A 56430-nucleotide genomic window follows, 5' to 3' on the forward strand; every position below is an offset into this window, starting at 1 on the left:
CGCGCCGACCGGCGTCGTGGACCTGCTGACCTACGGCTCACCGGCACCGCTCGGGCTCGACGTGGGCCACCCCGACCGGAGGTTCACCTACAGCATCGGCCGGCGCCCGGGGTTCGTGAACGGCAAGCCAGGAGTGCACTGGACCGTCAACGGCAAGATGTTCCCGGGTGCGCCGATGTTCATGGTCGCCGAGGGTGACGTCGCGGTCATGCACATCGACAACCACTCGGGCGAGACCCACCCGATGCACCTGCACGGTCACCACGTCGTGGTGCTCGCCCGCGACGGGGTCAAGGCCACCGGCAGCCCGTGGTGGACGGACAGCCTCGAGGTGGGCAACAACCAGACCTTCGACGTGGCCTTCGTCGCCGACAACCCGGGCATCTGGCTCGACCACTGCCACAACCTGCCGCACGCCAGGGAAGGGCTGACGGCCCACCTGATGTACGAGGGTGTGACCACCCGCTTCCGGCTGGGGCGGGACACCCCCAACACCCCGGAGTAGCTGCAGCTGCGGCTGTCGCTGTCGGACCGTCAGACGCGGTCGTCGCGCAGGTCCTCCACGGCTTCGCCGGTCTCCTCGAGGATGGCCTCGGTGGCGGTGCGCCCACGACGCGCTCGGATGACCTCGACCGCCATCGGGATCACGGACACCGCCACGATCGCGAGGATGGCCACCTCGAGATGGTCCTTGAGGACCGGGAAGGCGTTGCCCAGGAAGTAGCCGAGCAGCGTGACGCCGGTCGCCCAGAGCGCCGCCCCCACACCGCTCCACACGAAGAAGTGGCGGCGGTCCATCCGACCCACCCCGGCGACGACGGTGATGAAGGTGCGCACGATCGGCACGAAACGGCCGAGCACGAGGGCCTTCGCGCCGTGCTTCTCGAAGAACGCGTGGGTCTCGTCGAAGTACTTCTTCTTGAGGAAACGGCCGTCACGCTCGTAGAGCGGAGCCCCCACGGCGCGGCCGATCTCGTAGCCGACGACATTGCCCGCGAAGGCCACCACCGTCAGGAGCAGGCAGGCCACCACGACGTTGATGTCGATCGACCCCTCCGCGATGAACAGCCCCACCGCGAACAGCAGCGAGTCGCCAGGGAGGATCGGGAAGAGCAGGCCGCACTCGATGAAGACGATGGCGGCGCTCACCCAGAAGAACTGGCTGCCGAAGCGTTCGAGCAGCCACTGGGGGTCCATCCAGTCAGGGCCGAGGGTGGGGGTCATCACGCGTCAAGGGTATGCCGTGGCGTCGGCACTGCCCGAATCCTCACCTGTGCGGACGCTGAGAGGCCCCGCCCCTCCCGGTCTTTGATGAGTCGACCACACCAGGGTGTGGTCAACCCATCAAGGACCGGGGCCTCAGCCGGCCGGCCAGCTGCGCTGGATCCGCGACCAGTCCACGATCTGGGCGAACGGGTCCGGCTGGGCGCGGCTGCGCTCGGCCGGGGCCCCGGTGGTCGGGGCGTAGTGGTCCAGCCCCGAGGTGAACACGCCCTCGCCACGGGTCAGGTGCGGGATGCGCTGCTGCACGCCGTGGACCGCGTCGGCCGGCACCTGGCCGAGGAGCACGGCCGAGCGACCGCGCAGGGTCGTCTCCAGCGGCACGGCCTGGTGCCGGTTCAGCTCGCCCAACACCGAGCTGAGCGTGTCCTCCGGCACCTCCAGCTCGAACCGGTGCACAGGCGCGCAGACCACGGTGCCGGCCCGCACCAGGGCCTCGGCCAGCACCAGCCGGCTCAGGCTGCGGAAGTCCTGGGCGGTGCTCGACATCGCCTTGTCGAACGTCGCGTGCGCGTGGCTCTGCCGCGGGTAGTACCCCGAGTGCGTCATCACGACCCGCGCGTCGGGGACGGCCCAGCCGTGCACGCCCTCCTCGAGCGTCGCCGCGATGCCCTCGCGCACGGCGGTGAAGAAGGCGGGCGGCATCGACCCGAGCTCGATCTCGAGGGCGAACTCGTGGCCCGCGCCCACCGGCAGCGGCTCGACGCGCAGCCCCACCTGCGCGAGGAACGGGTTGGGCGCCGTGCCGATGAGCTGGACGGCCGCACCGGGAGCGACGAGGCGCTCGACGCAGATGCTGGTCGTCGGCCGGAACGTCACCTCGATGCCGTACTCCTCGGCCAGCACCGCCGCGATGACCTCCTTCTGCACCTCGCCGTAGAGCGAGACGGCGATCTCCCGTCGGCCGTCGTCGCGACGCAGGTCGATGAGCGGGTCCTGGTCGGCGAGCTCGGTGAGCGCGGAGTACATCCCCACGACGTCGCTGAGCCGCACCGCGTCCACGACGGTCTCGAGGGTCGGCCGGGCGAACTGCGCCGTGCTGGTGAACTGGTCGGCCCGGCTGCACGGCCTTGGCGCTGGGCCGAACCGGTCACCGATGCGTGCCGACGACCATCCGGTCACCGCCGCGATCCGGCCGGCGGGCACCTCGTCGACACTCACCAGCCGGCCCCGGTCGAAGAGCCGCAGGCCGGTGACCTTCTCCGCCGGCCGCCCGTCGACCTCGACGCGGTCACGCAGCCGCAGCGATCCCGAGCGCACCCGGGCCAGGACGGTCCGCCGACCCTCGCCGCGGTCGACCTTGAAGACGGTGCCGCTCGGTGGGCTGGCGGTGCCGGACCCAGCCGACGGCACGGGTGCCGCCACGGGGAGCAGGGTCGTGAGCGCGTCGAGCAGCTCGGTCACGCCCGCGCCGGTGATCGCGGACCCGAACAGCACGGGGTGGGAGGTCGCGCCGCGCACCGCGCTGCGCAGCTCGCCGAGCTCGGTGGTCCCCACCTCGAACGGCAGGTATGCCGCGCCGCGGGTGCCCGCGCCGCTCACCTGCCCGAGGGCGAAGGCCTCCGGGCTGAGCCGGGTGGTCACCTCGCCGAGGACCCGGTCGGGGTCGGCTCCGGCGCGGTCGACCTTGTTGACGAAGAGGACGACGGGCAGGCCGAGACGCTGCAGGGCGCGCATCAGCACCAGGGTCTGCGCCTGCACCCCCTCGACCGCCGACACGACGAGCACCGCTGCATCGAGCACGGTCAGCGCCCGCTCCACCTCGGCGATGAAGTCGGAGTGGCCGGGGGTGTCGATCAGGTTGACGGTCGTCGCCCGCCAGTCGAAGGAGACGACGGCAGACCGGATCGTGATGCCGCGCTGACGCTCCAGCGCCATGCTGTCGGTCTGCGTGTCGCCGGCGTCGACGCTGCCGGGGTGGTCGAGCACCCCGGCCTCGAAGAGGACTCGTTCGGTCAGGCTGGTCTTGCCGGCGTCAACATGCGCGACGATCCCCAGGCAGAGGGTCTTCCTGCGTCCAGCTCGCACTGGCCTTCACATCCATTCGGTAGGTGGGTACCTGGCGGGACGTGAAAGCTGCTCGCATCGGTCGCATTCCTCTCGTGGGCACTGCTGGTGGTCGACGGTCGGACTCCTTCATGGCAACAGAGCCCGGTCTTGCGGGGCAACCGGTTTTCGCTGGGGCAGGGGCACGACGCCGAGTCCGATGACTGCCGCGACCGGCAGCAGGGGCCACACCCAGTGCACGCCGTCGCGCGAGACGATGCCCGACGCCGCCATCACGCCGAGGCCGCCGCAGACGGCCGCCGTGGCGAGGGCCGGACGCCACACGGCGGGCGCGGGGCGAAGGTCGCGGACCGGCCTCTCGAACCGGCCGAAGACCAGGACCAGCCCGGACGTCACCGTGGCGAGGACGGCGAACCACACCGGCCGCGTCGCCCACCACGACCCGCTGAGCGGGACGGCCCGGAGCCCGAAACCCCCGGCCAGCAAAGACATTCCGATGACCAGCACCATCGCCGTGAGGTGCCAGAGGTAGAGCGACATGATGCGCAGGTTCACGACGACGGCGACGGCCCACACCCGTGGTCGCTCCAGCAGGAGGGCCAGCCGTCGCTCGGCGAGCAGCACCACACCGGCCTGGACCATGCCGAGGAACGCCAGCGTGACCCGGGTCGGGTAGGAGTTGTTGAGGACCGCCCCGTCGACCCCGATCATCGAGACCGGGTAGGGGCCGGCCCAGACGAGGGTCACGAGACCGGCGAGGCCGACGCCGGCGAGCGCGACCCGCCGTCGGCGACCCGCCAACGAGCCGTCCAGCCAGGCGAACCCGAGCTGGTGCACCGTGGCCCAGACGACGAGGTAGTTGGCGAAGCCGATCCAGTGGTTGCCGCCGGCGATGCTCCACCAGTCGACCAGGCCGCCCAGGAGCAGCCCGGCACCGACGCTCCACCAGCCGAACCGCTCCCAGACAGCGAGCAGGAGCGGGGCCACCGCGACCACGACGATGTAGGCGGCGAGGAACCAGGTCGGCACCAGGGCCACCTGCGACGCGGTGCGCAGGGTCGCACCGGGCACGCCTGCGGCATACGCGATCGAGGCGATCGCCAGCCACACGAGGAGGAGCGGGAGCACGGGTGCGGCGAGGCGCTGGAGGCGGGCCCGGAGCCACGTGGCGTAGGTGTCGCGGCGCCGTCGGGCCGAGCGCCAGGACAGGCCGTTCGAGTAGCCGCCGACGATGAAGAACAGCGGCATCACCTGGAAGACCCAGGTGAGGGGGTGGCTCCACGGGGCGATGTTCAGCACGGCGTTCGGGACGAGCGTGCCGTCCTGCACCATCACCGCGGCCATCAGCCAGTGGCCGAGCACGACGGTCACGATGGCGAGCGCGCGCAGGAAGTCGACGACGCGGTTGCGGTCAGCAGGGGTGGCGGCAGCGAGGGCGCGGGGGTCCATGGGTCGAGCGTGACGGCCCGGGGCAGGTCGCCGCCTGAGTAGCAGCGCCCACCCGGCATGGTCACTCCGAGCCCTTCCCGAGGCCACGGGTGCCGTGGAGCGCTGGTGTGCCGCCGCCGGCTCGGCGCAGGAGCGGGCGGACCTCACGGCCGATCATCTCGACGAGGGCGACCAGCTCAGTCACGTCGGTCACGTCGCTGGTCGGTTGGAGGACCACGGTGGTCGCGCCGGCGTCGGCCGAGCGCCGGACCGCGGCGGCGATCTCCTCGGGGCCTCCCGCGGCGGTGCGCGTCGGGTCGGCGGCCACGCCCCACAGGGCCAGGTCGGCATCGGCGCGGGCCTGCGCGTCGGGCCCGGCGGCCGCGACGACCGAGTAGACCACCTCGACGTCAGGGTCGCCCGAGCCTGCCCGGACGCGGTCGGCCGCAGCAGCCAGCTCGGTCTCGCTGAGACCCGCGGCGAGCAGCACCCCGTCGCCGAGCCGGGCACCCAGGTCGAGGGTGCGTGGCCCGGAACCGCCGGCCATGAGCACCGCGCCCGGCTCTGGTGGCCAGTCGAGCTGCACCCGGTCGAGGTGCACGTAGCGACCGTCGACGGTCAGCTCCTCGCCGTCGAGGAGTCGTCGCAACGCGGTGAGGTACTCCTCCAGGAGGGTCATCGGCGAGGCCGCGCGGCCGCCGACCTGGCCCATCCAGTCCTGGACCCCGTGACCCACGCCCGGCACGAACCGGCCGGGGAAGAGCCGGTGCAGGGTGGCGACCTCCATCGCGGTCAGGGCGACGTTGCGCAGGGGCGCCGGCATCAGCCCGAGGCCGACCCGCACCCGCTGCGTCGAGGCGAGGGCGGCCGTCGCGCTCGCGATGCCGCTCTCCTTGAAGCAGTCCTCCCACACCCAGAGGTCGTCGAGGTGCTCGTCGGCGGCCCGCGCCAACGGGAGGAGCGCTTCGGGGGGCAGGCTGGGGACGAACGCGACGCCGAGTCGGGGTGCCATCACGTCATCGTGACACCGCCCGCTGACACCCCGGAGTCCGTGCGGGTCCGGACCCCTGGCCTCGTGGTTGGCTTGGTCCATGACTTCCCAGGAGGGCAGGGTCCGCCAGCTGCGGCTGGTGGTGCACGCGGAGGACTACGAGGAGGCGCTGCGGTTCTACCGCGACGTCATCGGTATGCCGGTCCAGGAGGCCTATGCGGGTGACGGTGGGGCCCAGGTGTCGATCCTGGACGCCGGACGCGCGACGCTGGAGCTCTCCAACACCGCCCAGGTCGAGATGATCGACGCGGTCGAGGTCGGTCGACGGGTCGCCCCCCACTTCCGGGTCGCCCTCGAGGTCGACGACGCCCAGGCCGCCACGACCACGGCCGTCGCAGCCGGAGCCGAGCTCATCGCGCCGCCCACGGAGACCCCGTGGCGCTCGCTCAACTCGCGGCTGGAGGGTCCGGCCGGGGTCCAGCTGACCCTCTTCCAGGAGCTCGATGGCTGACGCGACGAGCACCCCTGAGGAGGTCGGGGTGGGGCCGTGGCCGGGGGAGTGGCCGGACGGCGAGCAGTGGGACCCCGAGCTGCTCCGGGACGGCGACCGCCGCAACGTGGTCGACACCTACCGCTACTGGCGGCACGACGCGATCGTGGCCGACCTCGACACGCACCGTCACGACTTCCACGTCGCGGTCGAGAACTGGGGTCACGACTTCAACATCGGCTCGGTCATCAGGACAGCGAACGCCTTCAACGCCAAGGCTTTCCACATCGTCGGCAAGCGGCGCTGGAACCGTCGCGGGGCGATGGTCACCGACCGCTACCAGCACGAGCACCACCACCCGACCGTCGAGGACCTCGTGGTCTGGGCCGCTGGGGCGGGGACCGCGGAGGTGGGGACCGCTGGGGCGGGGGCCACGACGGACGCCCGGCCACGCGGCATACCCCTGATCGGGATCGACAACCTGCCCGGCTCCCTGCCGCTCGAGACCTACGACCTGCCCCGGGAGTGCGTCCTCGTCTTCGGGCAGGAGGGTCCCGGGCTCTCCGCGCCCATGCGCGAGGCCTGCGAGGTGGTGCTGCACATCGAGCAGTTCGGGTCGACCAGGTCGATCAACGCGGGCGCCGCTGCGGCAATTGCCATGCATGCCTGGGTGCGACGCAACATCTTCGGGCAGGCTGTCGAATAGCACCCCGCTCGCTCGTCATCAGGGTGGAAGCACCGGAACCACCGGACGAACCCATCGATGAGAGGAACAAGCCATGACCCAGTACCTCGTCCTCCTGCCCAGCTCGGAGTCCCGCTACGCGGCGGCCACCGAGGAGGAGCGGCAGGAGCTCAACCAGGCCCACGGCGACTTCGCCGGGCTGCTCGCCCAGCGCGGGCACAAGCTGCTCGGCGGGGCCCAGCTCACGCCGTCCACGCAGACCCGCGTCGCCCGCGGTGACGGGATCGACCAGGTCACCCTCACCGAGGGCCCCTATGCCGAGAGCGCCGAGCAGGTCGGCGGCTACTACCTCGTCGAGACCGACGACCTCGACGACCTCGGCCAGGTGTGCGGCCGGCTGATGTCCACGCCGTTCCACCCGGCCATCGAGATCCGCCCCACCATGGGGATGTGATCCACCATGACCGAGTACGTCGTGCTGATCGTCGCTGATGCCGACCGCTGGCTCGGTGACGGCGTCGAGGTGCCTCGCGTCGTGAAGCCCGAGGACCGCGAGACGTGAGGTACGTCGTCCTGATCGCCTACGAGCCGGGCCACTGGGACGGCGCCGACGAGGCGGTGCGCCAGGAGTACTTCGACGCGCACCACGCCTTCGAGGAGTACGTCCAGCAGCACGGCCGGCGGCTCTCCAGCGGGGCGCTGAGCGATGCCGACCTGGCGACGACGATCAGGCGCGACGGCTCGTCCGACGTCGTCACGGACGGCCCGTTCGTGGAGCTCACGGAGCAGATCGGCGGCTACTACGACGTCGAGCTGCCCGACCTCGATGCCGCGATCGCGGCGGCGAAGCTGCTCCCCCGGGCGTACACCCTCGAGATCCGTTCCGTGGTCGGCGTGGAGGGCTACGAGAGCCTGTGAGTCGGTGACCACCGGGCAGGGCGGGCCACCGTCGGCATCCTCGGAACCATCCGCCGAGGTGCTGGCCACGGTCGTGCGCGAGGAGTGGGGACGACTGACCTCGCTGCTCCTCGCGCGGTTCCGGCGGCTCGACCTCGTGGAGGACGCCCTCGGCGACGCCGTCGAGACGGCGGCCCGCCGGTGGGCCCGTGACGGCACCCCGGACAACCCCGTCGCCTGGCTGCACACGGCGGCCCGGCGGCGGGTCCTGGACCGCCTGAGGGCCGAGTCGATGGCCCAGCGCAAGGTGCCCCTGCTCGTCGTGGAGGCCGAACGGAAGGAGGGGTCGCCCGTGCTCGCCGACCCCGGGGACCTGGTGGAGGACGACCTCCTGCGCCTGGTGCTGATGTGCACCCACCCGGCCCTCGACCCTGCGGCCGCCAGCGCCCTGGCCCTGCGGCTCGTGCTCGGCGTCAGCACTGCCGACATCGCCCGGCTCTTCCTCGTGCCTGAGCCCACCATGGCCGCGCGCGTCACCCGGGCCAAGCGCAAGATCGTCACCGCCGGCATCCCCTTCGCGGTGCCGTCCTCCGACGTGCTGCCCGACCGTCTCGACGCGTTGGCCCAGACCGCCTACCTCGCCTTCACGGCCGGCTACGCCCCCGGATCGGGCCCCGACGCCCTGCGCACCGGCCTTGCGGGAGAGGCGATCCGGCTCGTCCGTGTCGTCCTCGGGCTGCGACCCGAGGAGCCGGTACTGGTCGCCCTGCTCGCCCTGATGCTCCTGCAGCACTCGCGCCGCGACGCCCGCGTCGACGGCGACGGCGCGATCGTCCTGCTCCCCGACCAGGACCGGTCCCGCTGGCACCGCGACGAGATCGCCGAAGGGGTGGCCCTCGCGTCCTCGCCTGCCCTCACCGGACCGCTTACCGTCCAGGCCGCCGGGTATGCCGTGCAGGCCAGGATCGCGGTGGAGCACGCGACCGCGCCGACCGCCGAGGCGACCCGGTGGGACCGCATCGTGGCGCGGTACGACGACCTCGTGGCGCTGTCGCCCACCCCGAGTGCCCGGCTGGCCCGGGCGGTGGCTGTCGCAGAGGCCCACGGCCCGCGCGAGGGCCTGGCCGCGCTGGCGGGTCTGGACGACGACCTCGCCCACAGCCACCGGCTGCCGTCCGTCCGGGCCGAGCTGCTCGCTCGTGCCGGCGACGTCGAAGCCGCCGACGCGGCATACGCCCTCGCCATCGACCGCTGTGGCAACGACGCCGAGCGCGCGCTGCTCCGGGCACGCAGGGCCGCCCTCCACTTCCCCCCGACTTGAGCACCCCTGGGGGCGCCCAGGTTGCGGGACGACCAGCCTGAGACACGGGTGTCCCGGTCCGCGCCGGTCGTGAAAGGATCGGCGGCGACGCCAGGCCCACGCTTCGAGCCCAGACGCACCAGTCGAAGGAGACTTTCCATGCCCATCGCCACCCCCGAGGTGTACGCCGACATGCTGGACCGCGCCAAGGCCGGTTCGTTCGCCTACCCGGCGATCAACATCTCGTCGTCGCAGACCCTCAACGCCGCGATCCGTGGCTTCGCCGAGGCGGGCAGCGACGGCATCGTGCAGGTCTCCACCGGCGGCGCTGAGTACCTCTCGGGCCCGACGGTCAAGGACATGGTCACCGGGTCGATCGCGCTGGCCGCCTACGCCCACGAGGTCGCCAAGAAGTACGACGTCAACATCGCCCTGCACACCGACCACTGCCCGAAGGACAAGCTCGACGGCTTCGTCCGCCCCCTGCTGGCCGCGAGCGCCGAGCGGGTCGCTGCCGGCGGCACGCCCTGGTTCCAGTCGCACATGTGGGACGGCTCCGCGGTGCCGCTCGACGAGAACCTCGAGATCGCCCGCGAGCTGCTGGACCTGGCCAAGGCCGCCCACGTCATCCTCGAGATCGAGGTCGGCGTCGTCGGTGGGGAGGAGGACGGCGTCGAGGGCAAGATCGACGACAAGCTCTACTCCACGCCCGAGGACGCGGTGGCCACGATCAAGGCGCTCGGCGCCGGCGAGAACGGCCGCTACCTGACTGCCCTCACCTTCGGCAACGTCCACGGGGTCTACAAGCCGGGCAACGTCAAGCTCCGCCCCGAGATCCTCAAGACCGCCCAGGAGGCGGCCGCCAACCAGTTGGGGCTCGGCGCCGACGCCCGTCCGTTCGACCTCGTCTTCCACGGCGGCTCCGGATCCACCGCCGAGGAGATCGCCGCCGCGGTCGACTTCGGCGTCGTGAAGATGAACGTCGACACCGACACCCAGTACGCCTTCACGCGTCCGGTCGCCGGCTACATGCTCGCCAACTACGACGGCGTCCTGAAGGTCGACGGTGAGGTCGGCAACAAGAAGCAGTACGACCCGCGTGCCTGGGGCAAGGAGGCCGAGGCCGGCATGGCGGCCCGCGTCGTCGAGGCCTGCCAGAACCTGCGCTCGGCCGGCACCCACGCATGACGGACAACCTCCTCGGCATCCCCGAGACCCGGCTCCCCGTCGACCCCGCTGCCGCGAAGCTCGAGGACGGTGTCGCCGCCGACCAGGTCGCCGCGGCCTACCCGACGTCGTCGCTGGCGTGGGCGACCCTGGCCGAGGACGCGCTCGCCGACGGACGCACCGTCGAGGGCTACGCCTACGCGCGCACCGGCTACCACCGCGCGCTCGACTCGCTCCGCAAGAACGGCTGGCGCGGCCAGGGCCCGGTGCCGTGGGAGCACGAGCCGAACCGCGGCTTCCTGCGCGCGCTCGCCGCGCTGTCCCGCGCCGCCGGCGCGATCGGTGAGACCGAGGAGGAGCTGCGGTGCGCGCAGTTCCTGCGCGACTCCTCGATGACCGGCGCGCGCGAGCTCGGCCTCTAGGACGACAGTGACGCCGGGGGACCGGACCCTGGTGGATCCAGTCCCCCCGCGTCGCCCCCTGCCGTGGACCGAGGTCCACGTGGCTACCCGTCAATGTCGTCCCCTACCGCCTGACGAGCGGCGTCCCGCCATTCTGCAGGACCATGGCGCCGTAGGGGTGGCACTATGCTGTCAAAGGACAGATGATGCCGCGACGGGTGGGGGAAGCCTGTGACCAGCGGAAACGACCGCGCCCACGAGGTCGAGCGGCTGCTCACCGATCCCTTCGACCGGCTCATGGGCATCCTCGAGCGCGGCGAGGCGCAGCTCGACGAGAGGCGGGCCGAGCTCGCCGAGGTGCGCTACGCGCTCTACGAGCTGACCGCCCAGCGCGGGCTGGCCCGACCAGCCCAGGCGGGTCACGTGCTCGAACCACTGCGGGCCGAGATGGCCGCCCCCATGCTGCGCTACCTGATCGAGCACACGACCGACCTCAGCCGGGTCTGCACCATGGTGATCGACGCGGGTGCCGGCATCGAGCAGGAGAACTACCGGCTCAACCAGGACCTGTTGGCCGAGGGGCGCTTCCGGCAACGCACGATCTACCCGATGGACATCATGGACACCGAGCCGGGCCGGACGTGGGTGCATGCGTTCGCGGCGGCCGGCGAGGAGCAGCGGCTCTCGCTGTCACCGCCGAGCGAGTTCGCGATCTTCGACGAGCACTCGCTGGTCGCCGTGAGTGAGTGGGGCAACCCGGAGTCCAGCTACGTCATGGTGCGCGACCCCATGCTCATCGCGGCCTTCATCCAGCTGTTCGACCGGGCCTTCGACCGCGCCCTGCCGGTGGCGCCCGGCGACGAGCACGACGACGACCAGCGGCTGCTCAAGCTCCTGGGCCTCGGCCTCAAGGACGAGTCGATCGCCCGCTACCTCGGCTGCAGCCTGCGCACGGTGCGGCGCCGGGTGGCCGGGCTGATGGCCGCGCACGGCGTGCAGACCCGCTTCCAGCTCGGCCTGGCGGCGTCCACGGGTGGTCTCGACTCCCCGGCGGGGGACCGCGACCGGTAGCCTTTCCCGGTACGGGCCCCGTGCGAACACCGCGGGGCCTGCTGCATGACCAGTTCGACGGACGCGCGGACACCGACACAGACACGGAGAGGTGCGGGTATGCCGGCAATCGTGCTCGTGGGCGCCCAGTGGGGCGACGAGGGCAAGGGCAAGGCCACCGACCTGATGGGCAGCGACGTCGACTACGTCGTGAAGTTCAACGGCGGCAACAACGCCGGCCACACCATCGTCATCGAGAAGGACGGCAAGCGCGAGAAGTACGCGCTGCACCTGCTCCCGTCGGGCATCCTCACGCCGACCTGCACCCCGATCATCGGCAACGGCGTCGTGGTCGACCTGGCCGTGCTCTTCGAGGAGCTCGACGGCCTCGAGGCCCGCGGTGTCGACACGTCGCGCCTGCTGGTCAGCGCGAACGCCCACATCATCGCGCCCTACAACCGGGTGCTCGACAAGGTGACCGAGCGGTTCCTGGGCTCGCGCAAGATCGGCACGACCGGTCGCGGGATCGGTCCGACCTACGCCGACAAGATGGCGCGCAACGGCATCCGCGTACAGGACCTCTTCGACGAGAAGATCCTGCGCCAGAAGGTCGAGGCGGCGCTGGCCTACAAGAACCAGATCCTCGCCAAGATCTACAACCGGCGTGCCGTCGAGGTCGACGAGGTGATGGACGAGCTGCTCGGGTATGCCGAGCGGTTGCGTCCCATGGTCGCCGACACCTCCCTGGTGCTCGAGCAGGCCCTCAACGAGGGCAAGACGGTGCTCCTCGAGGCCGGTCAGGCGACCCTGCTCGACGTCGACCACGGCACCTACCCGTTCGTCACGTCGTCCAGCGCCACCGCTGGGGGAGCCTGCACCGGGTCCGGCATCCCGCCGACCCGCGTCTCCACGGTCATCGCGATCCTCAAGGCCTACTCGACCCGCGTCGGTGAGGGCCCGTTCCCGACCGAGCTGAACGACGCCAACGGCGAGTTCCTGCGCAAGACCGGGGCCGAGTTCGGCACCACGACCGGCCGCCCGCGCCGCTGCGGCTGGGTCGACACCGTGGTCGGTCGCTACGCGACCCGCATCAACGGCGTCACCGACTTCGTCGTGACCAAGCTCGACGTGCTCACCGGGCTGGACACCATCCCGATCTGCGTCGCCTACGACGTCGACGGGGTGCGGCACGACGAGATGCCGGTCAACCAGACCGACTTCCACCACGCCAAGCCGATCTACGAGGACCTGCCCGGCTGGTGGGAGGACATCTCGACCTGCCGCACCTTCGAGGAGCTCCCCGCCAACGCGCAGGCCTATGTGCTGCGCCTCGAGGAGCTCATCGGCGCCCGCGTGTCGGCGATCGGGGTCGGACCGGGACGCGACGAGATCATCAGCCGGCACTCGCTGCTCGGCGCCTGAACGGGTGGGCCGGGCGAGGCCCGCGCCCGGCTCCTCGGTGCGCGTGCGGTTCACGAAGTGGGGCGGCAAGCGGCACCACGGCGCCGAGCTCGTCTACCTCGGTGCCGACGAGCACGGCGACTGGCTCGGTGACCCGGTCGGCAACCAGTGGGCCGGCGGGCCGAAGTCGTTCGTGAGCGTCACCGACAACGTCCTCCTCGTCCCGCCCGACCGGGGCATGACGGCGATGTTCTACACCGAGCACCCCGAGCAGGCCTTCGAGCTCTACGTCGACATCACCACCCCACCGGTCTGGGACGGTGACCTCGTGACCGCGGTCGACCTCGACCTCGACGTGATCCGCCGGTTCGACGGCAGCTGGTACGTCGACGACGAGGACGAGTTCGCGGAGCACCAGGTCGCCTACGGCTACCCGCCCGAGCTGGTGGCCGCTGCCGAGGCCGAGTGTGCCCGAGTCAGCCACGAGATCCGTTCGGGTGCAACGCTTCTGGCGAGCGACACGGCCGACCCGTGGCGGGCAGTGTTCAGGACCATCCAGTCCTGACGGCGCCAGCTCGCCTTGTGCATGGGCTGGCGACGGGGTGGGGATCAGGCCGGGCGCAGGACGGTCATGCGGTGGGCAGCCCGGGTGAGTGCGACGTAGAGGACCCGCACCCCGCCGGGTGACTCCGCGGCGATCTCATCGGGGTCGACGATGACCGTGGCGTCGTACTCGAGGCCCTTCGTGGACATCGGGTCGATGACTCCGACCCGGTCGCTGAGCGAGCCCAGCTCGGCCAGCTCCGCGGCATACCTCGCCGGGGTGATGACGGCGATCGAACCCTCCACCTCGTCGAGGAGTGACTCGACGGCCGCCGTGGCGGCGGCGAACCAGCCGCCCGGGGCGACGGTGACGTCGACCGGGTCGACGCCGGTCTCCCGGACCGCCCGGGGGATGTCGGCGTCGGGCACGTGGGCCCGCACGACCTTGGCCGCGTAGTCGAAGATCTCCCGCGCGTTGCGGTAGTTGGTGTCCATGTGGAAGAGCCGGCGCTCCTGGGTGCCGAACGCCTCCTCCCGGGCCCGGCCTGCCTCGACGGCATCGGGCCACGACGCCTGGGCTGCGTCGCCGACCACGGTCCACGACGAGTAGCGACCCCGGCGGCCGAGCATGCGCCACTGCATCGGCGACAGGTCCTGGGCCTCGTCGACGAGGACGTGGGCGTACTCGCCGGGGCCCTCGATGCGACCCTGCAGCAGCAGCTCACGGGGGTCGGTGGGGGCGGTACGCGACGACTTCGTGCCGACCGCTCGGGAGTCGACCCCGGCCCGCACCTCGGCGACGCCGAACTGCGAGACGTCCTCGAACTCCTCGATCTCGTAGAACCCGCGCTCCTCGGCGGGTCCGTCCTGCACCGGACCGAGCCGCGCGGCGAGGTCGTCGATGAGGGCGGCGTCGGCGGCCGACCAGCTGCCGAGCTCGAGGGCGTGCTGCATCGAGGCGGCGAACACGTCGCACTCCTGTGGCGACAGCACACCGTGGCCGTGCTGGCGGGCCCGCTCGGGGTCCGCGAGCCAGAGCAGCACCTCGCGCGGGTCGACCTGCGGCCACCAGGCGGCGAGGAAGGCGTCGACCTCGAGGTGGTCCTCGAAGCGGTCCATGAACTCGGCCCGGTCGCCGTCGCGCACGCTGGCCCAGGCCGCTTCGGCCAGGGCGCTCTGGACGGCCTTGGCCGACAGGTTGCGCTGGTGGTTGCGCAGCACCTGGGCCCGGATGCGGTCGAGGACCGGGGCGTCGACCCGGACCGCCTTGCCGTTGACGAAGGCCCGGAACGACTGGGGGGCGTCCGGGGGTGCGTCGGCCGCAGCGCGGGCGAGCAGGCGGCGGATCCCCAGCGAGCCCTTGATGGCGGCGGCTTCCGGGGTGTCCAGCCGCGTGGCGGTGACGCCGTCGACGACGTCGCCGAGCGAGCGCAGGACGACCGACTCCTCGCCGAGCGAGGGGAGCACCCGCTCGATGTATGCCGTGTAGGCGGAGGAGGGGCCGACGACGAGGATGCCGCCGGACTCGAACCGGCGCCGGTCGGAGTAGAGCAGGTAGGCCGCGCGGTGGAGGGCGACGACGGTCTTGCCGGTGCCCGGTCCGCCGGTGATCTCGGTGATGCCACGGGCCGAGGCGCGGATGGCCTCGTCCTGGTGGCGCTGGATCGTCGCGACGATGTCGCGCATCTGGGCGCCGCGGCTGCGGGTCAGCGCGGCCAGGAGCGCGCCGTCGCCGACCACGACGAGGTCGTCGGGTGCCTCGGGGACCATGAGGTCGTCCTCGACCCCCACGACGTCGGGGCCCTTGCAGCGCAGCACCCGGCGGCGCAGCACGTCCATGGGCTCGACCGGGGTGGCGCGGTAGAAGGCGGCGGCGGCGGGAGCGCGCCAGTCGACCACCAGGGGCTCGTAGTCGTCGTCGCGCACCCCGAGCCGGCCGATGTAGCGCGTCTCGCGGTCGGCGGCCTTGCCCTCGTCGGACAGGGCGTGGTCGAGGTCGAGCCGGCCGAACACGAGGCCTTCGTACTGGGTGTCGAGGGTCGAGCGTCGACGGGCGGCGTTGAAGACGAGGGCATCGCGCTCGAACAGCCCAGTCAGCTCCTCGTCGCGCACGTCGCCGGTGCGGTCGGTGCGACCACGCGCGAGGCCGTCGGCCTCGATGAGACCGGCTCGCGCCTGGGCCTTGGTGAGCTCGGCGTAGACGAGATCCACGTGGGCCTGCTCGATGGCGATCTCACGGGCGACCTCGGCGCTGGACGCCCTGGAGCTCGATGACTGCGTGCTCGAGTGGTCCGATCCCGTCACGGTGCATTGCTTTCTGGCTGGTCGTTGATGGCGCCCACTGCCGGCGCCGTCTGTCGGCGCTGTCGTGCCGCCTGTCCCCACACGGAGAACGCACGAGTCTAGCGAGCAGGACGGGCCTTGCCGCGCACTAGACCATTCCGCGGCGCGCGGCCTGCACGCCAGCCTGGAAGCGGGTGCCCGCGCCGAGCTGGTCCATCAGCGCCCTGACCCGCCGTTCGACGGTGCGCTGGGACACGCCGGCCTGCCGGGCGATCGTCGCGTCGGGGGCCCCCGCGGCGAGCAGCGACAGGATCAGCTGGTCTCGGCGCTCGGTGACCCCGCCGATCGAGAGCGGTGACCCGAGGTCCCAGAGGTGGTCGGAGAGGGCGATGAGGGCGAGCACCATCGACCGGGCCCGGATCACCGCCGAGCCGAAACCCGAGGAGTCGAAGGCGCTGACGTCGACGATGGCGACCACCTCGTCGACGATCACCGCCGAGAACGGCACCGCCGACGTGAACCGGAAGCGCTCGCCGCCCCGTTCGCGCGCCTCGAGGATCTCGAGGGCGCCGTCGATCTCGAGGACGTCGGTGTCGTAGACGGTGGTGTAGTCGAGCACGTTGCCGCCCACCCCGCGGCTGGGTTCCTCGTGGCTGTGCAGCGGGCTGGCGAAGAGGGCCCGGGTGCGCGGTGAGAGCGAACGGAAGGTGCGGATCTGCGACGTGCCGGCAGCGACCGCCTCCGCCGTGACCGCCGCGATCTCGTCGAGGGAGTTGAGGATCCGCACCGTCCCGACGTCGGGGGTCCGGGAGGCCGACCTCGCCTGGAAGTAGACCTGCGCGAGCTCATGGGCGGCTGATCGGGTCTCGCGAGCCCGTCGCTCGTAGTCGAGGGCCAGGGCGGGCAACGAGATGTCCGGGGGGATGACCTCGATGGCTCCACCGGGGCGGAGTCGGATCAGGCCCCGGCTGCCGAGGACGTCGAGGGAGTGGTCGACCAAGGGGGCCTTCATCCCCTGCGCGATGAGCAGGGACCTCGTGGGCTCCTGGTGCTGGAGGACCGCGAGGAAGACGCGCGTGACGGTGCCCTCCACCTCGTCGACGTCGACGTCGAGGTCCAGACCGGCGCCCACCCCCGTTGCGGCCTTGGAGCCGCGGCCACCGCCGAAGCCGGGGCTGAGCCCGTTGGTGAGGACCGCGTCGGTGACCCCCGCGACCGCCGCGTGCGTGGCCTCGTCCGTCCGACTGTCGTCCGACATGCCCACATGCTTGCCCTCTGGCGAGATTCCGTCAATGGCGCAAGTCCGACACGTGCGGGCTTTACCTACGGGCCAACGATGGTCCACTCTTGATCCAGTCGACCACGTCGACCCACGTGCATGGTTGCAGGTTCCCCCGCCAGGCGACCGCACGTCGGCTGCGCGGCGTCCCCGGGAGATGTCCCCCCTGCCTCCCCGGGGCGCCGCGCACTCATGTCCGGCGCCGCTCGCCCCGCGTCCCGGTCGGCCCGTCCCGCGTCCCGGTCGGGCCACCCCGGGTCGAACTCTCTACGCTGGACCCGTGAAGGTTCTCGTGATCGGTTCCGGTGCCCGCGAGCACGCCATCGTCAAGGCCCTCGGCACAGACCCGGAGGTCGATGCGGTCATCGTGGCCCCGGGCAACCCGGGGATGGACGCGATCGCGCTCTGCGAGGCGCTTCCCGGTGGGGTCCTCGATGGTGAGGGGATCGTGGAGCTGGCCCGGCGGCATACCGTCGACCTGGTCGTGATCGGCCCCGAGGCGCCCCTCGTCGCGGGGATCGCCGACGTCGTGCGCGACGCCGGCCTGCTGGCCTTCGGGCCGTCGGCCGAGGCCGCCCAGCTCGAGGGCAGCAAGTCCTTCGCCAAGGACGTGATGGCAGCGGCCGACGTACCGACCGCGATGGCCCGCGTCTGCACCACCCTCGAGGAGGTCGCCGACGCGCTCGACGCACTGGGTGCGCCCCACGTGGTGAAGGACGACGGGCTCGCTGCGGGCAAGGGTGTCGTCGTGACGAACGACCGCGCGGAGGCGCTCGCCCACGCGGAGGCGTGCCTGGCCAAGGACGGGGGAGTGGTCGTCGTCGAGGAGTTCCTCGACGGACCCGAGGTCTCGCTGTTCTGCCTGTGCGACGGCAGCACGGTCGTCCCCCTCGCCCCGGCCCAGGACTTCAAGCGGGTCTTCGACGAGGACAAGGGCCCCAACACCGGCGGCATGGGCGCCTACAGCCCGCTGGACTGGGCCCCCGGGTCGCTGGTGGACGAGCTCGTCACCCGGGTCGCGCAGCCCACGGTCGACGAGATGGCGCGACGCGGCACGCCGTTCGCCGGGGTGCTCTACATCGGGGTGGCCGTCACGTCGCGTGGCCCGCGGGTCATCGAGTTCAACGCCCGCTTCGGCGACCCCGAGACCCAGGTCGTGCTGGCCCGCCTGCAGACCCCGCTCGGCAGCCTGCTCAAGGCGGCGGCGAGCGGCGACCTCGACGGCGTGGGTGCGCTGCACTGGTCCGACCAGCACGCCGTGACGGTGGTGGTGGCCTCGCACAACTACCCCGGCACGCCGCGCACCGGTGACCCCATAGCCGGGATCGAGGAGGCCTCTGAGGTGCCGACGACCTACGTGCTCCACGCGGGCACCGGGCGCGGCGACGACGGAACGCTCGTGTCTGCAGGAGGCCGCGTCCTGTCGGTCGTGGCGCTCGGCGAGAGCCTCGCCCAGGCGAGGGAACGCGTCTACGAGGCCGTCGACCACATCGAGCTCGAAGGTTCGCACCACCGCACCGACATCGCGCTCGCGGCCGAGCGCGAGGAGCTGCACGTCGGCTGACGCCTCACCCCCGCCACCCGGTGATCCGGACTTCTGGCCACCGGTATGGCACGCGGGCCTGTTTTGGTGGGCCCGGTGCGCCATGGCTGGCCAGAAGTGGAGGTCAGGCGGCGCGGCGAGCTGCGGCCAGCCCCACCGCACCGACGGCCGCGCAGGCGGTCATCGTGGTGGCGAACAACCAGCCCGGCAGGTCGGGAGCCTGCCACGCGATGAGGGCGCCGGCCGCGGCCAGCCCGATCGCCTGGGCGACGGACGCCGTGAGGCTCGAGGCGGCCGTGATCCGACCCTGGTCGCGCACCGGGGCGAAGAGCAGCAGCTGGGTCGAGAGGGTGGGAGACACGATCCCCATCCCGAGCCCGGCGACGCCCCAGAGCGCCAGCCCGATGACGACCGGCAGGGCGTCGAGGCTCGTGAGTGCGGGCCCGAGGACGCCGACCGTGATGAGGCTGAAGCCCACGGCCAGGCGCCGAACCGCGGGCACCCGTCGCTGCACGACGTCGAGACCGTGCAGCTGAGAGCCGGCCGCCCAGGACAGACCGGTCACGGTGAGGCTCGCCCCCGCGGCGGCGGGCCCCAGCCCGTGGATGGTGGTCAGCATGAGGGGCAGGAGGCTCCCGGCGGTGCCGAACGCTGCGGCGACGAGTCCGCGCAGTGCCACCAGCGCCGGTATGCCGCGGGCGAACCGCAGCGTCCCGGCCGGCAGGACGGTGCGGACGGCCGGCACGGTGCAGGCGGTGCCGACCAGCACGAGGGCGAGGCCGAGTGCCTCAACGGGGCCGGAGCGGCCCAGCAGCGAGCCGCCCGCGGTCAGTGCCGCGAGGCCTGCCGCAGCCAGGGCAGCGGCCCGGACGGCGCGGTGTTCCCGAGGGGTCCAGGCGGTCCCGGCCTCGCTGGTCGGTTGGGTCGTGACGCCCTCGCCGCCCTCGGCATCCTCCGCGCGCTCGACGCCCTCGGCGCGCATGGCCGGGCGCAGGAGGACCCACGCGAACGGCAGCAGGGCGACGCCCACGCCGAAGACGGTCCGCCACGAGAGCACCTCGGTGAGCAGCCCCGCGATCGGCGGACCGACCAACGACGGGAGCACCCACGCCGCGGCGAAGGCGGCGAACACCTTGGCCCGCAGCTCCTCGGGCATGGTGCGGGCGAGCAGCACGGTGAGCGAGACGTCCATCAGCGCCTCGGCGATCCCCGACCCGAACCGACCCACCGCGAAGACGGCCATCCCCGGCGCCAGGGCCATGGCGACCTGTGACGCGGTGAAGACCAGCATCCCGGCCTGGAGCGGGCGTACCGGCCCGCGGTGGTCGGCCCACGCGCCGGCGACCACCGTGGCGACGACGAACGACACCAGGGGTGCTGCGCTCGCTGCCCCGAACAGCCACAGCCCGTCGAGGTCGCGGGCGACGGTGGGCAGCACCGTCATGGTGGCGCGGTTCTCGAACGCCCCGAGGGTCACCAGCGCCACGGCTCCCACGGCGAACGGCAGGTGGGCGCGGTCCAGCAGTGAGGCGGGTCGGGCCGGGGTGTCTGTGTGGGTGGCGTCAGGAGTGGCGGTGGGCATGGGCAGATTCTGGAAGTTGAAGTCGACTTCAAGTCAAGCCGAGAGGGGGCACCTGTTGCTCGGAGGTGGGCACGTGGCGCCGAAATCCGGCCCTCGTACCCACCAGGCGGCAACAGGTGGACGACGGCTGGGAGGATGTCGGCCATGACGTCCTCCCAGCCCGGCGCGCCCGTCGACCTCCCCGGCTACGCCCACGTCTACTCGGGCAAGGTCCGCGACCTCTACGCCCCCCTCGACGCCTCCGGCGCGCCCCGCGACGACCAGCTGCTGCTCGTCGCCAGCGACCGGCTCTCGGCCTTCGACTTCATCCTCGAGACCCCGATCCCCGACAAGGGCGCGGTCCTGACCCAGCTGTCGCTCTGGTGGTTCGAGCAGCTGGAGGACCTCGTCCCCAACCACGTCGTCTCGACCGACGTGCCCGCCGAGGTGGCGGGCCGTGCGGTGCTGGTGCGACGGCTCGAGATGCTGCCGGTCGAGTGCGTGGCCCGCGCCTACCTCACCGGCGGCGGTCTCCGCGAGTACCAGGCCGACGGCCACGTCAGCGGGGTGCAGCTGCCCGACGGCCTGGTCGACGGCTCACGGCTCCCCGAGCCGATCTTCACGCCGTCGACGAAGGCGCCCGTGGGCGAGCACGACCAGCCGATGCCGTATGCCGATGTCGTGGCTGCCGTGGGCGCGCGCGCCGCCCAGCGCGCCAGCGACCTGACCACCCGGATCCTCGCCCGTGGCAACGAGATCGCGGCCGACCGCGGCATCCTCATCGCCGACACCAAGGTGGAGTTCGGGATCGAGGGCGACGAGCTGGTGCTGGCCGACGAGGTCCTCACCCCCGACTCGTCGAGGTTCTGGCCGGCCGACCAGTGGGAGCCCGGCCACACCCAGCCGTCCTTCGACAAGGAGTTCGTGCGCGAGTGGTTGATCTCGCCCGCGAGCGGGTGGGACAAGTCCTCCGGCGAGGCCCCGCCGCCCCTGCCCGGCGACGTCCTCGAGCGCACCCGCGCCAAGTACGTCGAGGCCTACGAGCGGCTGACGGGACGGACGTTCTCGGCCTGATCAGCGGCGAGTCAGCATCGCCACGGGGATGGTTCGCCCAGCCTTGCGGGCGTACTTCGCCACCCCTGGGAGCGTGGCCAGGATGACGTCGTTCCACGCCTCGTCCCGCTCGCCGTCGTGCAGCTCGCGCGCCGAGGCCGGCAGGCACTCGGTGCGGACCTGCAGCTCGGTCTCGCCCGCCGCCCGCAGGTTCCGGAACCAGTCGGGGTCACGCGGGCTGCCCGACCCGGTGCCCCACACCAGGTAGCCGCCCGGCCGCCGGATCGCCCGGACGCAGGTCGAGTGCGGGGTGCCGCTGCGCCGCCCGACGGTGGTCAGCATGACGACGGGTGCGGCCTCCGTGCCGCCCATGGCGCGACCGTTCAGGCGGCGGTACATCCATGCGCCGATGCGGGTCGATCGTTGCGCCATCGACATGACTCGAGTGTCCCGCTCGGCGGGGCCGCGGGAAAGGGCGTCGAGCCACCGGGTGGTCGACCCGGGACGGTGACCGGTCCGAGGGGGTTTCGCTCGAGTTCAGCCTCGTCCGTCCGGGAGGTGACCGCGCGGCATACCCACCGCCCGGGCGCGGATAGACTGCGCGTGCTCCCTTCCCCGCACCACCCCGCTGCAACCCAGGAGACACCCGAATGGGCCACGTCGTCATCGACGTCATGTTGAAGCCAGAGATCCTCGACCCCCAGGGGCAGGCCGTGAACGGGGCTCTTCCCCGGCTCGGCTTCGAGCAGTTCACCGACGTGAGGCAGGGCAAGCGCTTCGTCCTCACGGTCGACGGCGAGGTGACCGACGAGCACCTCGCAGCGGCGGCGGAGGCGGCCGAGAAGCTGCTCTCCAACCCCGTCATCGAGGACGTCGTGAGCGTCCGGGCATCCGAGGACCCCGACCAGTGAAGGTCGGGGTCGTCACCTTTCCGGGCTCGCTCGACGACCGTGATGCGGCTCGCGCCGTGCGCGCCGTCGGCGCCGAGGCGGTCACGCTGTGGCACGGCGACGCCGACCTCAAGGGCGTCGACGCGGTCATCCTTCCCGGAGGCTTCTCCTACGGCGACTACCTCCGCTGCGGTGCGATCGCCCGCTTCGCCCCCGTCATGGACGCGCTGATCCCCGCCGCCCAGGGTGGCCTGCCGGTGATCGGGATCTGCAACGGGTTCCAGGTGCTCTGCGAGTCGCACCTCCTCCCGGGCGCGTTGATCCGCAACGACCACCGCAAGTTCAACTGCGTCGACCAGCGCCTGGTCGTCGAGAACGCCGCCACCGCCTGGACCTCCGACTTCGAGGCCGGCCAGGAGATCACCATCGTCCTCAAGAACGGCGAGGGTGGCTTCGTGGCCGACGAGCGCACGCTCGACGAGCTCGAGGGCGAGGGTCGGGTGGTCTTCCGGTATGCCGGGGACAACCCCAACGGTTCATACCGCGCCATCGCGGGCATCACCAACGACCGCGGCAACATCGTGGGCCTGATGCCCCACCCCGAGCACGCCATCGAGGAGGGCTACGGCCCCTCGACGGACGGGCTCCCGTTCTTCACCTCCGTCCTGAAGGCACTGGCCACCGCATGACTGCGCACCCCACGACCGCCCAGGTCGACAAGCCCGTCCTCGACACGGTCGCCCACGCGGCGCAGACCCCCGACGTCGACCAGCCGTGGGTCGAGCTCGGGCTCAAGGCCGACGAGTACGCCACCATCCGCGAGATCGTCGGTCGGCGGCCGACCAGCGCCGAGCTGGCGATGTACTCGGTGATGTGGTCGGAGCACTGCTCCTACAAGTCCTCCAAGGTGCACTTCTCCCTCTGGGGCGAGAACACCACCGACGAGATGCGCGAGAAGCTCCTCGTCGGCATCGGCGAGAACGCCGGCGTCGTCGACATCGGCGACGGCTGGGCGGTGACCTTCAAGGTCGAGTCGCACAACCACCCGTCCTACGTCGAGCCCTACCAGGGCGCCACCACGGGGGTCGGCGGCATCATCCGCGACATCATGTCCATGGGTGCCCGCCCGATCGCGATCATGGACCCGCTGCGGTTCGGCAACCTCAACCACCCCGACACGCAGCGCGTGCTCCCTGGCGTGGTCGCGGGTGTCGGTGGCTACGGCAACTGCATCGGCCTGCCGAACATCGGTGGCGAGGTCGTCTTCGACGACTGCTACCAGGGCAACCCGCTCGTCAACGCGCTCTGCATCGGCGCCATGCGCATCGAGGACATCCACCTCGCCAAGGCCTCCGGGGTCGGCAACAAGGTGATCCTGTTCGGCGCCAAGACCGGTGGCGACGGCATCGGCGGCGTCTCGGTGCTGGCCTCCGAGACGTTCGACGAGGGTGGCCCGACCAAGCGCCCCGCGGTGCAGGTCGGCGACCCCTTCGCGGAGAAGGTGCTCATCGAGTGCTGCCTCGACCTGTATGCCGCGCACGTGGTCGACGGGATCCAGGACCTCGGCGGTGCGGGCCTGTCCTGCGCCACCAGTGAGCTGGCGTCCAACGGCGACGGCGGCATGCAGATCGAGCTCGACCGGGTGCCCCTGCGCGACGCCTCGCTGCGACCTGAGGAGATCCTCATGTCGGAGAGCCAGGAACGCATGATGGCCGTCGTCGAGCCCGGCAAGCTCGACGAGTTCATGGCGATCACCGACCGCTGGGACGTCGAGGCCACTGTGCTCGGTGAGGTGACGGACGGGGACCACCTCGTCATCACCTGGCACGGCGAGGTCATCGTCGACGTCCCGCCGCGGTCGGTTGCCCACGAGGGCCCGACCTACCACCGCCCTCTGGAGCGGCCGGCATACCTCGATGCGTTGCAGGACAACGGCACCGACACGCTCGGACGTCCCGTGGACGGCCTCGGGCTCAAGTCCGACCTGCTCACCCTGCTCGCCTCCCCGAACCTGTGCGACAAGTCGTGGGTCACCGACCAGTACGACCGTTACGTGCTCGGCAACACCGCGCTCGCCATGCCCGACGACGCGGGTGTGGTGCGCGTCGACGAGGAGACCGGTCGCGGTGTGGCGGTGTCGACCGACTGCAACGGTCGGTTCGCCAAGCTCGACCCCTACGCCGGGGCGCAGCTCGCGCTGGCCGAGTCCTACCGCAACGTCGCGACGGCCGGGGCGACCCCGCTGGCCGTGACCGACTGCCTCAACTTCGGTTCGCCGGAGGACCCGGGCGTGATGTGGCAGTTCCGCGAGGCGGTCAAGGGCATCGCCGAGGGCTGCAAGACCCTGGGCATCCCCGTCACCGGCGGCAACGTCAGCTTCTACAACCAGACCGGCGATGTCGCGATCCACCCGACGCCCGTCATCGGCGTGCTGGGGGTCATGGACGACGTCGCCCGGCGCACCCCCTCGGGGTGGAAGACGCCCGGACAGGTCATCTACCTGCTCGGCACCACCAGCAACGAGCTGGCCGGTGGCGAGTGGGCGCACGTCGTGCACGGTCACCTCGGCGGTCTGCCGCCGGTCGTAGACCTGGGCGCGGAGCAGCTGCTCGGCGAGATCCTCGTCAACGCCAGCCGCGACGGCCTCGTCGACGCGGCCCACGACCTGTCCGACGGTGGTCTGGCGATCGGGCTGGCCGAGGCGACCATGCGCTACGGCACCGGCGCCCGGATCTGGCTCGACGCGGTGTGCGAGCGCGACGGCATCGACGCGTTCACCGCCCTCTTCAGCGAGTCCACCGCGCGCGTCGTCGTGTCGGTGCCCCGCTCGGAGGAGGTGCGGTTCACCGACATGTGCACCGCGCGCGGCCAGGTCCACGCCCGGATCGGGGTGGTGGACGACGAGACCGACGGCCTCGACGTCCAGGGCCAGTTCACGGTCTCGCTCGACGAGCTGCGCACGGCGCACACCGCGACCATGCGGGACGTCTTCGGCGGCTGACCGCCGCTCCGGTTCGAGGTGATCCGCGAGCGGATTCCGGTCGTGGATCACCTCGAACCGGAGACAGGGCCGGAACATGCGAGCGGCCCGGTCGCGCATCCCCCGCGCGCCCGGGCCGTTCGTCCCCTGTGTGTCCCCGCCTTGAACAGTACGTCGGGGCTCCGACACCCGCCATGGGTAGAAGTACCCATTCTCGTAGGCCGAACAGCTCACAGTGCCGCGCGTCATCGAGTGTGGGTCGGCCGTGCGACGATGCCGGTATGCCGCCGCGCCGCCGAGTTCCCGTCGCCGCCGGACGTGCCGCGGTGTCGGTCTGGCGGGCCAACGGGTCGGAAACCGACCGGGCTGACCTGGCCACCGCCGTGCGCTACACGCTGGAGGAGCTCTCCGTCGTCGCGCCGGGGCGCAGCGTCGAGGTGCGCGTCCCGCCGTTCGGGGCGGTCCAGTGCATCACCGGCACGACCCACACGCGGGGCACGCCCCCGAACGTCGTCGAGACCGACGCCCAGACCTGGCTCGCGGTGGCCACCGGCGCGCTGACCTGGGACGGCGCCTGGGAGTCCGGCACGCTCCGGGTGAGCGGCCACCGGGCCGACCTCGCGGCATACCTCCCACTCGCCTGACCCGCGCCCGCACCCACGCCCGCACCCCGCACCCCGCCCGGCACGAATCGACGCCGGGTCGTGCGACGATCAGCCGCAGCCGAACACTCCGAGAAGGGTCGACCCATGCAGATGAAGCTGGAACTGGTCCCGCTGCCCGTCGCCGACGTCGAGCGGTCCATCGCGTTCTACGAGGGCACGTTGGGCTTCACGAAGGACGTCGACGTTCAGCCCGCCGAGGGCATCCGGGTCGTCCAGCTCACCGCCGAGGGCTCGGGCTGCTCGATCGGCTTCGGGACGGGGCTCGAGGTCTACCAGGGTGAGCCAGGCAGCATCCGAGGTCTGCACCTGGTCGTCGAGGACATCGAGGCGGCCCGGGCCGAGCTGGTCGCGCGCGGGGTCGAGGTCAGCGAGGTCCACGACTTCGGGGGTGGGGTCAAGGGCGCGGAGTTCGCCGACCCCGACGGCAACTCGTTCGAGCTGCAGGAGATGGCCTGGCGCCGCGGCGACACCTTCTAGGTGCTCGCCCCGGGCTACTCGCCGGGGAAGCGGACGCCGATCTGGGCACGGACGTCATCGAGTGCGTCCATGATCGTGAGCGTCTCGGCCCACGGCAGGAGCGGTGACTCGCTCGCCCCGGCGCTGACCTGGCGGGCCACCTCCGCAGCCTCGAAGTGCAGCCCGTGCTGGGTGTCCGCGTTGGTGAACCGGTCGAGCTCGGTCCCGTCGTTCCCGACCAGCCGGACGACGGCCTTCGGGGCGTAGAAGTCGCCGTCGATCTCCAGGCGGGCCTCGGTACCGCACACGGCTGCCGTCGTGGGCGTCTTCGTCAGCATGGTCGTGCCGAGCACGCCCATGGCCCCGCGACTGCTGGTGACCCCGATCGAGGCTTGCGAGTCGACGCCCTTGTCGGTGCGTCGACCACTGGCGGTCACGTCGACGAAGTCGCCGAGCACGAAGTGGGCGAACGACACGGGGTAGATCCCGAGGTCGAGCATCGCGCCGCCTGCGAGCGAGGGCTCCGACAGCCGTGCGGGTCCGTTGGGGTAGAGGCGCTGCCCGTGGTCGGCGTGCACGGTGTGGACCTCGCCGAGGAGACCGTCCTCGAGACACCGACGTACGACGTCGATGTGCGGAAGGAACCGGGTCCACATCGCTTCCATGGCGAAAACGCCAGCAGCAGACGCGGATTCGAAGATCTCGCGGGCCTCGGTGGCGTTGCGGGCGAAGGCCTTCTCGACGAGCACCGGCTTGCCAGCAGCTGTCGCGAGCATCGCCTGGGCGCGGTGCTCGGAGTGCGGGGACGCGACGTAGACCACGTCGACGTCCGGGTCGGCGACCAGCTCGTCATAGGCCCCGTATGCCGCCGTGACCCCGAACTCGTCGGCGAACGCCTGGGCGCGCGGCAGGCTCCGGGACGCGACGGCCTGGAGCTGCTGCCCGGATGCCGCGCGCAGGGCGGTGGCGAACGAGTGGGCGATCCCGCCGGGCGCCAGGATCCCCCAGCGCAGGGCCGGAGCGTCGTGCGGGTCCGGGGTGCGAGGCGTGGGCAGCGTCAGCGAAGGCATCGGCCCATCATCGGCGCTCGGAGCGGGATGCGCACCGGCCGTCCCATCAGGTGTCAGCCGAGCGGCACTGCTCGCGGCTCGGTCAGCGGATCCGCCACTCGCCGGGCGCGGTCGGCGGCCGGGGCGAGGGCGCCGCGTCGGTGTCGGTGAACGGCCGCCCTGAGCCCAGCGCCCGCGCCAGGGCGCCGCCCTCCAACACCGTGCTGGGAAAGGCGCCTCTCGCTACGGTGCGGATGATCGAACCCAGGAGGAGCGGCTGTCGCGACCCGACCAGCACGAGGTTGCCGAACCGCCGTCGCTTCCAGATGTCGACCTGCGCGATGGCGGCGGTGTGGGGCAGGTGCTGGGCCAGACCGGCCAGCACCCGCGCCGCGTGCCGGTGGTCGGGCTCGTCGGCCACGTTCATGGCCAGCACCCCACCCGGCCGCAGCACCCGCGCCGCCTCGGCGAACCACTCGGAGCTGGTGAGGTCGGCTGGCACCTGGCTCTCGGCATACGCGTCGACCACGATGGCGTCAGCGCTCGCGTCCTTGAGGGCCGTGACGCCCTCGCGCCCCGGTTGGGGACGCACGCGGATCCGGTGGCCCCGGGGGAGGGGCAGCTCCTTCCGCACCCGCTCGGTGAGAGGGGCGTCGGGCTCGAGGACGATCTGTGGCGAGCCCGGCCGGGTCGCCTGCACGTAGCGGGGCAGCGTCATCGCGGCGCCGCCGACGTGGGTCACCGCGACCGGCCCGTCGGGGAGCGAGTCGAGGACGGCACCGAGGTGCTGGACGTAGCCGAAGACCAGCAGCTCGGGGTCGTCGAGGCTCACGTAGGACTGCGGATAGCCGTCGACGAGCACCGTGCTCCCGCCGTGCTCGTCGACCTCGATCCGGAAGTCCTGCACCGTGTCGGTCCTCCGCCGTCAGGGCCGGACGAGGGACTTGATGGCCCGGCGCTCGTCCATCGCCGCGTAGCCCTCGGCCACCTCGGACAACGGCACCTCGAGGTCGAACACCAGCCCCGGGTTGATCGCCCCGGACAGCACGTCGTCGCGCAGCTGCGGCAGGTACTGACGGGCCGGCGCGATGCCGCCGGCGATGCCGACGTTGCGCACGAACAGGTCCCGCACCGGGTACTCGATCCCGTGCGGCACGCCGACGTAGCCCACCGTCGCACCCGGGCGCGCTGCCGCGATGGCCGTGGACATCGACTCGTTGGTGCCGACGCACTCGAGCACCGCGTCCGCGCCCACTCCGTCGGTGAGCTCCTTCACGGCGCTGACGGCGTCGTCGCCGCGCGCCTCCACGATGTCGGTGGCCCCGAACTCGCGGGCGATCCGCTGGCGTGGCTCGTGCCGCGACATGGCGATGATCCGGTCGGCCCCCATGCGCTGTGCGGCCAGCACGCCGCTGAGCCCGACGGCCCCATCGCCGACGACCACGACCGTGTCACCCTCCTGGACCCGGGCGGCGACCGCAGCGTGCCAGCCGGTGCCCATGACGTCCGACAGGCTGAGCAGGCTCGGGACGAGGCTGTCGTCCGGCACCTCCCGCGTCGAGACGAGCGTGCCGTCGGCCAGCGGCACGCGCACGTACTCGCCCTGCCCGCCATCCACCATGGCGCCGTCCCGGTCGTTGCCGCCCCAGAACCCGCCCGCCGAGCACCGCGACTGGATGCCCACCCGGCAGTGCGGGCAGGTGTTGTCGGAGTACATGAAGGGCGCCACCACGAAGTCACCCGGGCGCAGGCCGCGCACCTCCCCGCCGACCTCCTCGACGATCCCCACGAACTCGTGCCCGATCCGCGTCGGCTCGGTCACGTCGTTGATGCCGCGGTACGGCCACAGGTCGCTGCCGCAGACGCAGGCGGCGGTCACCCGCACGAGGGCGTCGGTCGGCTTGACGATGGTCGGGTCCGGCACGTCTTCGACCCGGATGTCGCGGGGGGCGTTGAGGATGGTGGCCTTCATGCCTCCCAGCCTCCCACGCAGGCAGGAGGGGTATGCCGCGTGGTGACCACGCGGCATACGCTCGCCGCATGCGCTTTGGCATCACCATCCTCCCCGAACACCACTGGACCGAGGCCGCCCCGCTGTGGCGGCGGGCGGAGGAGTACGGCTTCGACCACGCGTGGACCTACGACCACCTGGTGTGGGCAGGTCTGCCGGACTCGCCGTGGTTCGGGGCGCTGCCCACGCTGACGGCGGCGGCGACGGTCACCTCGACGATCAAGCTCGGGACTTTCGTCAGCTCGCCCAACTACCGCCACCCGTATGTCTTCCTGCGGGATCTCCTTGCGCTGGAAGACATCTCGGGTGGTCGCCTCCTGTGTGGTCTGGGGACGGGCGGTGACCTCGACTCGCGGATCCTGGGCGAGGAGCAGACCGTCAAGGAGCGGGTCGACCGGTTCCACGAGTTCGTCGAGGTGCTCGACCGGCTGTTCCGCGAGGACCACGTCGACCACGCCGGTGCGCACTACCGCACGGTCGACGCCCGCACGCTCCCCGGGTCCGTGCAGCAGCCCCGGGTGCCCTTCGTGGTCGCCGCCAACGGGCCGCGGTCGCTGCGGCTGGCGGCCAGGCTCGGCCAGGGCTGGGTGACCTACGGCAAGGGCGGCGACACCCTCGACGAGTGGTGGAGCGGGATCGTGGAGCTGTCGGCCCGGCTCGACGCCACGGAGGCGGGAGCCGGACGGGCCGAGCCGCTGGACCGCTACCTCTCGCTCGACGGGGCGCCGCGGTTCTCGCTCGAGAGCGTGGGGCTCTTCGTCGAGCTGGTGGGACGGGCCCGCGAGCTCGGGTTCACCGACGTCGTCACGCACTGGCCCAGAGCCGAGGGCGTGTATGCCGGCAGCGAGGCGGTGCTGGAGGAGGTCGCCGGCCTCCTGCCGTCCCTCCGGTAGGCGCGCCCCCACGCACTTCTGGCCACCCAGCTCGCACCTGAGGGGCCGGATGGCCCTGCGGTGCGGCACGAGTGGCCCGAAGTCGGGTGGGGTCAGGTGACGCTGCTACGTGAAGCTGAACAGCGCCACCGGTGCGGTCGTCGGTGCGGGAGAGCCACCAGCCGGCTCCAGGGTGATCCCCGCGCCGGTCGCCGTCGCAGCGTCGCCCTCGAGAAGGACGGTCACCGTGTCGGCCGCCCCGTGGGGCATCACCCCGGCGCTGACCATGCCCCGGTTGGGCTGGTCGAGCCAGAGCTGGAAGTCCTTGCCGTCGGGCGCCGCCGGCATGTGGTCGGCGATGATGACCGCCTTGCCCAGGGAGGCACTGCGCACGATGGTCGCCTTGGCGCCACCGATGACCTTCTCGTAGCGCTGGGCGTCGCTGGCCGCGAGCACCTGCTCGGTGACGGTGCCACCCGTGCCGTCGTCCCACGGGCTCCAGCTGATGCCAGCGACGAGCAGGACCGCGGCAGCGGCTGCGGCTGCGAGCCACGCGGTGACCCGACGGCGGGGGCGGAGCTGGACGACGTTGGACCCAGTCCGGGTCGGCGCGTCAGCCGTGGGCGAGGAACCGCCAACGGGCCCAGAGGCGACTGGGCCACCGGACTGCGCCTCGAGAGGGGGGAGGGGCCGGACCTGGCGGATGCCGGCCAGCACGGAGTCACGCATCGACGAGGGTGGCGCGGTCTCGCTCATCAGGGACAGGTGGCTCGCTGCCTCTTGGAGACTGGCGACCTCCGCCTGGCACTCGGGGCACTCGGCGAGGTGCAGCTCGAAGGCGATGCGCTCCTGCTCGTCGATGGCGTCGACTGCATAGGCACCGACCAGTCCGTGGATGTCTGCACTCATGATTGCACCCCCATGCTGTCTCTCAGGCGGATGAGTCCGTCGCGTATTCGGGTCTTGGCGGTGCCGAGCGGCACCCCCAAGAGGGAGGCCACCTCCGTGTGCGTGTAGCCACCGAGGTAGGCGAGTTCGACCGCGCTGCGCTGGGTCTCGGTGAGCGAGTCCAGGGCACTGCGTACTCGTTGGGCGTCCAGGCGACGTTCGACCGTCTCGGCCGTCTCGTCGTAGGTGCGCTCCTGGTTCCGTGAGCCGTAGGTGTCCTCGCGGTCGGTGGACGCCTGCGCGGACCGCACCCGGTCGACCGCCTTGCGGTGCGCGATGGTGAGCATCCAGCTCACCGCGCTGCCCCGCGCAGGGTCGAACCGGGCGCTGGTGCGCCAGATGTCCAGCAAGGCTTCCTGCGCGACCTCCTGCGACTGCGCCGGATCCCGCACGACTCGGAGCACCAACCCGTAGATCCGGGCGGACACCGCGTCGTACAGCTGGGCGAAGGCGTTCTCGTCACCCTGGGCGCTGGCTCGGAGGAGGCCGGCAAGGTCGGTGCCCACGGCAGCACCACCCCAGGAGGGTTGAGGACCTGAGGGGGTTGCTGCCATGGGCACCATCATCGCTGATTCGGTCTCAGCCGGGGAGCAGGACGCCGTCGATGATGTAGACCGTGGCGTTCGCGGTCTGCACGTTGCCACAGATCACGTTGGCCTCGCCGACCTTGAACGACTCACCGGAGCCGGTCACCGTGATGGTGCCGCCGCCGAGGGTCTTGTGCTCGCCGGCAAGCATCTCCGGGGTGAGCTTGCCGGGGACCACGTGGTTCGTGAGCACCTTGGTGAGCAGACCCTTGGGGTCCTTCATCGCGGCGTCCATGGTGGCCTTCGGCACGGCGGCGAAGGCATCGTTGCTCGGGGCGAAGACGGTGATGTCCTTGGCCGAGTTCAGCGTCTCGCCGAGACCGGCCTCGGTCACCGCGGTGACCAGGGTCGACAGGACCGGGTTGTTGCTGGCGGCGGTGGCGACCGGGTCGGTGGCCATGCCGGAGAACGAGCCCTTGCCGTCCGCGGGGACCGCGGAGCAGCCGGCGCCGAACGGCTTGGCCGTCATGTCCTCGGTGGTGGAGGAGGACGAGCTCGAGGACGAGCTGGGCGCGGACGAGGTGGACGAGGCTGTGGTGTCGGAACCGGAGTTCCCACAGGCGGCCAGGCCGAGCGGAAGGACGAGGGCGAAGGCAGCAATGGTGCTGCGGCGTGCGAGACGCATGATGGTGGCTCCTTGGTGTGGACTCTCTGACACCCGGTATTCGGACCCGCCCAGAGGGCGGATTGGGCGTTTCGAATCTTTTTCTGCCAGTTGGGAATTCGTGTCCTAGCGGCATGCGGCCACCACGAGCTCACGGCCCGACGGGGAGCTGCGCCCGCAGGGGTTGGGGGCTCCCGGGTCAGGAGATGAGCACGACGATCGAGTGCCAGCCGGAGGCGCCACCAGGGAACGGGTCGGCCCGCTGCTCGGTCTGGAACGCGCCGGTGCCGTCCTTGGCGCGGACCGTCAGGTCGTGCCGGCCGGGCGTGGCGTCCCACACCCAGAACCACTGACGCCAGTAGTCGGTCCCGCCGTCGGGGCCGAGGGTGGCCTTCTGCCAGGGACCGTCGTCGACCCGGACCTCGACCTCGGTGATGCCGCGGCGCTGGGCCCAGGCCACGCCGCCGACCGCGATCTTGCCGGCGGGCTGGGTCGCGAGACCTGCGGGCGTGTCGATCCGCGCCTGGGTCTTGACGGTGCCGTCGGTCAACCAGTCGCGCTTGGTCCAGTAAGCCTGCTCCGCGGCATACGTCGTCGCGGTCAGCCTGGTCAGCCACTTGGTGGCGCCCACGAAGCCGTAGAGACCCGGCGTCACCAGTCGCGCCGGGAACCCGTGCCGCGCGGGGAGGGGCGCACCGTCCATCGCCACGGCGATGATCGCGTCGCGGTCGTCGGTCAGCGCCTCGATCGGGGTCGAGATGGTCATGCCGTCGGTGGACTCGCTGAGGATCTGGTCGACGCCGTCCTGGATGCCGGCGCGCTCCAGCAGGTCGCGCACCCGCACGCCGAGCCAGCGCGCGGAGGAGATGTAGGGGCCGCCGACCTCGTTGCTGACGCAGTTGAGGGTGATGTCCTTCTCGATCATGGGCATCGTGAGCAGCTGGTCGAAGGTGATCGTGAGCTTGTTGTCGACCTTGCCGTCGATCTCGAGCTTCCAGTCCGCGACGTTGATCCGCGGGATCACCAGGGCCGTGTCGACCCGGTAGAACTCCTCGATCGGCGTGCGGAACCGGGTGATGCCCTTGACCTTGCCCTCGAGTCCGCTGGGGAGCGCCTCGAGGGTGTTCTGCGGCTGGGGCAGGGCGATCGAGGCCGGGTCGGTGGCCGGAACGGCGAGCTTGTGGCCCAGGGCACCCAGCGTCGCGGCGCCGACCGTGACCCCTGCGGCGCCGAGGAGGAAGTTGCGACGGGCCGGCGCGCCGGCCGACCCCTTGGCGTATGCCGTGTGGTCCAGCGGCGACTCGGGCCTGGAGTCGCCCTTGCTGGCCGCAGTCGAGCTGGACGACCTGGTCACGGCGCCGGGCGTGGGCAGGTTCGGGATCAGGGCCCGCAGGCCGGTGATGGTGAGGACGCCGACGATGGCCGTCGCGAACGCGGGCACGATGTCGAAGGGCGCCGACGCGGGGCGGAACCACGCGGCCAGGCCGGCCAGTGAGGCCAGCCCGACGACGAGGATGTTGGCCAGGCTCGGCTTGGTCCTGGAGACCAGCCCGATCGCCGCGGCGGCGATGACGACCACGAGGGTGACGCTGCCCAGCAGGATCGGCTTGTCGGCGGTGCCGAAGCTCTGGACCGCCCACTCCTTGACGGGCGTTGGCGTCGCGTCGATGACGGTCGAGCCCACAGCGAGCACGGGGGACGCAGCAGGGTTCACGAACGCCGCCACGAGGTGACCCACCGCCATGCCGGCCGCAGCCGCGAGCACGCCGCCGACGGCATACCTGGCGCGCTGGCTGTTGGTGCCGGGTGGTGAGTGGTGTTCCATACCTGCTATTCGTACTCGCACGCCTGACGGATGGGGTGCCCGACCCCATTACGGGATGGTGACGCGGGTAGCGTGAGCACGTGCCTCCCACCCGCCGCTACCCGAACTTCGTCGCCTTCATCGCGACCGGAGCCATCCTCGGCTTCGTGGTCGGGTCGGCGCTGGCGTACTTCCGGGACGACGAGACGACCTACGGCCACGACTACAGCGTGACCAGCGCCGTGCTCTTCCTCGGGGTGGCAGGCGCGGCCCTGTTCGCGCTGCTGGCGGCCGTCCTGGCCGTGCTGCTCGACCGACGCACCTGATCCCCGTGCGGCGCGCCCGGACAGGGGGACGTCGGGGCCGGGGACTGTGGGAGACTGGGGCACGTGGCACGCGGCGACGGACAGCTCTCGCATGATCTGCTTCCCGGCGAGAAGGGCCCGCAGGACGCCTGCGGGGTCTTCGGTGTCTGGGCCCCCGGCGAGGACGTCGCCAAGCTGACCTACTACGGCCTGTACGCCCTGCAGCACCGCGGGCAGGAGTCGGCCGGCATCGCGACCTCCGACGGTCGCTCGATCCTGGTCTACAAGGACATGGGGCTGGTGTCCCAGGTCTTCGACGAGCGCTCGCTGGCCTCGCTGCGCGGACACCTGGCCGTCGGGCACTGCCGCTACTCGACCACCGGTGGCTCCACCTGGGAGAACGCCCAGCCCACGCTCGGCGGACATGCCGAGTCGACGGTCGCGCTGGCCCACAACGGCAACTTGATCAACTCCGCGGAGCTGCGCGACATGGTCCAGGAACGTCGTGCGGAGGGCTATGGGGCCGACGGCGGCGAGCTCGGTCGGGGCAACACCACCGACACCGCGCTGGTCACGGCACTGCTGGCCGACGACCCCGACCGTTCGCTGGAGGCAGCGGCGCTCGACCTGCTGCCCAAGCTCCGCGGCGCCTTCTGCTTCGTCTTCATGGACGAGCACACCCTGTATGCCGCCCGCGACCCCCAGGGGATCCGTCCGCTGGTGCTCGGTCGCCTCGAGCGCGGCTGGGTGGTGGCCTCCGAGACGGCCGCGCTCGACATCGTCGGCGCGTCGCTGATCCGCGAGGTCGAGCCGGGCGAGCTGATCATCATCGACGAGGACGGCCTGCGCTCCCAGCGGTTCGCCGAGACCGACCGCAAGGGCTGCGTCTTCGAGTACGTCTACCTGGCGCGACCGGACACCACGATCAACGGCCGTGGGGTGCACGAGTCGAGGGTCGAGATGGGTCGCACCCTGGCCCGTGAGCACCCCGTCGAGGCCGACCTCGTGATGCCGACACCCGAGTCGGGCACCCCGGCCGCGATCGGCTACGCACAGGAGTCCGGCATCCCCTACGGCCAGGGCCTGGTCAAGAACTCCTACGTGGGGCGCACCTTCATCGCCCCGTCGCAGACCATCCGCCAGCTCGGCATCCGGCTCAAGCTCAACCCGCTGCGCGAGGTCATCAAGGGCAAGCGCCTCGTCGTGGTCGACGACTCCATCGTGCGCGGCAACACCCAGCGCGCGCTGGTCAGGATGCTGCGCGAAGCCGGGGCCGCTGAGGTCCACGTGCGCATCTCGTCCCCGCCCGTGCGGTGGCCCTGCTTCTACGGCATCGACTTCGCCACCCGTGCCGAGCTGATCGCCACGGGCATCGGGGTCGAGGAGGTGTGCACGTCGATCGGCGCCGACTCCTTGGGCTACATCTCCGAGGCGGGCATGGTCGCGGCGACCGAGCAGCCCGGCGACTCCCTGTGCACCGCGTGCTTCACCGGCACGTACCCGCTGGAGCTGCCCGACGCGAGCCGGCTGGGCAAGAACCTCTTCGAGACGCTGCCCATCGACGTCGACGTGGAGGGCGTGTCCCTCGGCGTCAGCGGCGGCGCCGAGGACGCCCTCACCCGCCCCTGACGTCCCCTCCCCTCTTCCCCCGGTTCCCCTCCCCTCTTCCCCCGGTTCGATGTAAAAACGCCGGTGATCTCCGGCGTGTTTACATCGAACCGGCGAGGGTGTGGACAAGTCGGCGGCTGGGCCGAGCGGCTTCGCCAAGATCGGGCGATGAGTTGGGGAGGGCGCCGACAAGCACGGACCGACTTCGACGGACTCAGACGGTCGGCCAGGGACGGGGTGATGTCCCGGGCGGAGCTGCGGGCCCACGGCTGGGATCGCGACGCCGTCGCCCGTCAGGTCGTGGCACGGCGATGGGCACCTCATGGTCGCCAGACGATTGCCCTGCACACGTCCACCCTCGGCCCCGAGGCTCGTCGGTGGCGGGCACTCTGGGAGCTCGGTATCCGCGTCGCGGTGCTCGACGGTGTGACTGCCCTGCAGGCGGCAGGGCTGTCGGGATTCCACGATGATCGGGTCCACGTGTCCGTGCGGCACAACGCCCACGTGCCACAGGTGGACGACCTCGTCCTGCACAAGGTGGTCCGACGGATCGACGGTGAGCTCGCCGCCGGGGGGGTCCCGCGCACCACTCCCGCAGTAGCAGCGGTGCGAGCCGCCCACTGGGCTGTCAGCAACCGTCAGGCGGCGCTGGTGCTGGTGATGCCGGTGCAGCAACGACTCGTCACCGGTCACCAGCTCGTCGCGGCAGCCAAGGCTGTCCGCGGACGGACCCGCCGTGCCTTCATCCCCGCCGTGGCCAAGGACATCGCCAACGGAGCGGAGAGCCTCGGGGAGCTGGACTTTGCCGCGCTGTGCCGCGCACGTGGCCTCCCCGAACCCACCCGACAGGCGGTCCGGACGGTGGGGGCGATGCGCGCCTACCTCGACGTGTTCTGGGAGGACGTTGGGCTGGTCGTCGAGATCGACGGTTCGCAGCACCAGTGGGGAGTCGCTTCGACCGACGACCATTTCCGACAGAACGCCCTGGTGATCAGCGGCGATCGGGTCCTACGGATGACGCTGATGGGTCTGCGCCTGGCTCCGGACCGGTTCATGGACCAGGTCTGCGCCGCGCATGCAGCGTTGGGGCACCGCAGAGCCAGCTGATTCGATGTAAACCCGCCGGTGAATCCCGGCGGGTTTACATCGAACCGGGAGGAGGGCGAGGATCCCTCAGGCGCCGGCGACGGGGGCGTCCTCGCGCCGGGGCTCGCGCCACAGCTCGAGGGTCTGGGTCAGCCAGAACGTCCCGAACTGGGCGATCAGTGCGGCCTCGAGCCAGAACACCCAGTGGTCTAGCCAGCCCAGCCACGGCCCGGTGATCGCGATGACGGCGATCGAGACGACCATCAGCACGAACCCCCAGAAGTAGCGGTTCCAGAAGTGGGCCCGCACCGGCCGGCCGTCCTCCTTGGCCTGCTTGCGGGCCAGGCCGCGAGCGCTGACGAACACGACCGCCACGATGGCGACGAACAGCAGGATCGCAGCGGTGTTGTGGCCGTGGCACATGAAGGCGCCCCGGTTGAAGGCGTAGAACCCGGCCAGGCCCAGGAAGGCCACGACCGAGAACGCCAGTGCGGCCCCGGCCCCCTTGGAGAGGGCCTTCTCCGAGTCCGGTGTGGCGAACACCTGGATCCCCACCACGATGACGAACGCGACCACGGCGACGGCCATCAGCGCCGTGACGTTGTTGCTGATCGCGTCGCGCACGTCCTGGGGGATCGCCGACGACACGCACTTCTCCTCCGGCCGGGTCGGGACGAACCCCACGATGAACGCGAAGAAGCCCGACCCGTTGAGGAGCACGTCCTCCACGTCGGTGTTGCCCTGGTAGACGATCAGGCAGGTCCCGATCGCGCAGAGGCTCGAGACGAAGACGGCGCGCACCGGCGTGTAGTACGAGGCGCTGATCGACTGGAGCATCTGGCCACTGGCCGAGTTGATGTACATCATCACCGAGACGAAGAGCAGCAGCACCAGGAGCACCATGGCCAGCCGCAGGTACCGGTAGGTGCGCAGGAGGTCGAACTGGTAGCTCGTGGACATGGCTGATCCCCTCGTGAGAACGGTCCCTGCACCACTGAAGAGGAGGGTCCCACGGCCGCGTCTGATACGTCTGCCGGAGCGCACTAGGCTGGGCGGGTGAGCGAGCCGATCACCTATGCCTCCGCCGGTGTCGACGTCGAGGCCGGTGACAAGGCAGTCGAGCTGATGAAGGCGTCCGTCCGTCGGGCCACCCGTCCCGAGGTGCTCGGCGGCCTGGGTGGCTTCGCCGGCATGTTCGACGCCTCGGCGATCGCCCGGATGACCCACCCGGTGCTCGCCACCAGCACCGACGGGGTGGGCACCAAGGTCGCCATCGCCCAGGCGCTCGACCGGCACGACACCATCGGCTTCGACCTCGTCGGCATGGTCGTCGACGACATCGTCGTGTGCGGCGCGGAGCCCCTGTTCATGACCGACTACATCGCCACGGGCAAGGTCGTCCCCGAGCGGATCGCGGCCATCGTCACCGGCATCGCCGCCGCGTGCGAGCAGGCGCGGGTCGCCCTGGTGGGCGGCGAGACCGCCGAGCACCCCGGCCTGCTCGAGCCCGACGAGTACGACGTGGCCGGTGCCGCGACCGGCGTCGTGGAGTATGCCGATGTGCTGGGTCCCGATCGCGTGGTGCCTGGCGACGTGGTGCTGGCGCTCGGCTCCAGCGGGCTCCACTCGAACGGGTATTCGTTGGTGCGCAAGGTGATCGGCTCCGCGGGCTGGCAGCTCGACCGCCATGTCGACGACTTCGGGCAGAGCCTCGGCGAGGAGCTGCTGACCCCGACGCGGGTCTACTCCGCCGACCTGCTCGACCTCATCCGCACCGACGGGATCGACGTCCACGCGCTGTCCCACGTGACTGGCGGAGGGCTGGTCGCGAACCTCGCGCGGGTCCTCCCGCCCACCGTCTTCGCCCGGCTCGACCGCTCCACCTGGACCCCACCGGCGGTCTTCTCGACGATCGGCTCGCTCGGCCAGGTCCCGCGCGCCGACCTCGAGCGCACCCTCAACATGGGGGTCGGCTTCGTCGCGATGCTGCCGGCCGACCAGGTCGACGCGGCCACGCGCGAGCTGGAGGCACGCGGCATACCCGCGTGGACGCTGGGCGAGGTGACCGCAGCCGAGGACGCCGTCGTCGACGACGCCCACGAGGTGGTCCGCGGCGCCAAGGGCGTCGAGGGCGGTGCCGTCCAGCTCGTCGGGGACCACCCGGCCGGCTGACGAACGGGTCCCTCCCGGCCGGCTCACGAACGGGTTCCGCTCGGCGACCCGCGGGGCTACCGTCGGGCTGTGTGGGCTCCTGACGACGAGGACCAGACGGTGCGGCAGTACCGCTTCCTCCTGCGCACCGCGCCCCTCGACGCGCTCGAGGCAGGCCACGTCGAGGCCCTGGAGCCGATGTGGCGCTCGCGTCGTTCGGTCGTGCTGCGGGCCGTCCAGGAGGGCCTGGTCGCCGGCGCGCGCCTCGACCCCGACGACGTGCGGCGGCTCGCCCACCTCATCGTGCTCGGGGAGCGCCGCCGGCCGGGTGACTTCCTGGCGGCCTGTCCGCGAGCGGTGCTGACCCCGCTGGCCGGGGCGGTCATCCTGAGCGAGGCGATGTTCGGCCGGTTCGGTGGGTATGCCGCGTGGGACGGCGCCGAGCCCGACCTCAAGGACGAGACGGAGTGGGCCGACGGCGGCTTCGGCGAGCACTGGCACGACGTGCTGACGAGTCACGTCAGCTACAGGACCGCGACCGGGGGACCGAGCTCGCCGGACGCGGCGTTCGGAGGCGTCTGACGCCTGACGTCCCGTCTGGGCGGATCCGTACCGGTTTGCCGTGTTCGAGCTGTCCACTCTGCACCGTTACGCCGCCCACGCCTCATCCGTCTGCAGGAGTCCGACAATGCATTCTGGGTGAGCCGATCCAGACCGGTGCTGCCTACCGTCGGACTCGTGGGAATCTTCAAGCGTCGCGCGCCTGCCGAGCCGGTCGGTCCGGTGGAGCGTCCGCAGGTGCGCCAGTACCGCTACCTGCTCGGCACCGCTGACCTGGATGCGCTGGTCGGCGTCCACCGCGAGGCGCTCGCCTCGCTCGACGTCCTCATCCGCGCGCACATCCTCCGGACCAGCCAGGACCGCACCCTCAACGGGCGCGAGCTCACCGTCGACGACATCGCTGGCCTCGCCGAGCTGCTCTGCACGGCCGAGGTGCAGGCCCCCGGCATCATCGCCGGTGCGCTGACGGAGGCCGCCCTCGAGCGCCTGGCCCACCGGGTGACCACCCATCCGGACGCCGAGCCCCTGCTCGAGGGATACGGCGGCTGGGACGGGTCCGACCCCGAGCCGCGCCTGCCCAGCCACGCCCACACCGCTCCGGTCGTGCGCCAGGTCACCAGCCCGATGATCGTCGTCGCGCCCCAGACCGCGTCGATCGGGGCCCCACGGAGCCTCGCCAGCCCTTAGCATCAGGTATGGGGACACAGGCGCACGACCCGGAGGACCAGACCGTCAGGCAGTACCGCTTCCTCTTGCGGACCGCGCCACTGGACGCCCTCCAGGCCGCCCACCAGGAGGCGCTCGACCACCTCGACGACAGCCAGTGCGCGCTGGTCCTGGCCGCTGTCCGCGACGGACTCGTCGCCGGGCAGCGGTTGGCTCCGGGCGACACCGGCGCGATCGCGCGGCTCGTCAGCATCGGTGAGCGTCGCGACCCCAGGGCCTTCCTCGACGCGTGCGACCCGACCGTCCTGCACGCGCTCGCCGACGCCGTCAACCAGGCCGAGGCGGCCTTCGGCCTCTTCAGCGGGTATGCCGCGTGGGACGGTTCCGACCCAGCGCCGCGGGAGTCGGGCGTCGACCACGGCGGCGACGGCGCGCAGGAGGCGATCGGGGTGCAGGTGAACACAGCCCGCGAGCTGGCGCGGATCCATGCGGCCCAGACCGGTGTCGGTGCCGGCGGCCTGGGCTTCTAGCCGAGCACCTCGTCGGTGGTCGCCAGCGTGACGAGCGGCGCGTAGAGCGACATCACGTCCAACGCCTTCTGGTGGTTGTCGTCGGTGGACCCGGCGCAGGCGTCGGTCACGACCGTGACCGACGCGCCCGCGTCGGCAGCGGCCAGGACCGTGGAGATCACACAGCAGTCGGTCGCCACCCCCGCCACCACGAGCGACGGCTGCTCGCCGACCACCCGGCGCAGGTCGTCGTTCCACTTCCCGAACGTCGTGGCGACCACGGTGCGCGTCGCCAGGGCCGCGATGTCGTCGGTCAGCTCGTAGAGCCGACTGTCGGCGGGCTCGAGCGCCCACGGGAACTCTGAGTAGTACGGCACCCACGCCCCGGTCGGGGTGGCCGGGGCCACGAACCGGGTGAACACCGCCCGCTCGCCGAAGGCGGGGGTGAGGCGCGCGACGTTGGCCGCGGCCGCGGCATACCGAGGGGCACGCCAGGTGCTGGTCGGGTCACCGAAGACGCGCTGCAGGTCGATCGCCACGAGCCACCGGCGATCGGTCACGTGCCGGCCTCCTGACGACGGACGGTGCGGCGACGCAGGACCAGGGTGACCAGGAACGAGAGGACCAGGGCGAGGAGGACCCCGAGGTTGGCGTAGGGCCAGTTGCCCTCCCAGTAGGGACCGGCCGGGTCGTCGACGAACTTCCCCAGCCCGAGGGGCTCGAGCAGGTAGCCCTGCCAGTTGTTCCACGACGCGTCCCCGGCGAAGCTGTTGACGACCAGGCCCCAGCCGAGCACGGTCGCGACGACCATGGTGCCGATCGAGGTCCAGTCCCAGGAGCCGTAGCGGCCGCGCACGTCGAACAGGGCGTCGTCGTCGTAGTCGCGCTTGCGCAGCACGAGGTCGGAGATCATGATCCCGGCCCACGCCGCGAGCGGGACGCCGAGCGTGATGAGGAACGACTGGAACGGGTTGATGAAGCTCTCGGCGAAGAACACCACCCAGATGGTGCCCACCGTGAGGATGACCCCGTCGATGAAGGCCGCCCGCGGTCGCGGGATCCGCACACCGAGGGACAGCAGGGTCAGGCCCGACGAGTAGATGCCGAGCACCGCGCCGCTCACGAGCGCGAGGATCGCGGCCACGAGGAAGGGCAGCAGGAACCAGGTCGGCAGGATCGTGGCGAGCGTGCCGATCGGGTCGGCCTGGATGCCGTCGCGCAGCTTCTGGTCGGAACCGGCCAGCAGGAGCCCGTAGATGACCAGGACCGTGGGGGCGAGCGCCCCACCGAAGGTGTTCCAGGCGACGATCGAGGCGCCCGAGGCGTCGCGTCGCTGGTAGCGCGACCAGTCGGCGGCGATGTTGATCCAGCCCAGGCCGAAGCCGGTCATGACCAGGACCAGGGCGCCGATGACGGCCCCGGTGGAGCCGCTCGGCAGCGCGTTGACGGCGGACAGGTCCACGTCATCGATGGTCAGCGCGATGTAGACGATCGTCGCGATGCCGGTGATCCACGTGAGGTACGACTGCATCTTCATGATGATGTGGTAGCCGGCCACCGAGGCCGCCACGATCAGCGAAGCCACGACGACGCACGCCACGACCTTGGTGCCCGTGCCGCCGCCCCAGCCGAGCTGCTTGAAGATCGTCGCCGTGGCCAGCGTGGCCAGGATCGCTAGGAAGGTCTCCCACCCGATCGAGGTCAGCCAGGAGATCACGCCGGGCACCTTCTGCCCGGTCACGCCGAAGGCCGAGCGCGACAGGATCATGGTCGGTGCCGAGCCACGCTTGCCGGCGATTGCGATCAGCCCGCACAGCAGGAACGACACGACGACGCCCACGACGGTGACCAGCACGGCCTGCCAGAACGAGATCTTGAAACCCAGCACGAAGCCGGCGTAGCTGATCCCGAAGACCGAGACGTTGGCCGCGAACCACGGCCAGAAGAGGTCCTTCGGACGGGCCGTGCGAGCGGCCTCGTCGATGATCTCGATCCCGGTGGTCTCCACCCCCAGGCGCTGGGTCTCAGCGCGCGTGTCTGTGCTCATGACGCGAGCGTAGCTCTCAGGACACGCGCACCGACCGAGGCGCCACGCCACCATGACCTGATGGGCACAGCGACATGGCCGCACGCCGCAGCGCGACGGAGGTGACACACGAGCCCGAAGGCCCGCGCATGAGGTGGTGGTCAGTCAGGTCGTCAGGTCATCGCTGACCCGAGGCCCACTTTCCGTACTCGTCGTACTCGTCCTCGCCCACGGAGCTGTCGGAAACAGGTTCCGGCTCCGCGTAGGAGGACCCGTGCAGTTCTCGCTCAAGTGCCGTCAGGTCGGTGTTGGGAGAGAAGTACTTCAGCTCCCGAGCAACCTTGGTCTGCTTGGCTTTAGCCCGGCCGCGCCCCATGGCGTGACCCCCTCATGCGTCTGCCGGGACGGCATCACCTAGTCGAGTCACCTGTTCGGTGCCTCGGCTCCGCGGAGCGGTCCCGGGAATCGTGTATATGTCGTGGGGTCAACGCTACATGAGCGGCGCAAGTTCTGTGGCGAGACCCACGTCTCACCTCGTCGAAAACACCCGTTCGGCGCGGGCTGACCCGCGGAACGGCAGGTCAGGCCCCGGCGCTCAGCGCGCGGGCAGCCAGATGCCGGCCGCCTGCTTGGCCGCCATCCGCTCCTCGGCGATGTGGTCGGCGGCCGCGGCGGGGGTGATCCCCCGCTCGTCGGCCGTCCGGAGCACCTCGAGGGTGTGGTCGAAGATCGCCGTGGCGCCCTTCTTGGCGCGCTCGAAGTCGAAGCCGTGCAGCTCGTCGCTGACCTGGATCACGCCACCGGCGTTGACGAGGAAGTCGGGGGCGTAGGTGATGCCGCGCTCGCGGAGGCGGTCGGCGGTGCCGCCGTCCCCCTCCCTGACGAGCTGGTTGTTGGCCCCGCCGCAGACCACGGTGGCGCGCAGGGTCTCGACGGTCGTGTCGTCGAGGGCGCCGCCCAGCGCGCAGGGCGCGTAGACGTCGATGTCGGAGGTGACCAGGGTGGCCGTGTCGGCGACCACCTCGATCTCGGGGTGCTGGGCCTTCAGCGCGGCGAGCGCCTGCTGGTTGACGTCGGTCACCAGGACCCGCGCGCCGTCCTCGAGGAGGTGGCCGGCGAGGATGCGCCCGACCTTGCCCACCCCGGCGATGCCCACGGTGCGGCCCTTGAGGGTGGGCTCGCCCCACAGGTGCTGTGCGGCGGCACGTTGGCCCTGGAAGACGCCGAAGGCGGTCAGCACCGACGAGTCGCCGGCTCCGCCGTTGGCCTCGGACCGGCCGGTGGCGAACCGGGTGGTCTCGCTGACCACGTCCATGTCGGCCACGTAGGTGCCCACGTCGCAGGCGGTGACGTAACGGCCACCGAGGGACTCGACGAAGCGGCCGTAGGCGCGCAGGAGGTCGGGGGTCTTGTCCGTGGCCGGGTCGCCGATGATGACGGCCTTGCCGCCGCCGAGGTCGAGGCCGGCCACGGCGTTCTTGTAGGCCATGCCCTTGGAGAGGCGCAGCACGTCGGCCAGGGCCGCGTCCTCGCTCTCGTAGGGGTAGAACCGCGTGCCGCCCAGGGCCGGCCCGAGAGCCGTGGAGTAGATGCCGATGATGGCCCGCAACCCGGTCTGCCGGTCGTGGCAGAAGACGACCTGCTCGTGCGCGGAGGTGTCCGTGGGGGAGGGGGCGGGTGGGGCCGTGGTCAGGCTGGGGAGGGGCGACGAGGACGCGGTCACGGTGGTGACTCCTTGAGCTCGGTGAGGCGCAGGGGCGGGGTGTCGGCGCGGATCGCGCGCCAGGTCCAGCGTAGGCCCCATGATTGCGCCCCAGCCCCTCGGATCGCGCCCCGGGCCGGTCACAGGGTGGTCCTGTGACTAGTCCCAACGGGCCATATCGGATGACCCGGTTGGAATGTTCCCAAAGCGTCCCGCTTGTCCGATTATTGGAGGACGTCCCCTGCACTAGGAGTTATGTCATGGTTACTCGCACCACTGAGGTCGAGAAGTTGCTCACCCCCGCGGAGGTGGCATCCCTGTTCCGGGTCGATCCCAAGACGGTGACGCGTTGGGCGAAGGCAGGGAAGCTCAACTCCATCCGCACCCTCGGCGGCCACCGCCGCTACCGCGAAGTCGAGGTTCGCGCACTGCTCTCAGACGTCCTCTGACCGAGGGGGCGCGTCGGGAGCAGGGCCCGGCGCGCAGCCTCGTCCAGTGAGCTCACCTCGAGTGAGCGACGGTACGGTCGGTCCCATGGATTCGAGGGCCGACTCGTCGCGCCGTCCAGGCCCTCTCGCAGGGGTCCGGGTCGTCGAGGTCGGCGGCATCGGTCCGGGGCCGTTCGCGGCGATGATGCTGTCCGACCTGGGTGCCGATGTCGTGCGTGTCGACCGGCCCGAGGAGGACCTGACACCGACCCATGCCGTGCTGCTCAGGGGCCGGCAGTCGGTCGTGGCCGACCTCAAGTCCCCCGACGGCCTGGCCGTCGTGCTCGGGCTGGTCGACCGCGCGGACATCCTCATCGAGGGCTTCCGCCCCGGGGTGGCCGAGCGCCTCGGCTTCGGCCCCTCCGTCGCGCTCGAGCGCAACCCCGGGCTGGTCTACGGCCGGATGACCGGGTGGGGCCAGGACGGCCCGTATGCCGCGCTGGCCGGCCACGACCTCACCTACCTTGCCGTCGCGGGGGTGCTCGACGCCTTCGCCGGCGCCGACGGGCGCCCCGTCCCCCCGCTCAACCTGCTCGGCGACTTCGGCGGCGGCGGCATGCTGCTCGCGCTCGGGGTCGTCTCCGCGCTGTGGCACGCCCGCGAGTCGGGGCAGGGTCAGGTCGTCGACGCGGCGATCGTCGACGGGGTGGCCGCGATGACCGCGATGCACCAGTCGATGCTGGGGTCGGGGCTGTGGTCGGCAGCGCGCGGCGCCAACCTGTTCGACGGGGGCGCTCCGTTCTACCGCTGCTACCGCACCGCCGACGACCGCTGGCTCGCGGTCGGGGCGATCGAGCCGGTCTTCTACGACCGGTTCCTGGGTGGACTGGGCGTGGACCCTGCCGAGGTCGGCGCGGCCCAGCTCGACGCCGAGCAGTGGCCCCGGGTGGCGGCGCTGTTCGCCGACCGCGTCGCGGCGAAGCCGCTCGCCGAGTGGGTGGCCGTCTTCGCGGACCTCGATGCGTGCGTGGCACCCGTGCTCACGGTGGTGGAGGCCCGCAGCGACCCGCACCTGTCCGCGAGGGGTGTGTATGCCGCCGTCCCCGGCTCCCCGGACCTGGTCCAACCCGCCCCCGCCCCCCGGTTCTCGGCCACTCCCACCACTGCAGGCACACCCGCCCCAGAACCAGGGGCTCATACCGACGTCGTAGGGCGCGAGCTGGGCTCGACACGTTAGGGGGAGGCACTGTCCGCCGAACGGAGGAGACAATGGTCAAGGGATGGCAAAAAAATGGTTTCGGGGGTCGATTTCGCGCTTCTATCAGGGGGTAGCCCTCACAACCCCCATTGGAGCCATCGTGATCAACAGCCTCGGCACTTTCCTCCAGGAGCAGCTCCGCGTCCTCGGATGGAGCCGCGCGACGCTCGCCACGCGGACGGGCCTGGACGAGTGGACGCTCGAGGGAATCCTCGACTCCCCGGTCCTCCCGGAGTGGCCGCAGCCTGACGACATGCTGGCTCTGTCCCGGGCCCTGTGCGTCTCCGTGCGCGAGATCGCCCTGCGCGCCGCCGAGGGCTCCGGCCTCTCGGTCATGGGTGGCATCGACCACAACGAGGCCCTGATGCTGGCCACCAACGACGAGCTGATGCGCGAGGTGCGACGCCGTCTGGCGCTCGGCGCCCGCACCGGCCAGTACCTCACCAGCGCCGGCCAGCAGGTGAATGCGGACACCCCGCAGTCGGCTTGAGAAACGTCGGGTCGCCAACCCCCAAGGTGATCCGTCGATGCAGGACCCAGACCCGCCCATGAGCCAGACGGGAACCTGGCAGCACGAGTAAGTCCCTTTCAACGAAGCCGCCGGTCACTCCCCCTGTGACCGGCGGCTTCGTCCTGTCGGTAGCAAACCCTCAGGACTGGCGGCGCAGGACCACGGCGAACGACTCGAGCGCCTTCACCGCGGCGTCGAGGGCGCGCTCGACGCCCACGAGAGCCGGCTGCTCGACCACGACACCGTCCTCGCCGAGGTCCTCGACCTCCTTGCAGAGCTCGGCGAGCCGCGTGGCGCCGAGGTTGGCCGCGCTCCCCTTGAGGGCGTGCGCGAACCGACCGAGCTCGTGGGGGGCCTCTGCCTCACGGGCCTCACGCATCCCGGCGAGGGTGGCTCGGGCGTTGGGCCCGAACCGGTCGATGAACCGCAGCAGCATCGAGGGGTCGCCGGGGTCGAGGTCGAGGAGCTCCTCCAGCCTCGCGACGTCGAGCACCGTCGTGTCGGCCAGCGACGCGAGCCGACGGCTGTCGGGCGCCTCGTCGTCGACCACGGTCTCGCCCGAGGTCGGCACCCAGCGGTCGAGCGCCTCGCGCAGCAGTGTCACGTCCACCGGCTTGGTGAGGAAGTCGTCCATGCCCGACTCGAGGCACCGCTCGCGCTCGCCGGCGATCGCCGCTGCCGTCATGGCGATGATGGGGGTGCGGTACTGGTCGTCCTCGAACGACCGGATCATCCGAGTTGCGTCGTAGCCGTCCATCTGCGGCATCTGGCAGTCCATCAGCACGGCGTCGAAGGTGCCGTCGGCGGACTGGAAGGCGTAGTAGCCGGCCAGCCCGTTCTCGGCGACGGTCACGGTGTACCCGAGGCTCTCGAGGATGCCGACGGCGACCAGCTGGTTGACCTCGTTGTCCTCGACGACGAGGACGTGGCCCCGCGAGCCGCTGGCCGGGCGGCCGCCGGAGCGGCCTGCCGCGTCCTCGGCGCTGCCGTCGGAGGCGAGCGTCCCGGCGCGGTCGCCGGCCACGTCGGCCAGGGTGTCGAGGAGGCCGGAGGGCAGGACGGGCTTGGTCAGCGACACGTCGATGCCCGCGGACGACAGCACCTCGGGGTCGAGGTCCATCGACGAGGTCAGCAGGACGATCCGGGTCTCGGCGAAGCGGCCGTCTCCCCTGACCATCCGGGCGAACTGCTCTCCGTTGACGCCGGGCATGACGTAGTCGAGCAGCACGATGTCGAAGGGCACGTTGCGACGGTGGGCGTCGTCGAGCAGGCCGAGGCCCTCGACCCCTGAGGCGGCGATGGCGGCCTCGATGGACCACCCGGCCAGCTGCTCCTCGAGGATGAAGCGGTTGGTCTCGTTGTCGTCGACGACGAGGACCCGCAGTCCCGCGACGTCGGGGAGCGGCGGCCGGCTCTCGTCGACCTCTTGGGCCGGCGCGAACCGCGCCGTGAACCAGAACGTGCTGCCGTAGCCGGACTCACTGTTGACCCCGATCTCGCCGTTCATCTGCTCGACGATCTGGCGGCTGATGGCCAGCCCGAGGCCGGTCCCGCCGTACTCGCGGGTGGTGGAGCTGTCGCCCTGGGAGAACGCGGTGAACAGACGGTCCTTGACCTCCGGGGTCATGCCGCTGCCGGTGTCGCTGACCTCGACCCGGATGACCGTGCTGCCGTCCTCGTGGGTGGACTCCACGCTGGCCCGCACGACGACCTCGCCGCTGGAGGTGAACTTCACGGCGTTGGAGGTGAGGTTCGAGATGACCTGGCCGAAGCGGACGGGGTCGCCGCAGACCGCGTGCGGCACGTCGGGCAGGCAGGTCACGGCGAGCTCGAGGTCCTTGGCGCGGGCCCGCTCGGCCATCAGCGTGGTGCTCTGCTCGACGATGGCCCGGGGGTCGAAGTCGACCGCCTCGAGCTCGAGCCGCCCGGCTTCGATCTTGGACAGGTCGAGGATGTCGTTGACGAGGGCGAGCAGGGCGCGACCGGCGCCGTCGATCCCGTCGGCGAGCCGGCGCTGGTGGGTGGTCAGCTCGGTGCGCCCCAGGAGCTCGGACAGGCCGATCACGCCGTTGAGCGGGGTGCGGATCTCGTGGCTCATCGTCGCGAGGAACTCGGACTTGGCGAGCGACGCGCTCTCCGCGTTGTCGCGCGCCTGCCGGAGCTTCTCGGCGGCGAGCTCGCGCTCCGCGACCCGCGCGAAGATCGAGGTCGCCCGGGCGACGGTGAGGCCGTCGGTCTCGGTCGGGGGAGTGTTGGCGCGGGTGTCCATGACGATGACGCAGGCGGCCCGGCCCTCGGCCACGACGGGCGCCGCCACGAGGCTCGTGCCCTCGGTCGTGAGCGAGGCGTGGGGGGAGCGCGAGCGGACCGCTTCGTGGGCCAGTCGTTGGGCCTCCACGAGGTCCTCGTCCGGGACCGGACGCGTGTCCGCGACGACCGGGACCAGGTTGTCGTCCGCGTCCACGACCCAGGCGGCCACCGACTGCCACCCGGTGTGGGTCGTCACCAGCCCGACGATCTGCGGGATCACCTCGGCGAGCGTGGTGGCCTCGTTGGCGGCGGTGGCCATCGCGGTCAACAGCGCCAGGGCCTGCTCGGCGTCCTTGGTGTCGGTGATGTCCTGGGACGTGCCCCCCATGCGGATCACCGCGCCGGTTTCGTCGGTGCCGACCTGGCCGCGGCCCCTGATCCACGCGATCGAGCCGTCTCCCCGGAAGATCCGGGCGTCGAACTCGAACTGGCCATCCCCCTCCAGGGCCCCTTGGACCGCGTTGGCTGCCACGTCGCGGTCATCAGGGTGCATCCGGTCGAGGAAACCCTGGTAGTTGGGCACAAAGCTCTCATCGGGGGTGACGCCGTAGATCCGGTAGAGCTCGTCCGACCAGGTGACGACGTCGTTGACGACGTCCCACTCCCAGCTGCCGATCTTGGCGATCCGCTGGGCTTCGGCGAGCTGGGTCTCGCGGCGCTGGAGGGTGTCGATGAGGCGACGTTGGTGGCTGTACTCCGTCACCCGGTGCAGCCACCCGACGTGGTGGCCGTCGTCGTCGTTGATGGGGGTGTGGCTGACCAGGGCCCAGAACCGCTCGCCGTCCTTGCGCAGCAGGCTGCACTCGAGGTTGCTGCCGCTCTCGCGGCTGGTCTCCAGGTCCTTCAGGTGGTGCTCGAACTGTGCCTGGCCCTCCTCGTCGAGGGTCTCGAACACCGACAGCCCCGGCATCTCCTCAGGGGAGCGACCGAGCATCCTTGCCATGCGGGCGTTGGCCAGCACGGTGTGACCTTCGTCGTCGAAGACCCAGAGGCCGTCCGGCGACGCCTCGACGAGCCATCGGCTGAGGTCGCCGAGGCTGCTGACGTGGCGGAGGTCCCGGAGGTCTCCGATGTCGGCGCCGGGGGACGCGCCGAGGTGGCCGAGCTGTGGATCCTGCACACAGCGAGTTTGCTGCATCTGCCTGTGGAAACCCACTCGAACACTCGATTCGCCCCACATGGGGCTCATCGCGCCAGCGCGGCCGTCCCGTGTGTGGGGCCGTGGGCACACAGAGAAGCCGCAGTGCCAGCGGAGCGCTGACCTGCGGCTTCGGTGGTGGCCAGGGGCGGGGTCGAACCGCCGACCTTCCGATTTTCAGTCGGACGCTCGTACCAACTGAGCTACCTGGCCGTGTCGCACGTCCGTGGCGGCGGACATGCGATCGCGGCGGCCTCGTGCCGAAGCCCGGGTGACCGTCGCGACTGCAGGATCATAGCCGATCGCCCGGGCTAACTCACACCCGGGTGCATTAGCGGAATACCCGCGCGTGCAACGAAGTTGCGCAGGGCATGAAGGCAATCACCTACGCCGAGTACGGCGACCCCGACACCCTCCAGCTCACCGATGTGCCCGACCCCAAGGTCGGTCCGGGTGAGGTGCTGATCCGCGTCCGCAGCGCGAGCGTCAACCCCGTGGACTGGAAGGTGGCCAAGGGTTACCTCGACGGACTCCTGGTCGTGAGCTTCCCCGCGATCCCCGGCTGGGACGTCGCCGGAGTCGTCGAGGCGGTCGGTCTCGACACCCCCGAGTGGTCCGTCGGTGACGAGGTGATCGCCTACGCCCGCAAGGACTGGGTGCAGGGCGGCACGTTCGCCGAGCTCGTCACCGCACCGGTGCGCACCGTCGCCCGCAAGCCGAAGTCACTCGACTGGCACCAGGCCGCCGGGCTCCCGCTCGCCGGCCTCACGGCATACCAGCTGCTGGCGCGGTTGGGGCTCAAGGAAGGCGAGACCGTGCTGGTCCACGCCGCCGCAGGCGGGGTCGGCCTGTTCGCGGTCCAGATCGCCCGCGCGCTCGGTGCGCGCGTCATCGGCACCGCCTCCGAGGGCAACCACGAGTTCCTGCGTGGCCTCGGTGTCGAGCCGGTGTCGTATGCCGATGGGCTGGCCGGGCGGGTCCGTGAGCTGGCGCCCGACGGCGTGGACGTCGTGGCCGACTTCGTCGGCGGCGTGCTGGAGACCACCCAGGCGGTCCTCAAGGACGGTGGCCGACACGGGTCGATCGCCGACGGGACCGTGGCCGAGGCCGGCGGTATCTCCGCGTGGGTGCGGCCGAACGCCGAGGACCTGACCGCGCTGGGCGACCTCGCCGACGACGGCAAATTGACGGTGCCCGTGACCGAGGTGTTCCAGCTGGCCGATGTGCCGAAGGCCTTCGAGCTGAGCCAGACCGGTCACGTGCGCGGCAAGATCGCCATCGAGGTCAGCACCGCCTGAGCTCCGCCCAGACGTCGAAAAGGGCGTCCACGCATGCGATTTCGTGCGTGGACGCCCTTTGTCGTCCCAGTATGCGAGAGCAATATCCTACTTATTTGATAGGTAATACCTAAGGGGCTACCTTCATCTCAGGTCACGAGTTCCAGCGCACAGCCCCGGCTTGCTGGACGGCAACCCTCCCACTCGCGGCGGGGTGCTCCGGGTGAGGACCTGGCGACAGTCGCACGGCTGTCGCAAGCGCGCGGCTCTCGGGCCTCCACGAGGACGGAAACCCATGAAGGACAACGGATCCAGGCAGCGAGCCGATCGCTCCTGCCACCGTGTCCTACGCAGGCACGTCGACCTGCTCAGGGTCTCCAGCGCGCTCTGTCGCCACTGACGCGTCTCCTCGACTCTCTGCGCCCGTCGTTGCATCCAGACGACGGTCTCTGACGAATCCTGCTCTCCCGCAACGGTTTTGCGCATTCCGCCGCAGGACCGGTGATGACCCCTGCCCGAAAGGACCTGTCCCATGGCTGTCATAGCCACCATCTCCAGCAGTCCCAACCGAACGTCCAAGACCGACGCCGTCCTCACCGACATCGCCCGCCAGCTGCAGCGAGCGGGCCACGTCGTCGTCCCGGTCGTCCTGCGCGACCTCCCCGCCGAGCCGCTCGTGCGCGGCAACGCCCACGACCCCGACATCGCCCGGGCCGTCGCGGCCCTCGAGGCGGCCGACGCGGTCGTGGTCTCGACCCCGGTCTACAAGGCGGCCTACGGCGGTCTCCTCAAGACCTTCCTCGACCTCCTCCCGCAGTTCGCCCTGCGCGGCAAGGTGGTCCTGCCCGTGGCGACCGGTGGCACCCCGGCTCATGTGCTCGTCGTCGACTACGCCCTGCGCCCGGTGCTGGCCAGCCTCGCTCCGAGCAGCATCACCCCCGGCTGGTTCGTCCTCGCGGACCACATCACCCTGGCGGAGGGCGGAGAGGTGCTGATCGACGAGGTGGCCCACCGTCCGCTTCGCGAGGTGACCGCCGTCTTCCTCGACACGGTGGCCGGCCGTTCGCTCGTCGCCGCAGGTGCCGAGCCGCGTGAGGCGGTGGCCTGATGCGCACCACATATCGTTCCTCCCTCCCGCACCGCCCGCTCGTGGCGTTGGCGTCCGGAGTCCTGCCGCTCACCCTCGTGGGGGCCTGCGCGCTGCCCTCGAGCGAGGCGAGCACCGAGAGCAAGGGCCCGGTGACCGTGCGATACCAGGGCTCGGCCAACGCGGTCGGGCTGCAGGAGCTGGCGGCCGACCTCGGCTACTTCCCGACCATCAGGCTCAAGTGGGTCGGCAACACCACCAGCGGTCCCCAGGACATCCAGTCGGCAGCGACCGGCCAGACCGACGTCGGCGGTGCCTTCTCCGGCGCGGTCGTCAAGCTCATCAAGGCTGGCGCGCCGGTCAAGGCCGTCGTGAACTACTACGGCGAGGACGCCAAGTCCTTCAACGGCTTCTACGTCAAGGAGGACAGCCCGATCCGCACCCCCCGGGACCTGATCGGCAAGAAGATCGCGGTCAACACCCTCGGCGCGCATGCCGAGGCAGTGATCGACACCTACCTGAAGAAGAACGGGCTGACGCCACAGGAGATCGACCACGTCCAGCTCGTGCCGCTGCCGCCCAACGACACCGAGCTCGCCGTCCGGCGGGGGCAGGTCGACGTGGGCACGCTCTCCGGGGTCCTCCAGGACCACGCCATCGCCACGGGCGGGCTGCGCTCGCTCTTCAGCGACTACGCCCTCTTCGGCGCCTTCAACGGCGGCCAGTACGTGCTGCGTGACGACTTCATCGCGAAGCACCCTGCCGCCGCCAAGGAGTTCGTCACCGGGGTCGCGAAGGCGATCGAGTGGGAGCGCAGCACGCCTCGCGCGGAGGTCATCGCCCGGTTCACGAGCATCATCGAGAAGCGTGGCCGCAACGAGAAGACCGACAACCTCAAGTACTGGAAGAGCGTCGGGATCCCCAGCAAGGGCGGCGTGATCAGCGACGAGGACTTCACCCGCTGGGAGCCGTGGCTGGTCGACAGCGGCATCCTCACCGCGGGTGAGCTGCAGCCGAGCAAGCTCTACACCAACGAGTTCAACGAGCTCGCCCAGGACGCATCATGAGCGCGCACATCGAGCTCAGGGGGGTGAGCAAGGAGTTCGCGCTGCGGCCCACCCGTGACCAACCGCAGGCGCGCACCCTCGTGGCCCTCGAGGACGTCTCGCTGGAGGTGCCGCGCGGTGAGTTCCTGACCCTGGTCGGCCCGAGCGGCTCCGGGAAGACCACTCTCCTGGACCTCCTCGGAGGGCTCAGCCGGCCGTCCCGGGGAAGCGTCCTCGTCGACGGCGAGGAGGTGACCGGTCCCGGGCTCGACCGCGGGATCGTCTTCCAGCAGTACGCGCTCTTCCCCTGGCGCACGACCCTGGCCAATGTCACCTTCGGTCTCGAGCAGCAGGGGCTCGGCCGCCGCGAGCGAGTCGAGCGAGCCCGCGAGAACCTCGCGTTGGTCGGCCTCGAAGGCTTCGAGGACCGCTACCCGCACGAGCTCTCCGGGGGCATGAAGCAACGGGTGGCGATCGCCCGAAGCCTCGCCTACCAGCCCGGGATCCTGCTCATGGATGAGCCGTTCGCAGCCCTGGACGCCCAGACCCGCGAGCAGCTGCAGGACGAGCTCCTGCGGATCTGGCGGGCCACGGGCACCACGGTCGTCTTCATCACGCACGGCATCGAGGAAGCGGTCTACCTCGGGCAGCGGGTCGCAGTGCTGAGCTCGCGCCCCGGACGCCTGAAGGCCTTGGTCGACATCGACCTCGGGGACCGTGCGGCGACCACCGACCTGCGCTCCGACCCCCGGTTCGTCCACTACCGGCACGAGGTCTGGGAGCTCCTGCACGACGAGGTGCGGCGCGCGCAGGACGCCGGCCACCTCAAGATCCAGCCAGACGGCACGGAGAGGGCAGCCTGATGAGCACAGCGATCCTGGAAGCAGAAGCCCCGCCGGCGGTGACGGTCACGCCGACCGCTCCCGCGCGGCATACCAGGGGGCATGGCCTGACGCGCAGCGTCGGCAGGCTCGTGCGCCGCTCGGCGGCCGTGGTCCTGTTCCTGCTGTTGTGGGAGTACGGCACCCAGTACCTGCTCGACCCGGCCCGCAAGGTCTTCCTGCCGCCACTGCACGAGGTCCTGCGGGCCTGGTGGGGGCTGGCTGAGAGCGGGCAGCTCCAGCAACACGTGGCGGCCAGCCTGACCCGGTCGGCGGTGGGGTTCAGCCTCGCCGTGGTGGCGGGGATCGCCCTCGGGCTGGTGGTCGCCTGGTACGACGGCCTGCGGGAGTTCCTCACCCCGCTGCTCGAGGCGTTCCGCAACACCGCGGCGCTCGCCCTCCTGCCTGTCTTCGTGCTGCTCCTCGGCATCGGCGAGACCAGCAAGATCTCGATCGTCGCCTACGCCAGCTTCTTCCCGGTCCTGCTCAACACGATCGCCGGCGTGCGGACCGTCGACCCGCTCCTGGTGAGGGCAGCTCGGTCGCTCGGACTGGGCAGCCTCGCATTGTTCCAGAAGGTCGTGCTGCCGTCGGCGGTGCCGACGATCTTCACCGGCGTGCGGATGGCTGGCACGTCGTCGATCCTCGTGCTCATCGCGGCCGAGATGGTCGGGGCGAAGGCGGGGCTCGGCTACCTCATCGTCAACGCCCAGAGCAGCTTCCAGATCCCGGACATGTATGCCGGCATCCTCACCGTCTCGGTGTTCGGCCTCCTCGTGAACACGGTCCTGGTGCGGCTGGAGCGGCACTTCTCCCGGTGGCGCGTCGCGGCCGCGGCTCGCTGAGCCCCGGCCGCCACCCCCACTCGAAACTCCTCGAAAGGTAACCAGATCCATGTCTCCGACACCTGGGGCACGACCCCGCCGAGAGCTCCACCTCAACGCCTTCCTGATGTCCACCGGACACCACGAGGCGGCCTGGCGTCACCCTGACGTCGAGCCGGCCCGCGCGTTGACCCTCCAGCACTACGTCGACATCGCCCGGACCGCCGAGCGGGGCCGGCTCGACTCGGTGTTCTTCGCCGACAGCGTGGCCCTGCACGGCAAGGTGCGACACAACACGCACAGCGCCTTCGAGCCACTCACCCTGCTGGCCGCGCTCGCCGCGTCGACCAGCCACGTGGGCCTGATCGCCACCGCGTCGACGACCTACAACCACCCCTACACGCTGGCCCGCGCGTTCGCCTCGCTCGACCACCTCAGCGGCGGTCGAGCCGGGTGGAACATCGTGACCAGCGCCGGGCAGGACGAGGCCCGCAACTTCGGTCTCACCGACCGGCCCGACCACGCAGCGAGGTATGCGCGGGCCACCGAGTTCGTGCAGCTCGCGCAGGCGCTCTGGGACTCGTTCGACGACGAGGCGGTGATCGCGGACCAGGCCTCGGGGGTCTATGCCGACACCGACCTGATCACACCGGTCGACCACCGGGGCGAGCACTACGAGGTGCGCGGGCCGCTCAACATCCGCCGTCCGGTCCAGGGCTATCCGCTGCTCGTGCAGGCCGGGTCGAGTGAGTCGGGCAAGGAGTACGCCGCCCGCTTCGCCGAGGCGGTGTTCACCGCCCAGCAGACGCTCGGGGAGGCGCAGGACTTCT

The 56430-nt window shown here is 71.2% G+C and carries 56 protein-coding genes, 1 tRNA gene and 1 riboswitch (2 of these 58 cut by a window edge); of the genes, 35 read left to right on the forward strand and 22 right to left on the reverse strand.

Annotation, left to right across the window (positions count from 1 at the left end; genetic code table 11):
• Positions 1-505: the final stretch of a multicopper oxidase family protein gene (locus ASG91_RS07320; RefSeq protein WP_235545465.1), read on the forward strand. The gene continues 1004 nt to the left of window position 1, outside the view; only the last 505 of its 1509 coding nucleotides appear in the window; its start codon lies off the left edge, out of view; it ends in the stop codon at positions 503-505.
• A gap of 29 nt (positions 506-534) precedes the next feature.
• On the opposite strand, the gene ASG91_RS07325 is transcribed toward ASG91_RS07320, so the two are convergent.
• The 4 genes from ASG91_RS07325 to ASG91_RS07340 form a co-directional block, all read right to left on the reverse strand.
• Complete coding sequence (locus ASG91_RS07325) at positions 535-1224, reverse strand: DedA family protein (protein WP_056921986.1); 690 nt, start codon at positions 1222-1224, stop codon at positions 535-537.
• A gap of 135 nt (positions 1225-1359) precedes the next feature.
• Entirely contained in the window at positions 1360-3309 is a 1950-nt protein-coding gene (locus ASG91_RS07330; protein ID WP_056921987.1) for a translation factor GTPase family protein, read from the reverse strand.
• A gap of 108 nt (positions 3310-3417) precedes the next feature.
• The gene (locus tag ASG91_RS07335; protein WP_056921988.1) at positions 3418-4737 is read right to left on the reverse strand and encodes an acyltransferase family protein; all 1320 of its coding nucleotides are present in this window, start codon (positions 4735-4737) and stop codon (positions 3418-3420) included.
• Positions 4738-4798: 61 nt separating this feature from the next.
• Positions 4799-5728 carry an LLM class flavin-dependent oxidoreductase gene (locus ASG91_RS07340; protein ID WP_082593985.1) on the reverse strand — a complete coding sequence of 310 codons (930 nt, stop codon included), beginning with the start codon at positions 5726-5728 and terminating at the stop codon, positions 4799-4801.
• 79 nt (positions 5729-5807) lie between these two features.
• Here ASG91_RS07340 and ASG91_RS07345 point away from each other — a divergent pair, with 79 nt between their 5' ends.
• The 10 genes from ASG91_RS07345 to ASG91_RS07390 all read left to right on the forward strand — a co-directional run bounded on the left by ASG91_RS07345 (position 5808) and on the right by ASG91_RS07390 (position 13663).
• On the forward strand, positions 5808-6218 hold the full coding sequence (locus ASG91_RS07345; protein WP_056921989.1) for a VOC family protein: 411 nt from the start codon (positions 5808-5810) through the stop codon (positions 6216-6218).
• Entirely contained in the window at positions 6211-6903 is a 693-nt protein-coding gene (locus tag ASG91_RS07350; protein ID WP_056921990.1) for a TrmH family RNA methyltransferase, read from the forward strand. Before ASG91_RS07345 ends, ASG91_RS07350 begins: the two co-directional genes overlap by 8 nt.
• 73 nt (positions 6904-6976) lie before the next feature.
• Positions 6977-7336 (forward strand): YciI family protein, encoded by a 360-nt coding sequence (locus ASG91_RS07355; protein WP_056921991.1) that lies wholly within the window; start codon positions 6977-6979, stop codon positions 7334-7336.
• 104 nt (positions 7337-7440) lie between these two features.
• Positions 7441-7800: a YciI family protein gene (locus ASG91_RS07360; RefSeq protein ID WP_056921992.1), complete on the forward strand. Its 360-nt coding sequence runs from the start codon at positions 7441-7443 to the stop codon at positions 7798-7800.
• Between the two features lie 4 nt (positions 7801-7804).
• Complete coding sequence (locus tag ASG91_RS07365) at positions 7805-9100, forward strand: RNA polymerase sigma factor (protein ID WP_235545466.1); 1296 nt, start codon at positions 7805-7807, stop codon at positions 9098-9100.
• A gap of 138 nt (positions 9101-9238) precedes the next feature.
• Positions 9239-10267, forward strand: a complete 1029-nt coding sequence (gene fbaA / locus ASG91_RS07370) for a class II fructose-bisphosphate aldolase (RefSeq protein ID WP_056921993.1) — start codon at positions 9239-9241, stop codon at positions 10265-10267.
• Entirely contained in the window at positions 10264-10668 is a 405-nt protein-coding gene (locus ASG91_RS07375; protein ID WP_056921994.1) for a DUF3151 domain-containing protein, read from the forward strand. The genes fbaA and ASG91_RS07375 overlap by 4 nt, the downstream gene beginning before the upstream one ends.
• A gap of 210 nt (positions 10669-10878) precedes the next feature.
• Entirely contained in the window at positions 10879-11718 is an 840-nt protein-coding gene (locus ASG91_RS07380; protein WP_056921995.1) for a hypothetical protein, read from the forward strand.
• 99 nt (positions 11719-11817) lie between these two features.
• A complete protein-coding gene (locus ASG91_RS07385; protein ID WP_056921996.1) occupies positions 11818-13119 on the forward strand; it encodes an adenylosuccinate synthase in 1302 nt (433 codons plus the stop codon).
• Positions 13120-13123: 4 nt separating this feature from the next.
• Positions 13124-13663 (forward strand): DUF402 domain-containing protein, encoded by a 540-nt coding sequence (locus ASG91_RS07390; RefSeq protein ID WP_235545467.1) that lies wholly within the window; start codon positions 13124-13126, stop codon positions 13661-13663.
• Between the two features lie 44 nt (positions 13664-13707).
• Here ASG91_RS07390 and ASG91_RS07395 read toward each other — a convergent pair whose 3' ends face one another.
• Both ASG91_RS07395 and ASG91_RS07400 read right to left on the reverse strand, forming a co-directional pair.
• Positions 13708-15945, reverse strand: a complete 2238-nt coding sequence (locus ASG91_RS07395) for an ATP-binding domain-containing protein (RefSeq protein WP_056921998.1) — start codon at positions 15943-15945, stop codon at positions 13708-13710.
• A gap of 127 nt (positions 15946-16072) precedes the next feature.
• Complete coding sequence (locus ASG91_RS07400; protein ID WP_056921999.1) at positions 16073-17182, reverse strand: helix-turn-helix transcriptional regulator; 1110 nt, start codon at positions 17180-17182, stop codon at positions 16073-16075.
• Between the two features lie 301 nt (positions 17183-17483).
• Here ASG91_RS07400 and purD point away from each other — a divergent pair, with 301 nt between their 5' ends.
• Positions 17484-18767: a phosphoribosylamine--glycine ligase gene (purD, locus tag ASG91_RS07405; RefSeq protein WP_056922000.1), complete on the forward strand. Its 1284-nt coding sequence runs from the start codon at positions 17484-17486 to the stop codon at positions 18765-18767.
• A 103-nt stretch (positions 18768-18870) separates the two neighbouring features.
• On the opposite strand, the gene ASG91_RS07410 is transcribed toward purD, so the two are convergent.
• Positions 18871-20328, reverse strand: coding sequence for an MFS transporter (locus tag ASG91_RS07410; protein WP_056922001.1), 1458 nt, complete (start codon positions 20326-20328; stop codon positions 18871-18873).
• 144 nt (positions 20329-20472) lie between these two features.
• On the opposite strand from ASG91_RS07410, the gene ASG91_RS07415 reads away from it, so the two are divergent.
• Entirely contained in the window at positions 20473-21381 is a 909-nt protein-coding gene (locus ASG91_RS07415) for a phosphoribosylaminoimidazolesuccinocarboxamide synthase (protein ID WP_056922002.1), read from the forward strand.
• On the opposite strand, the gene ASG91_RS07420 is transcribed toward ASG91_RS07415, so the two are convergent.
• Complete coding sequence (locus tag ASG91_RS07420; protein ID WP_082593988.1) at positions 21382-21798, reverse strand: nitroreductase/quinone reductase family protein; 417 nt, start codon at positions 21796-21798, stop codon at positions 21382-21384.
• A gap of 212 nt (positions 21799-22010) precedes the next feature.
• On the opposite strand from ASG91_RS07420, the gene purS reads away from it, so the two are divergent.
• The 5 genes from purS (at position 22011) to ASG91_RS07445 (ending at position 26372) form a co-directional block, all read left to right on the forward strand.
• The gene (purS, locus tag ASG91_RS07425) at positions 22011-22271 is read left to right on the forward strand and encodes a phosphoribosylformylglycinamidine synthase subunit PurS (protein ID WP_056922004.1); all 261 of its coding nucleotides are present in this window, start codon (positions 22011-22013) and stop codon (positions 22269-22271) included.
• Positions 22268-22939, forward strand: coding sequence for a phosphoribosylformylglycinamidine synthase subunit PurQ (purQ, locus tag ASG91_RS07430; RefSeq protein WP_056922005.1), 672 nt, complete (start codon positions 22268-22270; stop codon positions 22937-22939). Before purS ends, purQ begins: the two co-directional genes overlap by 4 nt.
• The gene (gene purL, locus ASG91_RS07435) at positions 22936-25251 is read left to right on the forward strand and encodes a phosphoribosylformylglycinamidine synthase subunit PurL (protein WP_056922006.1); all 2316 of its coding nucleotides are present in this window, start codon (positions 22936-22938) and stop codon (positions 25249-25251) included. Before purQ ends, purL begins: the two co-directional genes overlap by 4 nt.
• A gap of 260 nt (positions 25252-25511) precedes the next feature.
• Positions 25512-25874, forward strand: a complete 363-nt coding sequence (locus tag ASG91_RS07440; protein WP_056922007.1) for a sterol carrier family protein — start codon at positions 25512-25514, stop codon at positions 25872-25874.
• 105 nt (positions 25875-25979) lie between these two features.
• On the forward strand, positions 25980-26372 hold the full coding sequence (locus ASG91_RS07445) for a VOC family protein (RefSeq protein ID WP_056922008.1): 393 nt from the start codon (positions 25980-25982) through the stop codon (positions 26370-26372).
• Positions 26373-26386: 14 nt separating this feature from the next.
• Here the strand turns inward: ASG91_RS07445 and ASG91_RS07450 are convergent, their stop codons facing one another.
• From ASG91_RS07450 to ASG91_RS07460, 3 genes are all read right to left on the reverse strand, one after another.
• Positions 26387-27421, reverse strand: coding sequence for a Gfo/Idh/MocA family protein (locus tag ASG91_RS07450; RefSeq protein ID WP_056922009.1), 1035 nt, complete (start codon positions 27419-27421; stop codon positions 26387-26389).
• An 82-nt stretch (positions 27422-27503) separates the two neighbouring features.
• Positions 27504-28307, reverse strand: coding sequence for a spermidine synthase (locus tag ASG91_RS07455; protein ID WP_056922010.1), 804 nt, complete (start codon positions 28305-28307; stop codon positions 27504-27506).
• Positions 28308-28325: 18 nt separating this feature from the next.
• Entirely contained in the window at positions 28326-29372 is a 1047-nt protein-coding gene (locus ASG91_RS07460) for a zinc-dependent alcohol dehydrogenase family protein (RefSeq protein WP_056922011.1), read from the reverse strand.
• A 68-nt stretch (positions 29373-29440) separates the two neighbouring features.
• Here ASG91_RS07460 and ASG91_RS07465 point away from each other — a divergent pair, with 68 nt between their 5' ends.
• Positions 29441-30304, forward strand: coding sequence for an LLM class flavin-dependent oxidoreductase (locus ASG91_RS07465; protein ID WP_056922310.1), 864 nt, complete (start codon positions 29441-29443; stop codon positions 30302-30304).
• 105 nt (positions 30305-30409) lie between these two features.
• On the opposite strand, the gene ASG91_RS07470 is transcribed toward ASG91_RS07465, so the two are convergent.
• The 4 genes from ASG91_RS07470 to ASG91_RS07485 form a co-directional block, all read right to left on the reverse strand.
• Complete coding sequence (locus ASG91_RS07470) at positions 30410-31192, reverse strand: anti-sigma factor domain-containing protein (protein ID WP_056922012.1); 783 nt, start codon at positions 31190-31192, stop codon at positions 30410-30412.
• A complete protein-coding gene (sigK, locus tag ASG91_RS07475; RefSeq protein ID WP_235545468.1) occupies positions 31189-31785 on the reverse strand; it encodes an ECF RNA polymerase sigma factor SigK in 597 nt (198 codons plus the stop codon). Before sigK ends, ASG91_RS07470 begins: the two co-directional genes overlap by 4 nt.
• Before the next feature lie 25 nt (positions 31786-31810).
• Positions 31811-32443, reverse strand: coding sequence for a fasciclin domain-containing protein (locus tag ASG91_RS07480; protein ID WP_056922013.1), 633 nt, complete (start codon positions 32441-32443; stop codon positions 31811-31813).
• A gap of 178 nt (positions 32444-32621) precedes the next feature.
• On the reverse strand, positions 32622-34247 hold the full coding sequence (locus ASG91_RS07485; protein WP_056922014.1) for a molybdopterin-dependent oxidoreductase: 1626 nt from the start codon (positions 34245-34247) through the stop codon (positions 32622-32624).
• An 80-nt stretch (positions 34248-34327) separates the two neighbouring features.
• Here ASG91_RS07485 and ASG91_RS07490 point away from each other — a divergent pair, with 80 nt between their 5' ends.
• The 3 genes from ASG91_RS07490 to ASG91_RS07500 all read left to right on the forward strand — a co-directional run bounded on the left by ASG91_RS07490 (position 34328) and on the right by ASG91_RS07500 (position 37246).
• Complete coding sequence (locus tag ASG91_RS07490) at positions 34328-34552, forward strand: hypothetical protein (RefSeq protein ID WP_056922015.1); 225 nt, start codon at positions 34328-34330, stop codon at positions 34550-34552.
• A 63-nt stretch (positions 34553-34615) separates the two neighbouring features.
• Complete coding sequence (purF, locus tag ASG91_RS07495) at positions 34616-36160, forward strand: amidophosphoribosyltransferase (RefSeq protein WP_056922016.1); 1545 nt, start codon at positions 34616-34618, stop codon at positions 36158-36160.
• A 219-nt stretch (positions 36161-36379) separates the two neighbouring features.
• Positions 36380-37246 carry a hypothetical protein gene (locus ASG91_RS07500; protein ID WP_056922017.1) on the forward strand — a complete coding sequence of 289 codons (867 nt, stop codon included), beginning with the start codon at positions 36380-36382 and terminating at the stop codon, positions 37244-37246.
• 66 nt (positions 37247-37312) lie between these two features.
• On the opposite strand, the gene ASG91_RS07505 is transcribed toward ASG91_RS07500, so the two are convergent.
• Positions 37313-38185 (reverse strand): hypothetical protein, encoded by an 873-nt coding sequence (locus ASG91_RS07505; protein ID WP_056922018.1) that lies wholly within the window; start codon positions 38183-38185, stop codon positions 37313-37315.
• 96 nt (positions 38186-38281) lie between these two features.
• Between ASG91_RS07505 and purM the strand changes: the two genes are divergently transcribed.
• The 4 genes from purM (at position 38282) to ASG91_RS07525 (ending at position 41133) form a co-directional block, all read left to right on the forward strand.
• Positions 38282-39397, forward strand: coding sequence for a phosphoribosylformylglycinamidine cyclo-ligase (gene purM, locus ASG91_RS07510; protein ID WP_056922019.1), 1116 nt, complete (start codon positions 38282-38284; stop codon positions 39395-39397).
• Positions 39398-39466: 69 nt separating this feature from the next.
• Positions 39467-39958 carry a hypothetical protein gene (locus ASG91_RS07515; RefSeq protein ID WP_056922020.1) on the forward strand — a complete coding sequence of 164 codons (492 nt, stop codon included), beginning with the start codon at positions 39467-39469 and terminating at the stop codon, positions 39956-39958.
• Positions 39959-40114: 156 nt separating this feature from the next.
• Positions 40115-40624, forward strand: a complete 510-nt coding sequence (locus ASG91_RS07520; RefSeq protein ID WP_056922021.1) for a hypothetical protein — start codon at positions 40115-40117, stop codon at positions 40622-40624.
• Between the two features lie 8 nt (positions 40625-40632).
• Positions 40633-41133, forward strand: coding sequence for a hypothetical protein (locus ASG91_RS07525; protein ID WP_056922022.1), 501 nt, complete (start codon positions 40633-40635; stop codon positions 41131-41133).
• Here the strand turns inward: ASG91_RS07525 and ASG91_RS07530 are convergent.
• The 4 genes from ASG91_RS07530 to ASG91_RS07545 all read right to left on the reverse strand — a co-directional run bounded on the left by ASG91_RS07530 (position 41130) and on the right by ASG91_RS07545 (position 44861).
• On the reverse strand, positions 41130-41672 hold the full coding sequence (locus ASG91_RS07530) for a cysteine hydrolase family protein (protein ID WP_056922023.1): 543 nt from the start codon (positions 41670-41672) through the stop codon (positions 41130-41132). The genes ASG91_RS07525 and ASG91_RS07530 overlap by 4 nt on opposite strands.
• Complete coding sequence (locus tag ASG91_RS07535; RefSeq protein ID WP_056922024.1) at positions 41669-43159, reverse strand: cytosine permease; 1491 nt, start codon at positions 43157-43159, stop codon at positions 41669-41671. The genes ASG91_RS07530 and ASG91_RS07535 overlap by 4 nt, the downstream gene beginning before the upstream one ends.
• 157 nt (positions 43160-43316) lie before the next feature.
• The gene (locus ASG91_RS07540; RefSeq protein WP_056922025.1) at positions 43317-43514 is read right to left on the reverse strand and encodes a DUF3073 domain-containing protein; all 198 of its coding nucleotides are present in this window, start codon (positions 43512-43514) and stop codon (positions 43317-43319) included.
• Positions 43515-43733: 219 nt separating this feature from the next.
• Positions 43734-44861: a Glu/Leu/Phe/Val dehydrogenase dimerization domain-containing protein gene (locus tag ASG91_RS07545; protein ID WP_235545469.1), complete on the reverse strand. Its 1128-nt coding sequence runs from the start codon at positions 44859-44861 to the stop codon at positions 43734-43736.
• A gap of 239 nt (positions 44862-45100) precedes the next feature.
• On the opposite strand from ASG91_RS07545, the gene ASG91_RS07550 reads away from it, so the two are divergent.
• From ASG91_RS07550 to ASG91_RS07560, 3 genes are all read left to right on the forward strand, one after another.
• Positions 45101-45289 (forward strand): BldC family transcriptional regulator, encoded by a 189-nt coding sequence (locus ASG91_RS07550; RefSeq protein ID WP_056922026.1) that lies wholly within the window; start codon positions 45101-45103, stop codon positions 45287-45289.
• Positions 45290-45374: 85 nt separating this feature from the next.
• Positions 45375-46505 carry a CaiB/BaiF CoA-transferase family protein gene (locus ASG91_RS07555; protein ID WP_056922027.1) on the forward strand — a complete coding sequence of 377 codons (1131 nt, stop codon included), beginning with the start codon at positions 45375-45377 and terminating at the stop codon, positions 46503-46505.
• 121 nt (positions 46506-46626) lie between these two features.
• Entirely contained in the window at positions 46627-47016 is a 390-nt protein-coding gene (locus tag ASG91_RS07560) for a hypothetical protein (protein ID WP_056922028.1), read from the forward strand.
• Between the two features lie 160 nt (positions 47017-47176).
• Here the strand turns inward: ASG91_RS07560 and ASG91_RS07565 are convergent, their stop codons facing one another.
• Entirely contained in the window at positions 47177-50467 is a 3291-nt protein-coding gene (locus ASG91_RS07565; RefSeq protein WP_056922029.1) for a response regulator, read from the reverse strand.
• 154 nt (positions 50468-50621) lie between these two features.
• Positions 50622-50698, reverse strand: a tRNA-Phe gene (locus tag ASG91_RS07570).
• Positions 50699-50856: 158 nt separating this feature from the next.
• Here ASG91_RS07570 and ASG91_RS07575 point away from each other — a divergent pair.
• The 6 genes from ASG91_RS07575 to ASG91_RS07600 all read left to right on the forward strand — a co-directional run.
• Positions 50857-51783 carry an NADP-dependent oxidoreductase gene (locus ASG91_RS07575; protein WP_056922030.1) on the forward strand — a complete coding sequence of 309 codons (927 nt, stop codon included), beginning with the start codon at positions 50857-50859 and terminating at the stop codon, positions 51781-51783.
• Positions 51784-51914: 131 nt separating this feature from the next.
• Positions 51915-52029: riboswitch (SAM riboswitch) on the forward strand.
• 265 nt (positions 52030-52294) lie between these two features.
• Entirely contained in the window at positions 52295-52870 is a 576-nt protein-coding gene (ssuE, locus tag ASG91_RS07580; RefSeq protein ID WP_056922031.1) for an NADPH-dependent FMN reductase, read from the forward strand.
• The gene (locus ASG91_RS07585) at positions 52870-53916 is read left to right on the forward strand and encodes an ABC transporter substrate-binding protein (protein ID WP_056922032.1); all 1047 of its coding nucleotides are present in this window, start codon (positions 52870-52872) and stop codon (positions 53914-53916) included. Before ssuE ends, ASG91_RS07585 begins: the two co-directional genes overlap by 1 nt.
• The gene (locus ASG91_RS07590; protein WP_056922033.1) at positions 53913-54758 is read left to right on the forward strand and encodes an ABC transporter ATP-binding protein; all 846 of its coding nucleotides are present in this window, start codon (positions 53913-53915) and stop codon (positions 54756-54758) included. The genes ASG91_RS07585 and ASG91_RS07590 overlap by 4 nt, the downstream gene beginning before the upstream one ends.
• Positions 54758-55621, forward strand: coding sequence for an ABC transporter permease (locus ASG91_RS07595; protein WP_056922034.1), 864 nt, complete (start codon positions 54758-54760; stop codon positions 55619-55621). Before ASG91_RS07590 ends, ASG91_RS07595 begins: the two co-directional genes overlap by 1 nt.
• A 49-nt stretch (positions 55622-55670) precedes the next feature.
• Positions 55671-56430 carry the 5' portion of an LLM class flavin-dependent oxidoreductase gene (locus ASG91_RS07600; protein ID WP_056922035.1) on the forward strand. The gene runs 614 nt beyond the window's last position, so only the first 760 of its 1374 coding nucleotides appear in the window; it begins with the start codon at positions 55671-55673; its stop codon lies beyond the right edge, outside the window.

Origin of the sequence: Phycicoccus sp. Soil802 (assembly GCF_001429605.1) — a bacterium.
In the GTDB taxonomy this organism is placed as follows: domain Bacteria; phylum Actinomycetota; class Actinomycetes; order Actinomycetales; family Dermatophilaceae; genus Pedococcus.

Coding starts and splice junctions, on each gene's coding strand:
- ASG91_RS07575 (WP_056922030.1), top strand. CDS start 50,857: ATGAAGGCAATCACCTACGCCGAGTACGGCGACCCCGACACCCTCCAG.
- fbaA (WP_056921993.1), top strand. CDS start 9,239: ATGCCCATCGCCACCCCCGAGGTGTACGCCGACATGCTGGACCGCGCC.
- ASG91_RS07585 (WP_056922032.1), top strand. CDS start 52,870: ATGCGCACCACATATCGTTCCTCCCTCCCGCACCGCCCGCTCGTGGCG.
- ASG91_RS07355 (WP_056921991.1), top strand. CDS start 6,977: ATGACCCAGTACCTCGTCCTCCTGCCCAGCTCGGAGTCCCGCTACGCG.
- ASG91_RS07340 (WP_082593985.1), bottom strand. CDS start 5,728: ATGGCACCCCGACTCGGCGTCGCGTTCGTCCCCAGCCTGCCCCCCGAA.
- ASG91_RS07385 (WP_056921996.1), top strand. CDS start 11,818: ATGCCGGCAATCGTGCTCGTGGGCGCCCAGTGGGGCGACGAGGGCAAG.
- ASG91_RS07505 (WP_056922018.1), bottom strand. CDS start 38,185: ATGTCCACGAGCTACCAGTTCGACCTCCTGCGCACCTACCGGTACCTG.
- purL (WP_056922006.1), top strand. CDS start 22,936: ATGACTGCGCACCCCACGACCGCCCAGGTCGACAAGCCCGTCCTCGAC.
- ASG91_RS07480 (WP_056922013.1), bottom strand. CDS start 32,443: ATGCGTCTCGCACGCCGCAGCACCATTGCTGCCTTCGCCCTCGTCCTT.
- purS (WP_056922004.1), top strand. CDS start 22,011: ATGGGCCACGTCGTCATCGACGTCATGTTGAAGCCAGAGATCCTCGAC.
- ASG91_RS07485 (WP_056922014.1), bottom strand. CDS start 34,247: ATGGAACACCACTCACCACCCGGCACCAACAGCCAGCGCGCCAGGTAT.
- ASG91_RS07555 (WP_056922027.1), top strand. CDS start 45,375: ATGGATTCGAGGGCCGACTCGTCGCGCCGTCCAGGCCCTCTCGCAGGG.
- ASG91_RS07420 (WP_082593988.1), bottom strand. CDS start 21,798: ATGTCGATGGCGCAACGATCGACCCGCATCGGCGCATGGATGTACCGC.
- ASG91_RS07540 (WP_056922025.1), bottom strand. CDS start 43,514: ATGGGGCGCGGCCGGGCTAAAGCCAAGCAGACCAAGGTTGCTCGGGAG.
- ASG91_RS07415 (WP_056922002.1), top strand. CDS start 20,473: ATGACGTCCTCCCAGCCCGGCGCGCCCGTCGACCTCCCCGGCTACGCC.
- ssuE (WP_056922031.1), top strand. CDS start 52,295: ATGGCTGTCATAGCCACCATCTCCAGCAGTCCCAACCGAACGTCCAAG.
- ASG91_RS07335 (WP_056921988.1), bottom strand. CDS start 4,737: ATGGACCCCCGCGCCCTCGCTGCCGCCACCCCTGCTGACCGCAACCGC.
- ASG91_RS07465 (WP_056922310.1), top strand. CDS start 29,441: ATGCGCTTTGGCATCACCATCCTCCCCGAACACCACTGGACCGAGGCC.
- ASG91_RS07595 (WP_056922034.1), top strand. CDS start 54,758: ATGAGCACAGCGATCCTGGAAGCAGAAGCCCCGCCGGCGGTGACGGTC.
- ASG91_RS07470 (WP_056922012.1), bottom strand. CDS start 31,192: ATGAGTGCAGACATCCACGGACTGGTCGGTGCCTATGCAGTCGACGCC.
- ASG91_RS07535 (WP_056922024.1), bottom strand. CDS start 43,159: ATGAGCACAGACACGCGCGCTGAGACCCAGCGCCTGGGGGTGGAGACC.
- ASG91_RS07590 (WP_056922033.1), top strand. CDS start 53,913: ATGAGCGCGCACATCGAGCTCAGGGGGGTGAGCAAGGAGTTCGCGCTG.
- ASG91_RS07350 (WP_056921990.1), top strand. CDS start 6,211: ATGGCTGACGCGACGAGCACCCCTGAGGAGGTCGGGGTGGGGCCGTGG.
- sigK (WP_235545468.1), bottom strand. CDS start 31,785: ATGGCAGCAACCCCCTCAGGTCCTCAACCCTCCTGGGGTGGTGCTGCC.
- ASG91_RS07445 (WP_056922008.1), top strand. CDS start 25,980: ATGCAGATGAAGCTGGAACTGGTCCCGCTGCCCGTCGCCGACGTCGAG.
- ASG91_RS07325 (WP_056921986.1), bottom strand. CDS start 1,224: ATGACCCCCACCCTCGGCCCTGACTGGATGGACCCCCAGTGGCTGCTC.
- ASG91_RS07375 (WP_056921994.1), top strand. CDS start 10,264: ATGACGGACAACCTCCTCGGCATCCCCGAGACCCGGCTCCCCGTCGAC.
- ASG91_RS07400 (WP_056921999.1), bottom strand. CDS start 17,182: ATGTCGGACGACAGTCGGACGGACGAGGCCACGCACGCGGCGGTCGCG.
- ASG91_RS07345 (WP_056921989.1), top strand. CDS start 5,808: ATGACTTCCCAGGAGGGCAGGGTCCGCCAGCTGCGGCTGGTGGTGCAC.
- ASG91_RS07550 (WP_056922026.1), top strand. CDS start 45,101: ATGGTTACTCGCACCACTGAGGTCGAGAAGTTGCTCACCCCCGCGGAG.
- ASG91_RS07450 (WP_056922009.1), bottom strand. CDS start 27,421: ATGCCTTCGCTGACGCTGCCCACGCCTCGCACCCCGGACCCGCACGAC.
- ASG91_RS07500 (WP_056922017.1), top strand. CDS start 36,380: ATGTCCCGGGCGGAGCTGCGGGCCCACGGCTGGGATCGCGACGCCGTC.
- ASG91_RS07525 (WP_056922022.1), top strand. CDS start 40,633: ATGGGGACACAGGCGCACGACCCGGAGGACCAGACCGTCAGGCAGTAC.
- ASG91_RS07440 (WP_056922007.1), top strand. CDS start 25,512: ATGCCGCCGCGCCGCCGAGTTCCCGTCGCCGCCGGACGTGCCGCGGTG.
- ASG91_RS07410 (WP_056922001.1), bottom strand. CDS start 20,328: ATGCCCACCGCCACTCCTGACGCCACCCACACAGACACCCCGGCCCGA.
- ASG91_RS07460 (WP_056922011.1), bottom strand. CDS start 29,372: ATGAAGGCCACCATCCTCAACGCCCCCCGCGACATCCGGGTCGAAGAC.